Raw genomic sequence first — 48,946 nt, 5'->3', positions numbered from 1 at the left:
CTCTAAGACTTTCTGGTATAGTTCACTTATCATTTTCGTTATTTAGGTCATATATAGTAAATATGACTTATCTTTTTTGGGAGTCTGTGTCTGTATTCCATGCTACATAAGCTTTTCAGCTTGCTTGTCCCCCTGTCAGATGAACTTGTCTTTTATGTTGATGAAATAATCCATCCAGATTTTGATTTTACTAGACTTTTCCGACTTCGATTAATTCGAGTAATTGTGCTTCGGTTAGCTGAGTAATGCCCAATTCTAGGGCTTTTTCTAACTTAGAACCCGCCGCTTCTCCTAGCACTAAATAATCGGTTTTTTTGCTCACAGAACCCGTCACTTTTCCCCCAGCTTTTTCGATTAATTCTTTCGCTTCCTCCCGTTTGAGAGTTGGTAAAGTGCCAGTAATCACAAAGGTTTTCCCTGCTAAGGTGACTTTTGTGGTGGTGGTTTTTGCTGCTGCGGCAAATTGTAAACCCGCTGCTTGTAATTTAGCGACTAAATCCCGATTAGCCTCGATTCTAAACCAATCATAGACCGATTGGGCGATTTCTTCACCAATACCATAGACAGAAGCTAAATCAGTCACGCTGGCGTTAGCTAACTCCTCTAATGTCCGAAAACTTTCGGCGAGAATTTTGGCGTTAACGCTGCCCACATAGCGAATTCCTAGCCCATAAAGTACCCTCGACCAGCTTTGATTTTTGCTCTGAGCCATAGCTGTAATCAAATTTAAGGCTGATTTCTCGCCCATTCGGTCTAATTTGGCAATTTCCGTTTTTTCGAGGCTGTAGAGGTCAGAAATGGCGGTAACTAATCCCTGTTCAATCAGCAAAATTACCACTTTTTCCCCTAATCCCCGGATATCGAGAGCATCGCGACTAGCCCAATGTACTACACTTCCCCGCAAAATCGCCGGACAGGAACTATTAACACAGCGCGTCACCGCTTCCCCCACCGGACGGACTAGGGGAGATTGACATTCAGGGCAATTAGTGGGCATCTGGAAGGGTAAAGTCTGGGGAGGACGCAATTCTGGCAGGATTCTCACCACTTCCGGGATAATTTCCCCCGCTTTGCGGATAATTACCGTGTCACCGACTCGGATATCTAATTCGGCCACTCGATCGCTATTATGTAAAGTAGCCCTTTGTACGGTGGTCCCTGCTACCTGTACTGGTTCCATCACCGCCATGGGTGTAACTGCGCCGGTGCGTCCCACATTGACGATAATATCTTTAACTACTGTGGGGACTTCTTCGGCGGGATATTTTAAAGCGATGGCCCACCGGGGGAATTTTTGAGTGAATCCTAACCGATTTTGTCGCTGTAAATCGTTGATTTTGACTACGACACCATCGGTCATGTAGGCTAATTGATGACGTTTTTCTTGCCAATCTTGATAGTATTGCGCCACTTCTTGCAGGGATGGACAGAGTTGACGGTGGGGATTAACCAGAAATCCCATGGTTTCTAATCTATCTAAGGATTGCCATTGAGTAGTGATATTGTTATCGTCTAAATGCAGGGTATAGGCAAAAAATTGTAAGCGTCTTTTATCAACTATTTTCGGATCTAATTGTCGTAGGGTTCCCGCTGCCGCATTGCGGGGATTAGCAAAGAGAGATTCCCCTTTTTCTTCTCTTTCTTGATTGATTTTATCGAAGGTATCGAGGGGTAAAAAAGCTTCGCCGCGCACTTCCACAATTGCTGGGGGATTATCTATATTTAAGCGTAAAGGAATAGAGCGAATTGTCCGCACATTGGGGGTAATATCTTCGCCGGTGACTCCATCCCCTCTAGTAACACCTCTGACGAAAAAGCCGTTTTCGTAGGTTAAAGCTAACGCGGAACCATCGATTTTTAATTCACACACATATTCCGTGTCTTGGGTTTCATTTACATATCTTTGCCAACGGTTGCCCCATTTATTTAATTCTTCGAGGTTAAAGGCATTTTCGAGACTATACAGGGGAATATTATGACGGACAGAAACGAATTGACTAGAGATTTTATCCCCGACTCTTTGGGTGGGACTATCGGGGGTGATTAATTGCGGATAACGCTTTTCTAGGTCTTCTAATTCCCGATAAAGTTGATCATAAACGCTATCGGGTATAAAAGGATCATCAAGAACATAATAAGCATAACTGGCTCTTTGTAGTTCTGTTTTTAGTTGTTGGCAACGTTGTTGGATTTCTAAGGGGATAGTCATAATCGTTAATAATGCTACTGTGCAAAGACCATTTGAGGAGTTAATTTTAAATCGGGAAATGTTACCGATATTATTCTATCTTCGTTGTTAAATTCTGCCAGTTCATAAAATCCCGAAATCAGGGTTAAAACCGATATTTTTAGAGCCATAGGATCGATAATCCAGTATTCAGGAATCCCTCTCACTGCGTATTCTGAACGTTTATAACGGTAGTCATCATCGGCATTACCGGGGCTAACAATTTCTACAACTAACAGGGGAGTAAATTCAATCACTGCTGTGGTCATATTTCTAATCTCTTGACATTGTTCAGCAGTTAAAATCATTAAGTCTGGGATTCTCGATTTAGCTTTATCGGTGCGAATTCCTACGGTAGCGGGCATAACTTTCCAAGTTAGATTTAATCTTTTAATTTCTGCCATTAAATAATCATAAATAAAGGCAAGAATTAAAGCATGAAAGCCACTAGCGGGAGGCATAGAAATTAATTCTCCGTTAAATAATTCGTATTTATTATCTGTGCAGTCCTGATAATTTAAATATTCTGTAAAGGTGTATATTTTTTGTTGGGTAGCAATCATGATAACCTCTAGAAAAAACTTAATTGAATCTCCTTAAGGGGGGTAGGGTTGATTCATGAATCAACCCTACCATAAATCAACCCTACTATGAATCAACCCTACCATGAATCAACCCTACCATGAATCAACCCTACCATAAATCAACCCTAGAGTTAGGGGGAATCTGACAATTTTTAACACCTAGCTTTTTACTTAAGATTCGATATCCTCAACTTTTTTGGGAACCGTTGCAGTTAAAACCTCATTTCCTGTGGCAGTAACTAACACATCATCTTCGATACGGATACCGATACCCCGCCATTTTTCTGGCACTTCCGGCTGTCCTTCAGCAGGTTTAATATCGGGGGAGATATAAATCCCCGGTTCCACGGTTAAAACATGACCGGGTTGCAAAGTTTGCCAAGTTTCTTCGTTAACTTTATAACCTCCCGCATCATGGACATCTAATCCTAACCAATGGCCAGTTCTGTGCATATAAAAAGGCTTATATTTTTCCTCTTTAATTATCTCATCAATGTCGCCGACCAATAGCCCTAAATCTACTAATCCCTCCACAATTGTCCTCACGGCTGTGTCATGAAAAAGATTATAAGGATTACCAGTTTTTACCACTTCAATCGCCTTTAATTGAGCTTCCAGAACAATTTCATAGATAATTTTTTGTTCGGGGGTAAATTTACCATTAACGGGAAAAGTGCGGGTAATATCACCGTTATAGTAATTGTAGGCACAACCGGCATCAATTAACAAAAGCTCATTTTCTTGTACTTGGCGATTATTGTTGATATAGTGCAGAATACAGGCATTAGCACCACTAGCGACAATAGAAGGATAAGCAGGACCCATACCCCCTTCTAGGCGAAAAGTATGCTCAATTTCCGCTTGAATTTGATACTCGTAGTGACCAACTTTGGTAAATTCTCTGGCCCGATTATGTGCCTGTGCTGAAATAGCGGTTGCTTGGCGAATATTGTCTAATTCGGCCTCGGTTTTCAGTAAGCGCAAAGGATGGAGAATAAAATTAGTATCCTCTAAAGCAGTCGGTCCAGTGCCGCGACGGGGAAAAGTGGCGATTAATTTTTGCCAGTGCTTAAGAACAGTTGTATTAAAAGTTTTGTCCCGGCCGAGATGATAATAAATTCGGTCGGCTTTTTCGAGATATTGGGGTAATTTTTCGTCCAATTCTTCGATAGAATAGGCCTCATCAGCAGCAAAAATTTCCTTTGCTCCTTCCACACCGTGGAGATAGCCTGTCCAGGTTTCTTTTTCCGAGTCTTTTGGCTGCACGAACAGGATAAACTGATGTTCGGGGTGATGGGGTGCTAAAACCGCCACCGCCTCCGGTTCATTAAATCCTGTCAGGTAAAAAAAGTCACTATCCTGACGATAGGTGTATTCTACGTCATTGTGCATGACCACCATGGGCGCACTGCGAAAAATTGCCGTTCCATTGCCGATTTTTTCCATTACCTGCTGACGACGCTGCTGAAACTCTCTGCGATCGATGCCCATAGATATTCCTAAAAATGTCACAATAAGTCTTAGAGTCTATTATCGCTAATCTTTTTAGTTTATGACCCCTGAAGAACCGGATTTTTCCCAAGATATCATCGAAAGGCGCGAGTTTACCCTAGCAGATTTTATCGCTCAAGAGGGGGCGGATTTCCTCAAAGGGGAATCTCCCGTCCCCAAATTGGTGCAAGTTACCACAGAGATTAAACAATTTATTGCCGCTAATTTAGGGGATTCTTCGGGAGCTTTGCAGATAATTTTACAGCTTATTGTCGATGAAGAATTAACCAAAGTCAGTCAAAATTTAGATAATCCCGTTCAAGCTTTACAGTTAATCCTAGAAGAAATTTTAGACAATCAAGAATTACTCTATGAATTAGTACACCGAGTCGATGTGAAATGGGGACAATTATACGGGGAACGTCCCTATTTTCAACAACCCAATCAAAAACCCCACCCTGAAGACGAATACACCCACAATTCTGTTAGAGATAAGTTAGTCAGTTTATTAGCCAGATTAGAAGCGGATGAGTAGTAGAGCCTATAGCAGTTATTAGGAGACTCCGAGACGATTCAAGATATACCTTATCTTTATGAAAAACTCTATATTTTAATTATTTCTTAATAAAGACTAACAGGATCGACAAGGAGTATCTATCCCTAGACAGACCACTGGGGCGGTCAGGGGTGAAAATTAGGTGTAAGATCAAAAAATTCTCCGATAACTGTTGCCCTATCCCCCGCGTGCCTAGCTATTCCTACTATACCGCCGATGTTTTTAGCGATCGCATTTTTGGCGGTAATCCCTTGGCGGTTTTTCCGGAAGCGTCTGGATTAACCCCCACCCAGATGCAAAAAATCGCCGCCGAATTTAACTTCTCGGAGACAGTCTTCGTTTTTCCGCCAGAAACGCCCCAAGGCACTAAAAAAGTCCGGATCTTCACCCCCAGTACCGAATTACCCTTTGCAGGTCATCCTACCGTCGGCACGGCCTATATTTTAGCCCTAATCGGTGCTATTCCCCCCTACCAAGAAACCACGATTTATCTAGAGGAAGGAGTCGGTTTAGTACCGGTGAAAATTCTCATGGAGGGGGAAAAACCGGTCTATAGTGAGTTAAAAGTGGCACAATTGCCAGAATTAGTGACGGATACTTATGCTCTCGATGATTTAGCCGCGATTCTTTCCCTAGGCGTTGCCGATTTCTTACCCGGTTATCCCCCCCGGTCCTTTTCCTGCGGTCTCCCTTTTTTATTCATCCCCGTTAAAAACCGAGATATTTTAGCAAAAATCAGAGTTAATTTAGCTCTCTGGTCATCATTATTAGGTCAATCCCCCGCTAATTCCCTTTTTGTCTGCTGTTTTGACCCAGAATCTCCCCTATCTCGTCTCTATGGCCGAATGTTTGCCCCCAGTTTAGGAGTTATGGAAGATCCCGCCACCGGTTCGGCTGTGGCCGCTTTAGCGGGCTACCTAGGGGCTTTAGAATCTTCTAGGGAAGGGATGAATCAATGGACGATAATCCAAGGAGTGGAAATGGGCAGACCCAGCAGTTTACAATTAAAGTTTCAGAAAAACCACCGTAAAATTACGGAAGTTTCTGTGGGTGGTGCATCAGTTCTAGTCTGCCAAGGCAAGATGATAATTCCCGATGAAAAAACAGGAGAGAGTTAAATTTTTGCACTGGTATCATTATATAGAGAATAAAAAAGCTTAATCCCGCAAAAAAGCGAGAGGATAACTCATATTCTCAGCAAAGCCCAAGATACCTCCATCTCGATGCTCATAGAGTAAATTTTCTTGATTATCAAATAAAAAAGTCCCCCCCCGTTGGGTGAGATAACTACTATCGGGGATATATGTTGACCAATTGCCCAAAACTTGACTCATATTACGGAGTCTCAGGGTGGCTAATTCAAAAGGTCGCTGAAAACCTTGACCCCCGGCAAGATTGAATAGGGAACCCCGGAAAGCTGGTAAAGGCCGCGCTTGTATTGTTTCCTCCTCGGCAATTAATTGGGGGGCTTTGCGATCGCCAAGATAACCCCGCAGCACTTCGGCCAGAGTCCCCGGACTACCCACACCCGCACACATCAAAATTAGATTTAACCAGGCATTTTTTCCTGGAGAAAATCCAGGTAATTTTAACGATAAACCCCGATAAAGTCCTAATAAATTATGTAATTCAGCTTTGGGGTCAACAAAAAGCCAATCTTGCCGAAATTTCGTATATTCAGCGAATTTTAAACCTGAATTGCGATCGCCGATACCGATGGCACGAATGGTGATCCCGGCATTTTGCCAAAGGGCTGCCTCTTTTTCTAACCACCAAGCATATTCGAGACTGTCAAAATCTCCCAATTGCGGCCAAACAAGAATTAAAAGACGTTTGTAGTCGGCACAATCGCTTAAAATTGGCACTATTTGCCCATCGCTGACCCTTTGGCGTTGAATTGTTGAAAATATTTCATAGCTGCTGCTCATCTGTAAATTTCTCCTAATAAAACCGCTGCTTTTGCCCCCGTGACTTGCGGTAAATTACCGGGGAAATTGTGCCAGCGCCAATAGGCCAAAAGGGCAAAAGCGATCGCTTCTTTAAAATCGCTATTTAATCCTACCTCATCGGTGGTCAAAAGCTTGACATTTGCCCCCAAATGTGCTAGGAGTCGTTGGCGCAGGTAGGCATTACGAGCGCCACCACCACAGAGCAGCACTTCCGCGGGCATTTCTGGCAAAAAGGTTTGATAGCTGTGGGCGATCGAAATGGCGGTTAAATCGGTTAAACTCGCCAACCAGTCGGCATCACTGAGGGAATAAGCTTGGGCATCCTCGCGCAATTGGGCTAGATAGGCGGGACTAAATAACTCTCTGCCGGTGGATTTAGGGGGATATTGTTGAAAATAAGGCTCCTGTAGCCATTTATGAACTAATTCGGGGCAGGGTTGACCCTGAGCCGACCATTGACCGTTATGGTCGTAGGTTTGTTGGCCTTGGCTCAAAAATTGTACGGCCAAATCGATGAGGACATTGCCGGGGCCGGTATCCCAACCGAAAATTTTTTGCTGCCAATTTTCCCTTTGTCGGGGGGGTAGATAGGTTAAATTGCCAATACCGCCGATATTTTGGACGCAGCGGGCTTTAGTGGGGTGAGAAAGCAGATAAGCGTCAATTTTCGGCACTAGGGGCGCACCGTGACCAGCTTGGGCGATATCGGCAGCGCGAAAATTACTAATGGTGGGAATACCGGTAATTTTTGCGATCGCTGCTCCCCGTCCTAATTGTACCGTGTAACCGAGGCGATCGTTTTCGGGGGGTCGATGAAAAACGGTTTGACCGTGACTGCCGATTAATTGGGCTTTTGGGGCTTCTTTTTGGATATTTAAAGCGGCACGGGCGAATTCTGCGGCGATATCATCATCTAAGCTGGCTAAAGCTTCAATAGATAGCTTTTCTCCCCCACAGACTTGTAAAATTGTCTCGCGTAATCGGGGGGAATAGGGGTAGGTTTCCCCAGCTAATAACTGCACCTGTGGAGATTCCACTGTACCGCTAATCTCCACTAAAGCGGTATCGATACCATCCACCGATGTGCCACTCATTAAACCGATAACTAACAAGTTTTTTCCCCTCAAGTGTCGATTGTTGATTATTTTATCCCCCTCCGACAATAGTAACAATTTCTAATTTATCCCCCTCCTTGATTTCCGTGTTTTCCCAATACTGACGATGGAGGATTTCCCCGTTATATTCCACGGCAACTAACCGAGGATTCATGCCCAAATTTTCTAACATTTGCCCTAGTTTAGTTGCAGGTAAACAGGTTTGAGTTTTGCCGTTGATTTGCAAGGTTATTTCTGACATGGATTTGGATAAGTAGTCGTGCAAAATTAATTTCCTAGTCGAGACAGGAGACAGGAGGCAGCTTTTTTCTCCCCACACCCCACACCCCACTTCATAATTCATAATTCATAATTCATAATTCCCCCTCCCTACACCCTACTTTAATTGGGTTAATAATTGTTGTGTCACCACATCGGGGTGCTGCGCTTCCATGATGGCCCGGACTACAGCTACCTGTTGCGCTCCTGCCTCTAAAACCTCTTTAATGTTACTACTATCAATACCACCGATCGCAAACCAGGGTAAAGGGCAATTTTCCCGCGCATAACGGACATATTCCAATCCTGCGGGGGTTTTTCCCGCTTTGGTGGGGGTGGCATAAACCGGCCCGACTCCCACATAATCGGCCTTTTCTTGGATTGCTTTGGCCATCTCTTGGGGATTAGTGGTGGACCGGCCGATAATTGCCGTCGGGCCGAGAAATTGCCGCGCTAGGGAAATCGGTACATCCTCTTGACCGAGATGAACACCATCGGCATGAATGGCCTGAGCAATATCGACGCGATCGTTCATAATAAACAAAGCATCGTAACGGTGGCATAACTCACAGAGTTTAGCAGCTTCTTCTAAACGAATGGTATCAGCGGCGGTTTTATGGCGGTACTGCACCAATTTTAAACCTGCTTTTAGGGCTAATTCGACGATTTCTAGCAGATTTTCGGCGGGAGAAGTGACTAAATAGAGGGGAGATGCTTTCAGTTTTTCCAGAGGTGGCGAGATTAATAGTTTACTCTCTAGCTGATAAACCCGATAGCGCAGCTGTTTACAGGCTATCCCTAGCTCTAGATCATAGAGTTTACCGTATTCTTCTAAAACCCTAAAAGCCTCCTGTACGCGAGCCAGATTGGCCTGCAGCAGTCCCTCGACAGTCTCCCGGATTTCTTCCCTGGGATGGCTTAAATCCCTGCCGATATCGCCGGCCGTGTCCCGATGTCGTTTAAGATCGATCGAGTGCCAACTAGCTAATTGATGGCGCATTTCTTTACATTCTTGGGCTAAATCGGGATTATCTAAGCCAAAACGACACCATTCTTCGATAATTCGCAGTCCTTCTCTGGCGCGGTCAAGGTTAGCATCGAGAATCCGTTTAATCGCCGTGGTTTCTAGTTTCATTTGCCGTCAATGTAGAGTTATTATAGCCGTTAGCCGTCAGCTAAAATATTACATTCTTGGCTGCCATTCGGGGAACAGTAGAGGCGGCATCAGACAGGCAACAAAGAGGGAGGAGAAACCCACGCCAAGGACAATTTTAAGCCGGGGGGAGATTCTTAAGCGCCCCTAGGTATTGCAGTAATTGCTGATGATCTGGGTTATGTAGCGGGTACAGACGATTATAACAGATGGTGACGAGGGCTTGCAGATCGTCCACTAAATCCTCAGCTGCAATCGATTCATGGGGTTGATTGAGGAGAATGACTTGGATATTCAAGAGACTGCACAAACCCAAAATAAAATCATGACAAAAGCGACTCACACTTTCCGCATGGGTTAAAACTAGAGATTTCACCTCACCGTGACAAATCATCTTCACTAGACGCATAAAATTAGGGCGATTGTGGCTGACTCCGTCGCCGATATCGGTGAGAATTTCAAAGGGTTGACCCTGCTGACTACAAAAGTCTTCTAACGCTTTTATCTGGGTGTCTAATTGGGGTTTTTGTTCAGGTCGATTAACACGAGCATAGCCCACAATAAATCCAGTTTCTTGTACAGATTGTAAGATATCTCCCCGTCGAAATCGGCGATGACCGCCAACGGTACGAATTGAGGCAATTTTACCCTGTTGTTCCCAGCGCCGGAGGGTTTTAATGCTAACTCCAAGCAAATCCGAGGCTTCTCGAATAGTAATGAGGGTATTCATAATATAGAACCCGGTTTTAATTAAAGAAATTTATCGAGGTAAGTTTGTCCAACTTTAGACAGTCAGTTGTCCACGTTCATAATGTTACTAGACTCCACCAGTGATTATCCATGAGTTAGGAAAATTAATCATCCCCCTTTAGATAGAGGTAGTGAAGGGGATTTTTGGTCTTTCTAAAACTTGAGTTTGTCCGGGGGTTTTGGGGTGACATTCTTATGGGACTAAAAAGACGTTGCTGTAGGGATGAATTGCCTTCGCCCTGTTTTCTCCCGTCAGGGAATTGATTCTTCTGCAACTCCAGTGTTGATCATTAAAACTGTTAAATTTTATACATTGTACCTATCTTGATTAAGTTTTGTAACAATTTGAGAGATTTTTTTTGAACTAGAGCCTGTTTATTTGTCCAATTTTCACCAAAAAGCTTGGGTATATTTGTCAACTTCTGGGTAGTTATTTTGAGAAAAAAACTGCTATAAATTGGACAAAAAAATAGATAAATGTTGCCAAAAAAAGTTTTCTAAACCACTTGTTTTTTTTTGAAAAGTTTCGCTATAGTTCTGTCAAGTCAAATAAAAAGTTATCAGCGAGCTTAACCCTTGCCTAAATTCTTTTGATGGCTATAGTACACACAATTAACGCTGGATAATTCAGTTATGATGACAACCAACAAATTAACCAAAACTTTTGCTTCTGGCTCCCTAGCCATCGGGGTTCTCGCTGGCGCAGTGCTTACCGCTACCAGTGCGAGTGCCGCGGTGTTAACTTGGGCGCAATGGACGAGCGGACAGGATCTTATTCAAGGCGACAAAATAGTTAAGTACGTCCCCAACCTAGCAGCTCTCGACCCCTTAAACCCCATTGGGGCTGAGGCGGTGGATAAAGTTGCGCTGACCCAGATGGGTGATCATTATTATTTCCGATACGATGCTATGGACGGTCTCGCTGATACCAATAAGGGTCCCGGGGGGTCTTTCACATATACAATCGGGGTCACTGACCCCAACAAGTCTATTGTCGGGGTTGACCTGGATTCAAACGTATCATCCAACTACGGGACTGTAACCGAGACATTTGGTGAGATATCTAATGTCTTAGTTTCAACTAACGGCTCACAGGTCCCTCCTAGCGGTTTCATCCCTATCGTCCCCAAGCAACTGTTGACCGTCACAAATACCCTAGTTAATACTAATCCTGGCACTGAAGGTCTATTTGACTTCCAAAATTCTTTCCACCAAACAACCGTTCCCGAACCGGGTACTATCCTCGGACTTCTGGCAGTGGGTGGTTTAGGATTGGTTTCCCGCTTCAAGAAACAAAAATAACAGTTACCAATGTCTCGTACACATTGATAACTGTGACGTTGAACAAGAATAGCTAAAGGTTAGATGCCCTGTTTGGTTTTCTAGCTTTTAGCTTTTTCTTTAAGCGTTGATTATAACGCAGGTCTTGACCTGATTTTTGTTTTTAATCAACTTCTGTAGGGGCGTATCGCGTACGCCCTCCCTTCGATAATTTTTTCTGAACAAGCTCAAACATTGTCCGGCGAAGGCGATTCGCCCCTAGGGTGGGAAAAATTAGAGTATTGTAAAGTGTAATTCTGTGCGGCCATTTAGGGGAATTCCTCAAGGCTATATAATTGAGCTTTGGGTAGTTTATCCCAGCATAATTCTTGACCGCGAAAAACTAATGTCCTCTTTACTCTCCGCTATTCCCCTCGATGCAATCGCTTATAATCCCCAGGGCTTAGTACCGGCGATCGCTCAAGACTATCTTGATGCTACAGTGTTAATGATGGCCTGGATGAATCGGGAATCCCTCGAAAAAACCCTCACCACTGGGGAAGCGTGGTATTGGAGTCGTTCTCGTCAAGAATTATGGCACAAGGGCGCTACTTCTGGCCATATCCAAAAGGTGCGTCAAATTCGCTACGATTGCGATAGTGATGCTATCTTACTGACTATTGAGCAAATCGGTGATATTGCCTGTCATACCGGCGAAAGAAGCTGTTTTCATCAAGTAAATTGGCAAAAATCACCGCCAGCGGCCGACACCCTCTCGGAATTGTTTAAGATAATTTGCGATCGCAGAGACGATCCTCATCCGGAATCCTACACCTGTAAACTTTTGGCTGGGGGAGATAACAAAATTCTCAAGAAAATCGGCGAAGAATCGGCAGAAGTGGTCATGGCCTGCAAAGATAATGATGGCGATGCTATTGCTGCAGAAGTGGCCGATCTTTTTTATCATACCCTCGTCGCCCTCGCCTATCATCAAGTCCCCCTGCGAGATGTCTATAAAAAACTGCAAGACCGGCGCCGGTAATCAGTTATCAGTTATCAGTTATCAGTTATCAGATTTGAGTTTTAAGTGTTAAGTTTCCGATTCCTGACGACCGAATATTTGTGGTTTACGACTTAGTAATTATCGGTGCCACTCCTGCGGGGATAGAAGCGGCTTTGTTGGCTGTTCACCTCAAAAAAAGGGTGGCTTTAGTGCAACAGCCTTCTAGCGGCAATTTAGAGGCATCTGAGGACATTTTTAGCAAGGGGTGCAGCCAAATTATCCATCTCTATAAACTGCTGAATCATTGGCAAGAAACAGCCATTTATCCCCAATGGCAACGGTTGCGGGAATGGTTAGAGGAAGTAGATAAAAGTATTAATAAACATCATTCTTTGGCGAGATTAGCCACGGAAGGAATAGATGTGATCCCAGATGGGGGGGAATTTGTCCGGCTGCCGCGTTTAGGATTCGTGGTTAACGGTCGGCAATTGTTGGCTAAACACTATCTTATCGCTACTGGTTTTTATCCGCAAGTACCGAGAATTTTCGGCTTAGATGAGGTTAATTATTTTACTGCTCAGACCCTTTGGCAAGAGCCAAATTTAGACAATTTAGGACAACATTTAGCGATTATTGGCAACAGCAGCATGGCTGTGAGTTTGGCACAAATTCTCCGACGTTTAGGGAAAGAAATTAGCTTAATTATCGAGGATAATTATCTACTGCCGGATATTGATCGGGAAATCTCCCATTTAGTTACTGCCATTTTAGAAGCGGAAGGAATTAAGATTTTATCCGGCTATTGTCCTAGTCAAGTGAAAGCGATCGAGGGTCAAAAATGGTTACAATTAGGCAATCGTGTCATGGAAGTTGATGATATGATTTTTGCTGGTAATTATCAAGTCAATGAACAGGGATTAAATTTGTCCGGGGTGGGAGTTAAACTAGAGCAAGGATTAATTAGGGTTAATCGGCAATTACAAACCGATAATTCCCGCATTTACGCCCTAAATTTGCTCAGAAATAATTATCCAGATCCTACTTTAAATCACCGGGCCGCTTTTGGGTTAGTCAAGCATCTGCTCACGGGAGAAAAATTTAACTTTAATCCCGAGCAAATTCCCTCATTTATTGCTTTCGATCCTGCTATTGCTTGGGTGGGTTTAACTGGAAAAGCGGCCCAGGAGAGCTATGGTGAGGAGGTAAAGATGATCAACTATCCAATTAAAAATATAGTCCCACAGCAAATCTGGGGAGAAACCACGGGATTTTGTCAATTAATCTACCGACAAGATGGTAAAATACTGGGAGCGCAAATAGTCGGTAATCAAGCAGCGGAAATGATTAGTATTATCAGTTTAGCTTTACAAGAAAATTTAACCATACAATCCCTCAATAAAAATATTTATGCTTGGGGAAGTATGGGAGAGATTATCGGAGAAATGACGCAATTAATCCCCCCGAAAAAATCTTGGTTAACTTGGCTAAAACAATTATTTAGATAATTAGATCGAGAAGGAAGATTAAATTATGAAACCGAAGTTTATTGTCTTTGAAGGTATTGACGGATCGGGAACAAGTACCCAAGCAAAACTCTTACAAGAATATTTTTTAAAGCGAGGGGAAAAAGCAGTTTTAAGTCCGGAACCTTCCGAGGGAGTCATCGGTCGTTTGATTCGAGAAATAATGCAAACTAATCTTATTTCTATCCAAGATCAAAATAAATTTGACCGACAAATGGCCTATTTATTTGCAGCTGATCGCCATGATCACTTATATAATGATCACGATGGCGTTTTTCAACTTATTCAGCAAGAACAAACCCACGTTATCACTACTCGTTATTATTTTTCCTCCCTGGCCTACAATTGCAATAATCCCGAAGAATTTGCTTTTGTTCGGCAGTTAAATCAACATTTTCCCAATCCAGATTTAGTTATTTATATCGATGTTCTTCCCGATATTTCTCTAGCAAGAATTAAAAACAGAGCCATCACAGAAGTGTACGAAAAACAAGAAAAATTAATGAAAGTTCGTCAAATGTTTATCGAGATATTTAAAGAATATAAAGATAATTGTTTACAACTGGATGGCAGTGATACAATAGAAAACCTTCACCGAAATATTATTAATTATCTTGAACGATTAATTTAAATCCATGCTTAGTACAGAAACCACCCCTAAATTCACCTACCAACCCCACTATAAACCCAATCAATTAATCTGCGGTCACGGCCAAACAGCAATTATCACGGGATGGACAGTAAAACAGTCCCTTGCTAAACATTTAAATCCCGACCAATACGCGGTGATTGGTAATCTTTATAGTCCCACCAGAGGAATTAGTCCCCTGCTGAGAAACTTAATAGCAAATCCCCACGTTAGATACTTAGTTATTCTCAACGCGACTAAGGAAGATAAGAACTCCGGTAGCTGTCAATGTTTGCTAGATTTTTTTAGTCAAGGATTCCAGTTAGGAAAAAGTGACACAGGTAAAGAATGTTGGCTAATTAATTCTTCTACCACTGGATATATTGACAAAGAAATTGACCGAGAAATTCTCGAAAAATTACGTCAATCAATTCAATACCAACCAGTTAAATCCATCCCAGAAGCGATTGAAACTGTCAAAAATTATGCAGAACAATCTCCCTTACCAACTTGGGGAGAACCATTAACCTTTCCTATCTCAGAAAATCTTCCTTCTCTCCTACCCGGGACAAGATACGGTCATCGCATTGAAGGAAAAACTATTGCCGAAACTTGGGTAAAAATTCTCCAAAAGATTAAAACCACTGGCACAATTAGACCGACAGGATATGATGGTAAATGGCAAGAATTAATTGACCTAATGGCCGTTGTCACCGATGAACCCCCAGACTTTTATTTTCCTGAACCTAATTATTTGCCTATAGATAGAGCTTTTCTTACCGAATATATCGGACAAATTCTCGATGATTCTCCTATACACCAAGGAGTTAAATACACCTACGGTCAAAGATTGCGCTCTTGGTTTGGACGAGACCAAATTGAACAGGTTATTAATAAATTAATCTCAGAAATTGACGCAGCTAGTGCAGTTATGTCCCTTTGGGATGTGAAAGACCACGAAAAGGGAGGTAGTCCCTGTTTAAATCATATTTGGGTGCGAGTGGTGGAAAATGAATTGTCTCTCACCGCAATATTTAGAAGTAATGATATGTTTGCCGCTTGGCCAGCAAATGCCATGGGATTGCGTGCTTTACAGCAACATATTTGCCAAGAAATCAATCAACGCTCCCAGTATAATTTAACCTTGGGTCCATTAATTACTATTAGTCAATCGGCCCATATATACGATGATACTTGGGAGAATGTCGAACGATTAATCGCCACCCAGTACGATAAGATTGTCAATCAGCGCGACTTTTTTGACCCTAGCGGTAACTTTTTGATTTCTGTGGAAAAAGAACAAATTCTTGTCCAACAAACTACCCCCGGCAGTGGGGAAGTTGTCGCTTGTTATCAAGGCAAAAATCCCCTCAAATTAATCCGCGAGCTTGCCGCTACCAATCCCGCAATTATTCCCGAACATATCGGTTATCTGGGAATCGAGTTACAAAAGGCATACAATTGTCTCAAAAATAATCAGCTTTATATTCAAGACCAGTAGATAAGTGGGTATTATAAATTATGAATTATGAATTATGAATTGGGAATTGGGAAGTGGGGTGCATCTCATTAAAACTCAAATCTGATAACTGATAACTGATAACTGATTACTGATAACTGATTACTGATTACTGATTACTGATAACTGATAACTGATTACTGGTCTTTGTTTGCCGAACCGGCGCCGCGATATTTGAGAGATGAGGAGCGAATTGGGTTGGCCACCGTGGGATTATTGGTGATTTTAACCTCCGCACCCCGATATTTACCCCCTCGCTCCTTGACAGGAGCTTCGGCGACTGTTGGCTCGATATAGGTGGCACCACGATACTTTTTCTCGCCGGCGCTTTCCGGAGTGGGGACGGGGACATTCTTTTGCTCTTCTCGTCCTTGCCATAAAAAGGTGACGACAATCACAACTGTCAAGAGAATTAATAGCTGAATCTGCCAAGGAGCCAAAACCAGACTCAACACTAAACTAATTACCGTGGCGGCACTGGCCAGATAAGCGATCTCATCACTGGACTGCTGCCAGAAATAGGCAGCCAAGGCAGCGGTGAACAGTGGTAACAAAAACAAATAGGACATTCTGGGTACACCTTGTCATGCTAGTGAACCAATCTCCCTATATATTACCTCCCTAGCTTCGATCGGCGAAAAATATTAACTCAGCTTATACTTCATATAAGTTTTATTTTGTCAATTCTTCTTTACAATTCGTAAAAATATTGTTACATTTATTTACATGAACTAAAAGTTAAAGCAAAATAGCCAAGACAGCAAGCCGGTTCAGATTGTCTCGAAGAGTATAGGACAGAAGATGATTCCTTGAGTCCGAGACAACGGCAAAAAACTGGGCTGACTAGCTTAAAAAAGTTTTCGGGGTTTGGGTTTGCCCCATTGACAGATTTGCTTGAGTTCTCCTACATAACTTAGCGCTACCTCGGCTGGACACCGAGGTTTTTTATTTTGTTACAGCGTTTTCGACTAAGTCAAACGTAGATAAATTATGGCTATCTAAGAATTAATTGAGATTACCTACTTAATTAAAAATTAACTTCATTTTGATGTACAGAATCCAAATAAAACTTGATTACATCTTCTGGTGTACCCTGAGATTGCAACTGGCCTTTATTCAGCCAAATTGCTTGGTCACAGGACTCTTGAATTAAAGTCAAATCGTGGGAAACTACTAAAATAGTAGCGTTAGAATTCCAGAATTTTTTTAAACGTCGTTTACACTTATTTTTAAAACTTTCATCCCCGACGGAAAGGACTTCATCAAGAATAAGAATATCGGGGTGAACCTCCGTGGCGATCGCAAATCCTAAACGAGCCACCATCCCGGAAGAAAGAGATTTCACCGGCGCTCCCATATATTCTTCTAACTCAGCAAAGTCAAGGATGTCTTTGGTTTTTTCCTTCATTTCCTGACGAGAAAATCCCAGCATTACCCCATAGAGAATAATATTATCTTTTACCGGTAAATCTGGATCAAAACCCGCTCCTAATTCAATTAGAGAGGCAATTTGTCCCCTGACTCTCACCTGTCCTTTTGTCGGTTCCAGAATACCACAAATGACTTTTAAGAGAGTAGATTTTCCTGCGCCATTAGCTCCAATGATACCTAATTTTGCTCCAGAATTAATGACTAAATCTATATCATCTAGAACTAATTTTTTGGCCGGTTGACGATATTTACCTTCAAGAATAGAGAAGATTGTCCTTTTTAGATCGTAGGAGAATTCTTCTTGAGTACGTCTTTGGAGAGACACTTGATCGAGTCGAATTACTTCTGTCATTTATAATAAATCCATAAATAAATGTCGCCAGAGTCGGAAGCAAGTCCAACCAATTCCTAAGATGATGATCCCACCGAGTAGAGATTGAAAAATCAAACTAAAATCCGGTAATCCGGGGGAAAGGGACAATTGGCGAATGCTTTCGATTACCGGTAATAATGGGTTTAATAGGAGGAATGGTTGTACGGAAGGAGGAATAATTTCTGGGGGATAGAAAATCGGGCTGCTAATCCAAGCGACAAAACAAACAATTTCGTAAAAATAGGGTAAGTCTCTGAAGAAAACGTAGAGGGTACTGATAAAGAAACCCACTCCCGTGCAAACCAGAGAAAGACCGATCACGGGAAAAATCAGAGCAATTACATTAAGTAAACTTTGAGATTTCCAGAGAGTTACTATAGCCAAAAGGGGAAAGATACTAATAGCAAATTGAAAAATATTTGCCACTACCATGGAAACGGGAAAAATGCTAACCGGCAGACGAATTTTATTTAGAATACTGCCATTACCAACGATACTAGGTAAAGCTTGGTTAGTGGAAGCATTAAAAAAATTTATTACTACTAAACCAGTGAAAGCCGCTAGGACATAGTTAACTATAGAATTATCAAAATAAGAGGCGAAAACCGTGCCGAAAATTGCCGTGTATAGTGCAGTCATAATCAGGGGATTTAACAAGGACCAGTAAACCCCCAGAAAAGAACCCCGATAGCGTCCCTTGAGATTACGTTCCACTAAAACACTAAGCAACTCGTAATATCGCCGCGCTGTTGACCATCTAGTTTTTGTCTGGAGATCGGTCATAGGGATAATTGTCATCTCGTCAGTATTCAGTGCTCTATTCTAAACGATTACCGTCAATTTTGTCTATCGAGCGAAAGGGGACTCTAGTTTTTATCCAGTTCCCGACGACTTTCCCTCTCGGGAAAAAGTTCCCTCCCTGGGCCATTTATCTGACCCAAGAAGCTTAAAAACCGCTAAAAACTTCTTTTTTTAGGGTTGAACTCGGTTTTTAGGGATAGCCTCAGCTAATTGACCTAGACTCTAGCAGGTTTGCCAATAAAATAGACATCAGATAAGCTGTTCGTAATTTAAATTGCTTGTTGAGACGAGGCAAGAGGCAAGAGGCAAAAGACAACAGTAAAGCGATTGGGGGAGGTTCGGATAATCTAAGAATAAGCGGTTTAAATGCGTCTTAGCTTAAAAGTCAAGAAATGCCGATTTAAACACAGCTAATCTCAGAAAAACCAGAGTCAAAAACCGATAACTGAACAACTTCCTAACAGCCAAACCAAGAATTTAATCTAATTGATGTCCTGTCAGTTCCACAAAGATATCTTCGAGGTTGGAAGGGCGACACATTACTCCAGTTTTATCGCTCAAAGTGTCGAGATAGGCATTAGCATCAGCCACGGTGGGGAAGAATTTATAATCGATTTTATCGCCAACTTGTTTGATAACTAAACCCTCGCCATACTTACTACGAAAATCCGTTAGAGTTCCTAATTCGATTAATTTGCCCGCATCCATAATGCCAATTCTGCCCGGGTTTCCTGCGGCGTTATCCTGACAGAGAAATTCCACTTCTTCCATGTAGTGAGTGGTTAACAAAATCGTCATTCCTTGTCGATTTAAATCGCGAATTACTTCCCACAAACGACGACGATTTTGGGGATCTAAACCGACTGTCGGTTCATCGAGAAAGAGGATTTTTGGTTCGTGAAGAAGGGCGCGAGCAATCTGTAAACGTCGTTTCATTCCTCCGGAAAGAGTTTTGGCAAGGGCAGATTTTCGATCGCTTAAACTGACATAATCTAAATAGCGATCAATTAATTCCTGTCTCTGGGGATTGGGGATATGGTGCATCCGGCCGTGAAATTCCATATTTTCCCAGACGGTTAATTCCCCATCAACGCTAATCTGTTGTAAGACTACCCCAATATTTTTCTTCACCTGATCGCGGTATTTTTTCACATCATACCCCGCCACTTCGATTTCTCCTTGACTTGCTTCGGTTAGGGTGATAATCATGCGGATTGTCGTCGATTTTCCCGCACCGTTGGGACCGAGTAAACCAAAGATTTCCCCTTTTTCGATGGCAAAGGAAAGCTCGTTAACTACTGGGAGATTGTTATAGATTTTAGAAACGCGATCGAGAGCAATAGCGGCGGTCATAGTTACAAAAGTTAATATTCCAGCTATGGATTAGTGTAACCGAATTAGCCCAACTCGACTCCGATTTTATCTTTCCCTCCCGCACTCACCATATCGACTTTGGTTTGAGATCCTGACAATCAGATTAGAATACGGATAAAAAATTTTGACTTTGCTGGTATCAGATGCGAGTTTTGCTGCCGATTCTCTGTTTATGTCTAGGAATAGGGGAATTTTTGCTCAATCCCCCGATTAGTCTGGGCAATTCCCTTCCCGCAACCACGGTAACTCGAACGGAAACCCGTTTGCTGCTGAATTTAAAAAAAAGACGGGTTTTTGTTTACCAAGGACAGAAAATAATCGCTTCTTACCCAGTGGCGATCGGTCGTCGGGGTTGGGAAACCCCCACGGGACAATTTAGGGTGATTCAGATGGTGCGGGAACCAGTCTGGCAACATCCTTTCACCGGGCAACTGGTGCCATCGGGAAAAAACAACCCTTTAGGAGCGCGTTGGATTGGATTTTGGACTGATGGCGCGAATTTTATCGGTTTTCACGGTACACCCCAAGAAAATCTCATCGGCCGGGCCGTCTCCCACGGTTGCGTTAGGATGCGCGATCGAGATATAAAGGCTTTATTTGAAAAGGTACAAATCGGCACTTCAGTGATAGTAATCGCTCAATAAGTAGGGTCTGCTGAAAAAGTTTGTTGGTGAGGTTAGGAGTCGGTCGTCGGTCGTCAGTCCTGATGAAAAAATTTTCACCCCCACAGATGAAAGAGTTTCCTTCCCTACACCCCACACCCCACACCCTACACCCTCTTTTAAGTCAGGCGTAATTTAGATAGTCAACAGTTTAAAATGAGAGAAACTAAGCCAAGAGGATAAGCGGTGAATATTATTGAACTAATCGGGATCGTGGCGGGAATATTAACCACTGTCTCCTTTTTACCCCAAGTGATTAAAACTTGGCGTTATCGTTCGGCTAAGGACTTGTCCTTAACTATGTTTATTTGCTTTTGTCTGGGGGTTTTTCTTTGGCTCATCTACGGCCTTTATATGAACAGTAAACCGATTATTATTGCTAATTTTGTTACTTTTATCTTAGCGGGGACAATTCTCTATTTTAAGATTAAATATGATTAAAATAACTGACAATCCCTTGCGGCCTTATTGGCTCACGTCATGACAATTTTACAATTTATCCCCACATCTAGGGGCGCGGATAGGATTTTTAGGTTAATTTATTGTTAAGATGATCATCTTTGACCATTGAGACCAAATTTGGGGTCAAGAAACATGAGCGATCGCATCGAGTGGATTAATGCCCTATCAACCCGTCCCTCCCTAGAAGCGGCGGTGACGGAGGTAGTGGAAAAAGTGACAGATAAGTTAGTTGGATCGGCAGATTTAGCCATAATTTTTATTTCTTCTGCCTATGCCAGCGACTATCCCCGTTTAGTTCCCTTAATCTTGGATAAACTCCCCGTTCCTGTGCTGATCGGCTGCGGTGGGGCGGGGATTGTCGGCATGGGTGAGAGGGAAAAAGCGCGAGAAATCGAAGCGAGTCCAGCTTTAAGTCTCACCGTCGCCCATTTGCCCGATGTGGAAGTGCAGCCCTTCTATATCGAAGCGGCGGAAATGCCCGATCTCGACAGTTCCCCCTCTAGTTGGACAGAATTATTAGGGGTAGAAGCGGCCAAAAATCCCCAATTTATCCTTTTAGCCGATCCTTTTTCCAGTCGCATCAATGATTTGTTAGAGGGTTTAGATTTTGCCTACCCCAGTTCGGCCAAAATCGGCGGTTTAGTCAGTGGTGGCATGATCGAACGTTCTGGGGGTCTATTCTACCACGATCAACAAAAACCCCGTAATAGCTATCTCTATCGTCAGGGAACCGTAGGAATCGCCCTTTCTGGCCATATTATCGTCGAAACTATCGTCGCCCAGGGTTGTCGTCCCATCGGACCGATTTATCAGGTGAGTGAGGGAGAACGCAATATTATCATCTCCATGACCAGCAAAGAAGCTGATGGGACTCCGCAACCACCTTTAAATCTACTGCGGGATTTAATTGCCTCCTTGAGGGAAAAAGACCGTGAATTAGCGCAACACTCCCTTTTTATCGGTATTGCTAGGGATGAGTTTAAAATGCAGTTGCGGCCCGGGGATTTCTTAATTCGCAATCTTTTGGGAGTAGATCCTCGCCAAGGTGCGATCGCAATTGGCGATCGAGTTCGTCCGGGGCAGCGGGTACAATTTCACCTGCGCGATGCCGAGACTTCCGCCCTAGATTTAGAATTACTTTTGCAAGCTTTTCCCCAAGAAAAACTCGCTAGTTCAGAGGTACTAGGTGCTTTAATCTTTTCCTGTCTCGGTCGCGGGGAAAATCTCTACGAAAAACCGGACTTTGATTCGGGTCTTTTTCAGCGTTATTTCGCCAATGTTCCCCTCGCCGGTTTCTTTTGCAACGGAGAAATCGGGCCGGTGGCCGGTCGCACTTTTTTACACGGTTATACCTCGGCTTTTGCCCTCTTTCGTCAGGGAATTTAACGCTATACTAAATAGCTAGTACACTAGGGAGTAGAACGATGGTAAAAGCGATATCTTTCTCTGACTCGGAGATTATCTATCCCGATAGTGACGGTAAACCGATGGCCGATAATACCAAACAATTTCGCTGGATTGTGATGATCAAGGAAAATCTCGAATGTTTATTCGCAGAGAATGACCATGTGTTTATCGCCGGCGATCTGTTGTGGTATCCCGTCGAGGGGGATAATAAAACCTGTCAAGCGCTGGATGCTATGGTGGTGTTTGGCAGACCCAAGGGCGATCGAGGTTCCTATAAGCAATGGTTAGAGAACCAGATTGCGCCGCAGGTAGTCTTTGAAATTCTCTCTCCGGGCAACACTAAAGCGGAAATGCGCCGAAAATGGCAATTTTATCAGCGTTTTGGCGTAGAAGAATATTATCTCTACGATCCCGATGCTAATTATCTACAGGGTTGGTGGCGCAGGGGTGATCAATTGGAGATGATTCCTGCGCTCGATAATTGGCAGAGTCCGCTTCTACAGATTCGTTTTCAACTGGAGAGTCCCCAGTTAGCTATTTTTTATCCCGATGGCTCCCGGTTTTTGACCACCCTAGAAATCAAGCAAAAGGCTGAATTAGCCGAACAGCAAGCCCAACAGGAACGCCAACGGGCCCGGGAAGCTGAGGCAAAATTAGCCCGCTTAGAGGCGCAATTACGGGCCCTGGGGATTAATCTAGAGGAAAGCTAACGAGAGGCGGGAAGGACGGGATTTAACCACTGGAGAATCTCATCTTTGAGACGGGAATTATCCCGGGCAAGTCCCTGTTTTAACCATTGGCCGATCGCATCGAGGGGAGTAAATACTTCTCCGGTTTGCCAACTGACATCTTGACTCAAGGGAGTGAGATGATTACCCGGGAGAGTTCGCAGGGCAATTAAATCATTAAAGCGTTTTTTTAGCAGGGGATTTAATACCAGAGATTGATCGATCGTGTCGTCTTGAAAACGGATTAAAAGATTGCGACGAATGGCATAATCTTGGAAAATTAACTCGTTTGTTTCTTCGGGGGAAGGGGTAAATTCGAGGTTAAAAGTGGTGTCAATTTGTAAAGGTTCGATAAAGGGAATAGCCCGACGAATGGGATAATTATTAAAGGAAATGAGGATATTTCCTTCCCGCTCCACTTCGTAGAGACTACCGATTAATAAATGCAGTTTACACCCCATACTGTGACCCAATCCGTAGATGGGGAGATAACCTTGGGACAGACTATGATTCCAGCGCAGACGTTCAATAATATTATCAAAACGGTTTAAAACTGTGCGGGCGATCGATTTATGATCGAGGGTATTAACAAAGGGAGTCGCAACAATAGCGTATCCTGAATTACCAAGGCTTTCTAATAACCAACGATAGGTAATATTCGGGGCCGCCGCCACAAATGCCCCCCCTAAAAAGTGAATGATACCCCGGGGACGACGAGGGAGAAAAACCCAATTACCTGCTATTTCTTGCCAATTCATAATTAGTTATCAGTTAATTAATAACTTAGTCACTCACTAAATAAATACCACTTCATATTATACTAAATCTTGTTTAAAAGGGATAGGAGATTAGCCAGAGATTAGCACGGCCCGATAAGAATAACTGCTTACCCAAGTTATAAAAAATCGGTAGGAATAGTTCTAGTCCAGTTTTTTCTTAATAAAAGCCACTAATTGAGACATTTGTTTCTTGATAGTTTCCATTTCTGTTTGCATTTGGGCAATTTGGGTATGGAGAGTCTGAATATCGGTGCTATAATCCCCAGTGATTTTCTCTAGTTTCTGGCTAGAAACTTTTGGTTTGGGAGAATACTGTTTTGCCTTGGCTATCGCTTCTTTAATCGCTTGTAGCAATTGTTTTTGGTCGAAAGGCTTCTCAATAAAGGCAAAATGCTGGAAAGGTTCGGGGATTTTCTCTACTACCTCCTCTTTCCTTCCCGACATCAACACTAGGGGGATACTTTTGAGATTATCTTCGCTTTGGATTTGCTGAAACACCTCCCAACCGCTCATTTTCGGGAGAAGGAAGTCCAAAATAATCAAATTCGGGTTTTTGGTACGGATGAGATTATAACCCTCTAATCCGTCTTTAGCTTCGAGGAATTCAAAGTTACCCTCTGGTAACATATCGCGAATGTGCATCCTGATCACTTTACTGTCATCGATAACGAGAATTTTATGATTTGACACGATAGACACCTTAGAAAAGAGACAATAGATCAGCTCGATGCTCCGAAGGGGTATTGAGGAAAACTGTCGGGATAGGCATTGAGGATTCCCAAAAAACCCTTAGAAACTAAGATACACCATAAAGAAAAAACCTCGGTTAATGTCCGAGGCTGCTGTTGTAGGAGAACTCAATGCAAAACAAAAGGAAGATACCAAAACCAAAGAGGTTTTTATCGGTAAATCACCTTTGTTGTCCTATTGTAACCCCTGTTTAAGCGTATCGGGATGAAGTAGCACTTTTTAGGGCTAAATAACCTAAACCGAGACATAAAAGCGCATTTACGCCCAAAAATGCCTGAGCGATCGTACCAGAACCTAACCAGATCAGAGTAGGATGGATAACAGCACTGATACCTAAAGTCACCGCCATGGCTAAAGTTACCCCCACTGCTAACCATTTGGCTTGGGGATGACTCAAAAGCAGAGCAATCAGGACAAAGGGCAGGATAAAACTAGCAAAAAGCGGATTAAGGGCAGAACTTCCCTGAATAACGCCTCCTAGGTCGGAAAGAGAACTCCCCATCACTCGGAAAGGCCATTGGGGTAAATCGAAGATATAAAGACCTCTGAGGAAAAATAAGCCAGAACTGCCAAAAATTAGACCAGCATTCAAAAATCCGTTCCAGGAGAAGGGAAAATAACTTCTCAGCCACCAAGCAAGAAGATAAGAACCCAAAACCATAGCCATTTTGGGCAAAACCGCCACCGCGCCGCCATCAATCCAGAAACGGGGATTGAGATAACCGTTATCGCGCAACCAACGCCAAAAATCCCGGAAAGTAATCTGTCCTTTCAGGGCCAATTGTAGGGCATTGCCCGCGTCTAATTGTCCGGCCCCAAAATGATTAAAGGGATCATCATTGATCTTACGGGCCGACTGTTGCAAAACCTCTAAAACTGCATTGGGTTCTTTAATTCCCGCAGCCTTGATTAAAGCTACCACGCCGGCAACGTGAGGGGCTGCCATGCTGGTTCCCTGAAAACCGAGGAACGCCGGTTCCCCTCCCTTAGCCGGATCGATGGTTTCTTGGATAATTTTACCCGTATCGGAGCCGCCTGGGGCAGCAATATCGATTCCGGCCCCGAAATTAGAATAGGGGGCTTTATTTCCAGAGGCATCTACCGCAGAAACGCCGATAACGTGCGGAAAACGCGCGGGATAGGCGGCGGAATTATCATCGGCATTACCGGCAGCGGCGACGATTACCACACCTTTACTATAGGCATATTCGATCGCCTCTTTCATTACTTGGGTTTCGCCTCCACCCCCTAAACTCATATTGATGACATCGGCTTTATTATCGACGGCAAAACGGATCGCTTCGGCAATATCTCCCACGGTTCCCCCACCCGTCCCGGAAAGCACCTTGAGGGGCATAATTTTGGCTTTGTAGGCGATGCCGGCCACCCCGTAGTTATTATTGGTCGATTGGGCAATTGTTCCCGCTACATGGGTTCCGTGACCGTTATCGTCCTCGGCATTGCCGCGATCGTTGACGAAGTCGTAGCCTTCGACAAACTCGGTTTCTCGCAGATCGGGAACTATTGATACACCTGTATCAATAACGGCGACGGTGATCCCTTCACCGTGATTTTCTTCCCAAGCGCGTTCGATGTTAATTCCCCTCAGGTTCCACTGTTTGCTATAGTCGGGGTCGTTGGGGGCGATAAAAGCATGATAAATATAATCGGCTTCGATCGATTCGGTGTATTTTTTTAGGTCGGAATTGCGGAGAGTTTTCAGGAGTTTGCTATCTCCATCAACAGTGTAAAGATGTTCATCAATGGAAAAGATACTATTTAAACTGGTGGGTTTTCCCGCTTTTTTGTTGATAGCATTTAACTGCTCATCGAGGACGCTGACGGGTATATCGTCTTTAAAGTCGATTAAAATTGATTGATATTCGCCCCGATTTGCTAATCCGGTAAAGTTAAAAATAGCAAATCCTAGACCGATAATAAATAGGGTTAACAATAAAATTTTTTTCATAGATTTCCTAAGAATTGATCATTACCAGCTAAGGTTTTTGTAGTTTTGATGAGAAAAGCTTATCGAAGTTCCCCTATTTTTGTCTCGGTTAAAGATAGAACTAACCGGTTACAAAAAAGTCACCTGTTGTTTATTTTAAGCTCGATCGCCGATCGCTGTTAATTCCCGACTGGCAAAAATAGCTTCGTAGTGGCGATAATGTTTAAATTCGAGGAGATTATAGAAAGGATCCTCCAGGAAAAAGGTTTTATGTTCGGTTATCTCCCCAGTAAAGCGAGTTTTTGGTTCGAGATAAAATTTTAGTTGATTGACTCGTGCTTTTTCGAGAAGATTGTCCCAATCGCTGGCATCCGGCAGAATTAGACCAAAATGGCGAGGATAAATGCTATTTTGGGGAGTAAGAGGCATTTCGGTGACGTGAGCGACTACCTGATGACCGGAGAAATTTAAGATTATCGCTTTCTCGGTTTCCCTTCCTGCTAAACAACCTAAACCATCACAGTAAAAGCTTTTAGCGGTGGACACATCGGTGATCGGAATAGCGAGATGAAAAATTGCAGGTTGATTCATGGCGATCGAGTTTATCCGCGCTCTACTAGGTTCCATTGTAGCGATCGAGGGGCAACTGTTACAGGAATTTTTTCTTGAAATTGGCCATTACCTAGGATTGGCCGAATAAATCTCAAGACATCAAAAAGTGCTGGCCTTTGCAGTAATCGGGTGGGGAAATTTTAGGCACTTTTTCCCTGAAAATTAGGTAATTGACCACCTCAAAATCGGTAAAACCCCACACCCCACACCCTACCTAAAGACTTTGTGCGATTCTAAAACCAGCGTGTTGATAAAAATTCCGGCGAAACCAATTGCGATAGTAGGGTAGGATTTCTGTACCGTTAGTCACCCAAGCTCCTCCTAACATCATTTTATGTTGACTATTAAAAAAAGGAGTGGAATTGTCAGCATAGAGGTAATGGGGTTGAAAGTCAGTTAAGGGATTAAAATCATCTTCTAGCCATTCCCAGACGTTACCGCGTAAATCATAAATTTCTGATTTATTACCAGCATTTTTTAACATTCCCACGGGAGTGGGAGAACAGAATTTTAAATTGAGGTTATAGTCATCAAAGTTATCGTTTTCTAGGGTATAACATCGATTTTTTTGACTGCCATAGGTGACTAAATTCCACTCAGCTTCCGTCATTAAACGTATTCCTTGACCTTGAAAACAACAGTAGGCGATCGCTTCATAATAGTTAACTTCTACTGGCCAATCAAGAGGTAAATCGAGAGCATCAAACATGGCTCGATATTGATAATTTCCTCCCTCATCTACCAGCCAAAATTTAGGATATTTGACTCGATAATGATTTTTCCATTGCCAAGCTTCCTCATCCCAATAACTGGGATTTTCGTAGCCACCATTATCGACAAATTCTTTAAATTCTCCGTTGGTAATCATATATTTACTCACCAGAAAATTGTTAACTTGAACTTGCCGATAACCATACTCGTTGTCCCAACCATAAACAGGAGAATCCTGGGGTTTACCAATTTCTACTATTCCCCCAGAAACCTCTACCATTTGATTAGGATAAGCTTGACCAAAAGAAGGGGCATAATGCCAACCGGAAGGACGTTGCAGACAATCTAAGGGCAGTTGTCTGAGTAACATTGAAGATGTTTCAAAGTGAACACGCTGATGCTCAATTCCCATCATTAATGACCAGAGAGAATGCTGCGGATGAATAGGAAGATTAAGGGGTACATTTTTAATTATTTCGACCACAATTTCATAGACTTGTTGACGATATTCCCAAACCTTCGCCACCCCGGGCCACTGAATATGGGCGATAGCGGAGTTTAATTCTGCGGGAGTTGCTGGATCTACTCCCACTCCAAACAATAATTCGTAGTCAGGATTAGGGCTTTTTTTTAATAGGTTAACCAGCTGCAATTTATTAAGATAAAAAGCGGCAGCATGACCTAAATAAAAAATGAGGGGATTTCTTAAATCATCAGGGTTACAATAAAAAGCTTCTTCTTTGATGATGCTTTTTAACAGCAGATCTTCTAATTGCCAAGCATTTTCAAAATAGTCCAGTATATTTTCTCGACTACAGTTACTTAGAGAGATAGGAGCCTGTGCTTGAATCTTTTCCATGTTTTTGTGCCTCTATTACTGATGATAATTTTTTCGTTAATTACAGGGATAACTGACAGAGAATTAACCCAAATAAATTTTCAGGATCGGTGAAAACATTGAGCGGTTTTAATCCCTTTGACTCTAGGTCTTTTTGCATAGTTTCTAGGTTGAATTTACGCGAAATTTCCGTTAAAATACTTTCCGACGCTTGAAAATTAACTGTTAAGTCGAGTTTTTTGAGATGAACCTGGTGAGTTTTTTGACAAATTAAATACATTTCAATTTGGGATTTATCTTGATTATAGATAGCTTGATGACTAAATAAATCAAGGTTAAAATCAGCTTGAAAACGCCAATTTAAATGGGAAAGCATATTTAAATTAAAAGCGGCCGTCACCCCTTGAGCATCATTATAAGCTGCTTCTAAAATTGCCACCGGTTTTTGCAGATCAATCCCTAATAAAAAATAATCTCCAGCTTTTAGGACAGTGGCAATTTTTTCTAAGAATTTATCACATTCAGCCGCAGAAAAATTACCGATAGAACTTCCCAAGAAAAAAATCATTCTGGTATTATCGGAAGCATTTTGATAATAAGCTAAGGCCTGTTCATAGGTTCCAATTAACCCCTGAATGGGTAAATTAGGATATTCTTTTTGTAATTCTATGGCACTAGCTTTGAGAATAGTTTCACTAACATCGATAGGTACATATTTAGAGGATTTTTGCTGTTGATAATAAGCGTCCAATAACAGACGAGTTTTAGTGGAACTACCACTGCCTAATTCTATCAATTCGCAGGATCCTGTATAGGCGACAATTTCTTGGGCATATTCTTGGAGAATAGCCGCTTCTGTCCTAGTGGGATAGTATTCTGGCAATTGACAGATTTCTTCAAAAAGTTGGGAACCTTGCCGATCATAAAAATATTTAGATGGTAAACTTTTGGGGTTTTTAGTTAATCCTTCAATCACATCTTTGCCATCATCTTTAACTATATTTTGTCCCGTAGCAGCGGTGGCTAAATACTCAATTTGTAACAGTTCTTGGTTAGATTGTTTAAGTTGCATAGATTCTCCAGATTATTCTCCAGTTTTTTGATTGTTCTCGATCGATACCGAGGATGAAATCCACTTTGACAGCTTGAATGCTGGCAGGGATTATCGTTCCCTGGTAATCTTACCACTAAAATGCCGCAAAATTTCTCTCTTGTCTAGATAGACAAAGTTTCTGGATACTCAATAAAAGCTGTTAAATTGATCGCCAGTAAGCTGATGCTATTCAAGTAAAATTACTGGTTTAATTAATCAGTAAAGACTGCATTTCCTCTAAAGTAAGATTTTCTTGAATATAGCGAGGATTAAGGGGATGATAGGGACTAGCAAGACGATCTATCTTAATAATTGTCGCGATTTCAGGAATGAGCGGAATATCGGGATCGTAGGGGGTGCTGCGGGTAAGGGAACTAGAAAAACCCTTAAAAATAGAGATTTCTTCTTCCTCCCCATCCACAGCAATAGTCACCAATAAAACCTCCTGGGGATTTTTGAGGGTGTATTGTTCGAGTTGTTGACCAATATTCATAGAAAAATGGCTAATCATCGATAGCTAAAAACTTACTGTTGTAAAGCTGAACGTCCCTGTTTGCCAAGGCGAATAAGAAGAAAATGGGCAAAATAGAGAGTATAAAAAGAGAGACCAACTAAACCAAAAAAGCCCAAAACATTAGCAGTAGCTTCTGAATGAAAAATCTCGCGAAACTGCCAGGGTGCTTCCTGCCAAACCTGACAATAGGGAGAATTTAGCAATTCCCCTGACATAGCACAGGAAAGAAAAGGTAAGGTAGAAATTGCACCCAAAGGAGAATAGATAGTTACTGCCCAACGCCAAGCAGTAGTGACAAATTTAATCGGACTAGCGGGTAAATCTTTAATTTCATCGTTAATATCCACCCAAAACCAGAGAGAAATCGGGATTAAAATCTTAGCTAAAAAACTGGTGACAAAACCAATCGGCCAGGAAGCAATCATTAAATATACGGTAATTAACAAAAGACTAGCCACTCGCCAATAGATAATCAACAATTTTTGTAATGATTCGATTTTTGCAAATAAAGACCAAATTAACAAAATTACCGGAATAATCACCGTAAATAGGACGGCTAAACGATAATCTATCCAAACGAGAGGACGAAACCAAAGTTGATTCATAAACTATTTAGACATAATTACACTGTCACCATTTTACTGTCTTCCGGTGCGGGAGCCAAAATCGGCCACAGCTTGACCAACAAACAAAAAAACGAGGGGCGATCTCTTTATAGCTGAGATCGCCCTAAAGCTAGGATTCTACTGTGAGGAGAGAAAAAACCGCTGCCCGACTCCATTAATCGTCATAAACGCGACACTCGGCGGCATCGGGATTATCATCACAATACTTTTCGAAGTAGGTTTTTTGGGGGTGGTCTTGACGTTGGTGAGCTGCTTCTGCTTGTAATTCTTCCACCGCATCCCAAGCGGCGGCGCATTCGCCAGAGGTGGCACCTTCCGTACTACAGACGGTTCTGGCGTTTTCTAGCTCTTCTTGAATTTTATCTTGGATATTGCTCATGATTCCTCTGGAATTGATCTATTGACACTCTAACAATTATACAGCCACGTTCTCAAACCACAGGATCGGTTATCCCACTCGATCGCCCTTCCTGTGCTATTGAGCCGATCCTAGCGCAGGGGAATTTAAGATCAAGATTTCCTGACTAGGCCAATTTTTAGCCCAGATTTCGCACTGGAGAAACGCCACAGGGATTTCTCCCCAGGATAGACAGCGAGCAGAAGCATATATCGACTTATTTAGGGTTTGCTGAATAAATCTAAAAACCTTGTTGGGTAAAACTTTTAGACTTTTTGTCAATCAAAAAGTACCAGGTATGGGAGTGATCAGGGGGAAAATTCCGGGACTTTTTCCCTAAAAATTAGGTAATTGGCCACCTCAAAACCGGTAAAACCCCACACCCCACACCCCACACCCCACACCCTGCCCCCACCGAAAAACTTTTTCAGCAGACCCTATTTAGGCCGTCTTACCAGTCTCGATGCTCCCTTAGACAGGGTGGCGCAGATCGAATAAGTTATTCTAGGGACTAGGGGAAAAAGACTGTTTTGCTGGCAATAGTCAGCATTCCTGTCACCAAAATGTAACTTTGGCATCTAAGGCCTTAATATCCCCTTTAATTTCTCCTAAACTGTTTTCGATCGCCTTCTGTCCATTTTCTAGGTTTGTCAGTCGGGACTCGATCGCTGTCAGTCGGGATTCGATCGCTTTCTGTCCGCTAACGATTAAATCTTCTAACCTTTTCAGATCATTCTCGGTAACTGCTGTCATCAGTGACAATCCTCTTAAAGTTGAATTTTTCCCAGTCTCCTATCAATACTCTATCAATATTTTCTCGGTCGAGCATTTCTACTCTAGAATAAAAGATATTGCAATCCCTGTTAGGGAATTTATTAGAAACTTGAGGTATGTAAATGTGACATAATCACAGTTTCGCATTTAACCTTCATAAGATGGAATATGAATATCATTGACGCTTTAAATCTCAAAAACCCCCAAGATTACCCTTCTAGAGAAGCTTATCAGCAAGACGTTGTCAAAGCGGTACAGGTATTGATGCGTCTAGGTATTATGGATAGTCCCTCGGCCGATTTAACCGCTTCCCTAGACTCTATCCTTGAGAAATTACAAGAGGATGAACTGACTATCTACGGTAGAAAACGCAGTAAACAGGAAATTATCGCCGATTTAAAGCAAGTTAATAGTGAAATTGCCGAACTCGATCGAGAAATAGCCGACTTAGAATGGCAAATTGCGCTCAAAAAAGCTGAAATAGCCGTTAATGAAGCATCTTAGGGTTTTTTATCTTGATTCTGGTTCGTTTTCTCCAAACTGAGCGCAATAATCATCCGCACTAATAAACTTCATCGTGAGTCCCAATTGACTCCAAAAGAATTGCCTGTTTCTGCTCATATTCAACGAATTTAAAGACAATTCTTAAATCATAGCCCACACTACAAGCATAAGAGTCTTTAAGCTCCCCTTTTAATTTGTGTGTTCTTAATCGAGGTTGAAATGGATCTACGGATAATAAAGCTAAAGTTTCTTGGATATTTTGAGCTAAAAAAGCCTGTTTTTTCACAATTTTTCGAGCATTTCTAATAAATATATTGGAGCGTAATAAAACAAAATTCACGAAAGAATTTCCTCCATGATTTGTTCAGGTGTCAGGGGTTGACATTGACCTTGTGCAAATTCTTGTTGAGCTTCTTGAACATCTCTAAACAACTCTGTTCTTTTTTGATCTCGAAGACGATTCTGTAAAATATGAATGAGATTTTCTTGATCTTCAAGGGGAAGTTGCTCGGCTGCTTCTAAAATCTCTGCAAAGGTTGTTTGTATTGCCATTTTCTTAAGGGGCGATCGATTAAACTATCTAGAATTTACAATCAAGGCTAAAAATGATGTTGGGTTTCGTTCCGAGTACCCCACCTAAGAGATTGGTGATCGCACTAAGTTAAATTAGGTCGAGGTCTATTGGATTGATTGCTCAACTTCAACAATATCAAAATCTGGAGCCACATAATAATTTATGTATCCAGGCTTAACATCAAACCAAACAGATAAAGTTAAAATTTGTTTCCCATTGGGAGAAATAAAGGGAGCACTACATAATCTGTTTCCACAAATAATTTCTGGCCAACCTGGTACATAATCTGGAACAACACTTGGTTTTGGCTTCCAACCTAAATTGAGGATTTCTTGACGATATTCACCATAGGGAGATAAACCCTTAGTGGGAACTAGCTGTGCCTTAACCGCCTCTCCCCACAAGAAAACCCCAAAAAATAATATCCCGATATTTAACTTGATACTCATTATCCTTATTCAGCGAGAGTTACCGCATAACCATTTATTATATCGACATTTTTTGTCTAGTCAACCCAGAGAACAAAAAAAACAGAAACTTGACCTATATTCACTGGGTAGAGAATTTTATCTAGAAACATTCCCGACATTTCCGAGAATGGCCAAGGGTTACTGATTTTTTTCTTAACCACAAAGAGACAAAGGACACAAAGAGAGGGAGTAAGGGATTTCCACCACTCTAAGAGCGCCAAGAGAGCCGAATCATCTAAGGACTAATATGAATTTGACTGAGAATATAACGCAAGCGATCATAATCATCTTTAAGTAAAACACTTAACTGTCTGCCCACATTCACTAACCATTGTCGATCGGCTTGACGCAATTGATACATCTGACGGATAGAAGCAGCTGCCAAAGCTTCCACGGGAGTATTCTTGACCTGTAATAAAATTCGTAAAAAGTCTAATTGTTCACTAAAATAAACCACTTCTAACGACTCACATTGATAAACGGCCTGATGAATTTGTGGAGGACGGGGAGGAATATATTGATAGATATAACCTCGCCCGGCACCATTGCCATTAAATTGTCCGGGTAAGGTTTCAAAACCGACAATAGTTGCCCGAAATTCCGTTTTTAACATAGCGAAAATCTGCGGCTGTTGTTCCCGCAATTCAGCCAAAGATAACCCCAAAGCTCTAGCGCGATGTACCGAATCGATGGGTGCAGTGGTGGCAAAGGTGACAATCCCAAAAATTTTATTACCCGTTTCTTCATCGTAGGCTTTTACCCAACTACCAAAAGCGGGCATAAAAGGAAAGTTTAACTCCTCTGGTTCCAAACATTGCGCTAAAAACTCGGTCGTCGTCGTCTCGATAACTTCGGCGATATGATCGGGATGGCGGTTATCCGTGGCCAATTGCGGTAAGGGTGGACGCATGGTTATTTTTTGCCTTTAGCCGGGGCAATAATTACTTCTTCTAATTCCGAGAGATTAAAGGTGACTAACTTATCCCAGTTACCCCCCTCAAAAAGAACGGCCACTTTCCCATCGCTTAAACGCTGGGCTAAACCTTCAAATTTATAGTAGGTATCATCGGGATTGGTGACTCGAACGGTACTACCTGGCAAAATCATAGGATTGACGACGAAATTATAATTACTGTCTCTTAGCTTATCAAAAATTAGTTATCAGGGGGTCGGTCGTCGATACCAAACTAGGCTACACTCTATAGGAGAAACCCGATGAATAACTTGATTATTTCGGAAAAATATGGCTAAAAAGCTCGATTTTGTTATTCCCGCCATCGGTGGAGTCACAGGAGCCAATTTATCTGCTTGTCTGGGAAATATCGGCTTAGTCGGCGGATTTGGCGGTATAAGCGTCGGTTTAGTGGGAATGACGGGGATTGGCATCCTGACAAGTTCGGCAATTTATGCCAGTCTGCAAGGACTAGAAACAAACGATCACAATGTCGGGTTAGCTTTGGGAATAGGAAGCCTTGGCGGAATCGGTATCTACTCTACCTTTGGGGGTGTGGGAGTCGCGGTTAAAGGTACAGCTTTCGCTGTTGGTGCCGGTTCTATGGCGATCGCTGGCGGCCTAGTCGGGTTAGGAATCTACGGAGTGATGAAAATGTTATCCCCCACCTACTCCAACAATAATTTTTATGGCAATCTAGAATTTTTTGATCGCATTACTAGAGAGTACGAAGAAGCTTTATTTTGGCAAGAAGTTACGCGAAAATATAAAAATCTAGAGGCAGAACTACAGGGACTTTTAGAAGAAGTATCTGTTCAGGAAAATCAACAGTTAGATTCTACAGAAGTTACTATTCCAGAGCGTTTATCTTGGCAGTGTTTCCAAACTCTTAAAGGTCATCAGAAAAATATTGGGGCGCTCGATATTAGCCCTGATGGTAAAATTATCGCTAGTGCGGGAGAAGATCAAACCATAAAACTTTGGCAGCGAGAAACGGGTAAATTAATTTATTCCTTTGTGGGAGTTAATGAACCGATCCAAACTCTGGCGATAAGTCCTAACGGTAAATCGATTATTGCTGGTGGATTGGATGGCAGAATTAGTCAGTGGCAATTAGACACTAAGCAGTATAAAAGTAGTTTTTTCGCTCGTGTGAATGCTCCCGATAGCCACGATGGTGTAATTTTACAATTAGCTTTTGCTGCCAATGAAAGATTTATTGTTAGTGCTAGTAACGACAAAACTCTGCGAATCTGGGGTTATTATACAGGAGAATTAAAGCGAACTTTAATCGGTCATGAGGAGGCAGTTAATACCTGTGCTATTAGTCCCGATAGCCAAATTATTGCTAGTGGTAGTGATGATAAAACTATTAAATTATGGCGATTTGATCATAGTTATGCTTATCAAACTTTTATCGGTGACAGGGCAGCCGTTAACAGTTTAGCTTTTAGTAATGATGGTCAATATCTAATTAGTGGCGGTAGTGATAAAACGATTAAAATCTGGGATATAAAGACAGGAGAAATTATTAAAAGTTGGCAGGCACACGAGCAGGCAATTATTAGTATTGCTATTAATCCTCATCGCCATCTAATTGCTAGTGCTTCCCGAACAGAAATTAAAATTTGGCAAGGACAAACAGGAGAATTAATTAAAGTTTTACGGGGAACTGCTCCCTTAAAATTTAGTCCTGACGGTCAATTTTTAATTACAGGTAGTTATGGACATAAGGTAAAAATATGGTCAGAAATGTTAGGAGAATTAGAAATATTGCCCTCCGATTCCGAGGACTGGTGGGAGGTTTTAGAAATTTCTAAGAATGCCAGTTTTTCAGAAGTTAAACAAAGATATTATCAGCTTGCTCGTCAGTATCACCCCGATCACAATTCCTCCGCCATGGCAATTAAAATTATGCAAAAAATTAATCGAGCTTACGAGCGGTTTTTATTTTCTATCTCGCAACAGTAAAATTGTGAGCGTAGGTTCAAGTATTTAACTATCTTTCGATTCTCCCTTAATCCCCCCTTAATCCCCCCTTGATAAGGGGGGTGCCGATAGACGGGGGGATCTCCCTTGATAAGGGGGGTATCTGATAATTTTTAACGACTACCTACTTATCTCACCATTAAGATAAATGCTATAATTATTCAATTCAAGAGCCAAAAGTAAAACCATAAATATAGAGAGCTTACTAACAAGATCTCTATAAAGTTTAGGTCTTCTACCACTTATCTTCCAGACTAGGATCTGTTAGCAGTATTCAAGCTACCCACTTGAATATTCAGATTAATTTTTTGTCCTTCTCGGCTAATTTCTACGGGTAAATTATCGCCGATTTGAGTATTAGCCACAATTTCCTGAACCGCATCGGGATCGGTGACATTCTTACCACCTACAGACTTTAACACATCACCCGATCGCAATCCTGCTGCTGCGGCAGGAGAATCTCTCATCACCCGCACCAACAAGACACCAGAATCATCGGGGATAGTCCAATTATCAGCCATGGGACTATCGGCTAATTGTTCTTTTACCTCTGGAGTTAACTGCACCATTTGAACACCGAGATAGGGATGTTCCACCTTACCCGTGGCGATTAATTGTTCAGCGATTCTTTGGGCAGTTTTAATCGGAATAGCAAAACCTAAACCCTGGGCATTTTGAATGATAGCGGTGTTAACTCCGATGACTTCTCCCCGAGCATTTAACAAAGGTCCGCCAGAATTTCCGGGGTTAATTGCCGCATCAGTTTGCAGGAAATCCACCCGTTTATCACTAGCACCAATTTGGGAGCCATTGCGTTCCTTGGCGCTAATAATCCCCGTGGTGACAGTGTTATCTAATCCCAAAGGATTACCGATAGCGATCGCCCATTCTCCCACTTGTAAACTATCAGAATTACCTAATTTAACCGTGGGTAAATTGCTCGTTTCTACCTGTACCACTGCCACATCAGTTAAAGGATCACTACCTAAAACTTTACCATCGATAGTGCGACCATCTTTGAGGGTAACAGTCACCTTATCTGCTCCCTCGACAACGTGAGCATTGGTGATAATTTTACCGTCATTACTGATAATAAACCCCGAACCTGTACCCCTTTGAACTTGTTTTTCTCCTCGCTCTGGTATTTGAGAACCGAAGAAGCGACGGAAAACAGGATCGTTAGCAAATTCCGAAAAATCACCGCCTCCATTGACTTCCCTAGAAGCATTAATTCTTACCACCGCCGGCCCCACTTCTTGCACCACAGAAGCGACAAAATTGGTAGGAATAACCAGAGACGAGGGAGCGGATGCGGCTGCTGTGGAGGGGCGAGGATTATTGGCAGCGGGGGCAATATTTTGGGCTAATTCTAGAGGATTTTGGCTGTAGGCGTAGGTGGCACCGATACCTAACCCGGCACCCAAAACCAGTAAGGAGGAATAGGCAAAAAGTTTTTTCATTGCAGAAGATTTGGAGCGTTTGGGATTACCTTCGTTGCTCGGGGAAATATTATCGTTAAAAATATTGCGAGTCATAGTTTTTACTGTTTAACCATTTTGAGAAGGGAATAAAAGTCAGTCCTAATAATCGTGGGTGTGAGAGGAGTGTTTCGGAAAACGGCTGAGGACTGACTATCTCTAATTTAGGCAGGGGATATGAACTTACTGTGACGCAGACATGAACTTTTGATTGCAAGCTCATTGTTTTATAGTTTTTGACAGCTATAAGCATTAATACGCATGGCACAAGTGAGATGCTCCTCAGCAGAATAGAGTCACTACTAGGGGGCAATTTAGTTTTTGGGTTGCATTAATTAACCTAATCTAGGGAAGATAACAATAGAAAAAACGGAATTATGAGGATAGTTTTATGTTTTGTTAGCCTTTGGAATGCAGGAGAAAACGCAATAACCAACCGCTTGCTAAACCACTTAAATTTGTAACAGCAAGAATCAGAAAAATATTGAAATGACTAAAGTTTTTCTTATCTAAATTGATTGTAGTATAAACCTGAATAGATAATATTACTATGATCATTATTCCCATTACAACAAAATTGTCACGAAATATAAGACTGAGAGTAATACAACCTATCAATCCAGGAAAAACAAAGGACAAGAGAGTATGAAACCAAGCCGTATCTTTCCAGGGATCAAAAATTGAAGTTTTCTCTGAGAGCCAAAACACAGCCCTAGCTACAGCTCCAGCCACAACCCCAGTCGCAACCCAAGCCACAACCACACCCTCAGACCCATACCCAGCTAGAGTGCTAGCCCACAACAGAGCCAGAGCTCCAGCCCAAGCCAGAGCCAGAGCCACAGCCCAAGCCCAAGCCCCAGCACCAGCCACAGCCCAAGCCAGAGCCCCAGCCCAAGCCACAGCCACAGCCACAACTTGCCATCGTGCTGAACTGGCAGCTAAACCGTAACCAAATAGACCATAAACAAGAAACACACCGATTAACCAATCCCAGGGAAGAGCTTGGAGTTTTTTCTGAAGAGAATTTTCAGAAGGTTTTGGGTTAACAGGGGCTTTTGTTTCAGCCCTTTTTGGTTCGTTCCTTGCCTGTGGGGGATTAACTTTTTCTTGACGATATTTCTTTTCTACAGGAGGCGGTGGTAATTCCAATTGTTGAAGCCAATCGGACATGGACTGAGGGCGGTTTTCTTTTTCTAAAGCCATGCCCAGAGTAATGGCTGTGTTAAGATGATCACTTAAATTAGGATTAATTTCTTTCGGTGATGTTAAGGGACGATTATCTAAACGGCGTTCCATTGAAGGAGTCGGTTTTTGACCAGTTACCGCATAATAAAAACTGGCGGCTAGGGCGTAAATATCCACGCTCGGCTGACGATTGGCCTTGCTACCTCCATAAATTTGTTCATAGGGGGCAAAACTGGGATTTGCGGCATAATCCGTCGAACTACTACCAGCCGGAATAATCTCTTTAGCAATGCCAAAATCAATCAAGATAGCATTCCCATTGGGTTGAATCATAATATTGCCAGGGTGAGCGTCTCGGTGTACCATTCCTGCTTGATGAACTGCCTCTAATGCGCTGCCAATTTGCCGAATATATTTTAAACATTCCGCTTCCGATAATTTTCCTTGAGTTTTCACCCTTTCCATCAAAGTTTGACCCTGAATAAAATCCATCACCAAACAGGGAACTTGACCTTCAGTAAAAAAATCGGAAATACGGACGATATGGGCATGGGGAGTCTGGGAAAATTTGGCTAACTTGCGTCCTTCCGCCTCAAATTGTCTAACATAATCCTCGTATTCCGTATCTCTTTTTTGCAAAATATGAGGAGTTTTGATCACCACTTCCAGGGTGAGTTGGCGATGACGTGCTTTATAGGTCAGGCCAAAACCTCCCCGTCCCAAGACCTCAAGGATCTCGTACTTGCCATTGTGGAGGAGTTGTCCCGCTTGCCAAACCATAGAATTTTGCAATAGTTATTTTTATCATACCAAAAAATCTGCTTTTGTCTCAAAATTGGCTTATGTTTTGGTATTTGAGTTTGTAGGGGCGAAGCATTCGGATAAAAAATTTACGGTTTCAGCGATAGGTTATTGCCCAAATGCTTCGCCCTTACGGGAGTTTGGTGGTGCTTAAGTTTACACCAATGGCACGTCTTGCATCCCATTGTGGTTAGTGAGTTTATCGAACTGCAATCGCCTTTGATCCCCCCTTAATCCCACCTTGATCCCCCCTTAATCCCCCCTTGATACCCCCTTGATAAGGGGGGTTTGATCCCCCCTTGATCCCCCCTTGATAAGGGGGGTTTGATCCCCCCTTAATCCCCCCTTGATAAGGGGGGTTTGATCCCCCCTTGATCCCCCCTTGATAAGGGGGGTTTGATCCCCCTTGATCCCCCCTTGATAAGGGGGGTTTGATCCCCCCTTGATCCCCCCTTGATAAGGGGGGTTTGATCCCCCCTTGATCCCCCCTTGATAAGGGGGGCATTTGATAATTTTTAACGCCTACCTACTTAGGAGAAGATTGGGGAGAACCTGTCGGAGTTGGTTGAGGTGTAAACTTTTGCTTCATCAATTCTGGTACACCTAAAGCCGTTAATAAAGTAGCAATCGCCGCGACACCAGCCCACACTAATGTCCAATTAATAACAATGGGTTGAGATATTTTAAATTGTTCTTTTTTGGGAATAGACAAACCTAAATCCTTAAACCATGCTTGCACTGACTGAGGACGTTTATCTATGTCTAATTCCAATGCCCAAAGAATGGCTTTGTTGATATTAGGGCTGATTTCTGAATTGTAGGTTTTCGGCTCAATTAAAGGCTGATGATCAATTTTTCGAGTCATCGCATTCACTGGAATTTTACCCGTTAAAAGCTCGTATAACACGGCTCCTAAACTATAAATATCGGTAAAAGCTCCGCGTTTAGCATCACGAGAATAACACTCAATAGGCGCAAAACCTGAGGCTAATTCTTGGGTACGAGTTTTGGTTAATTCCTCATCAAAATCTAAGGCTAAACCGAAATCAATTAAGACCGCTTCTGGTTTACCAGTCCGAATCATAATGTTACCCGGTCGAATATCTCGATGCAGAAAACTGCGACTATGTACCACCATTAAAGCCTGTCCAATCTGCTCAATGTAGCGTAAGGCTTCTTTTTCTGGTAAAATTTTTGTTGAGCGCCGATCTAAGGTCGTCCCATCAATATATTCCATAACCATGCAGTTAGCTTTACCCTCTGAAAATAACTCTTTAACTCGCACGATATGAGGATGATCACAACCTTTTAATTTACTCGCTTCCTGCCAAAAAAGTTTCTGTAAACGCTCAGACTCCCACAATTTAAAACCCACATCCCTCGGCGTTTTGATCACCACTGAATCACCATTGCGATCGCTGGCTCGATAGGTAATGCCAAATCTTCCTTCACCCAATACTTCCTGAATCGTGTACTGGCCATCTTTAATTTTCTTGCCCAGATCCCAAACCATTAACTCCTAGCTCCTCTGCTCACAAACATTAATTAAACTTATTTTAATAGCGATGTCATTTTCCTAGAAGTATAACCTAATGTGGTGTTAACGACCGGCGACCGGCGACTGGCGACCCAATTAGATAAATTTGACCTAATCTTAGGTTTTATGGCTAGGATTATCTCTTGTCTTTTTTCTCCTCCTGTCTCCTCATCTAAGGGAAGATTTTTGATTTTTACAGGATTTCTATTAATCTTTCAGCAATTCTAGGCGATAACGATACAAAGCTACAGGACGATTCGGCGCTTGGAAATAATCAGGGGATTGGGGGGAAAGATAAATGGCTGTCACCTGATCGCCTAGAATTTTATTAGGAGATAATAACTGATAGGCGGTGGTGGTTTCCACCTCATTAAGATAAGTATTGGTTTCTCCCCGGAAAATTTGTTGAATAATTTCTGTGGCAATAAATTGATTTTGGCTAGGAGTTTCGCTATTTCTGGCAATTACGGTGGAAATTAGTTGATGAGCGCCGCGTAAAAAGGTAATCTGACGATTGGGATTATTAGGGTCAGTTTTTACCGATAATACCGATTGATTACCTAAGTAGGCGCGACTAATTGCTAAACCATTAAAGGATCGATCGGCCACAATTGATGGTTTACTGATAATAGTGGATAAAAAGGCAGCATTTATCGGTCTGGCCATCGCTTTCTCGATGAATCTCACCGGAAACTCGATCGATTGTTCCAGGTAACGACGATTACTTTCAAAACCTGGTGTGATAATCTGGGGAGCAAGAGGAGCGGTTAAATCGATTAGGGTACTGGTGACAGTCCAATTGCCTACCATCCAATCGGGATAAACTAAATCTCCACTGGCAAAACTAACCACTGGTTTAGTCATCCAGCGAGGATAATTAGTTAAGCGATCGCTTAAATTTCCCGCTATAGATAATTCTAAATGGTTACTACAGCCTAGAATTAATACTAACAAGAACAAAATTATCCTTTGCATGGGTAAAAATATTTTTTAAGTAATATTCTTTAATTATGAACGATTTTATCAACTCCCAAGCCTTTAATCTCGATTCGGCAGTAATTCCCATCGCACCGACCGGTTTTAAATCGGGTTTTATTGGCATTATTGGTCGTCCTAATGTGGGCAAATCTACCCTGATGAATCAATTAGTGGGACAAAAAATCGCCATTACTTCTCCCATCGCTCAAACTACCCGCAACCGTTTACGCGGCATTGTCACCGACGAGCGCTCCCAGATGATTTTTGTCGATACCCCCGGCATTCACAAACCCCATCACGAATTAGGCAAAGTTTTAGTTAAAAATGCCGAAAACGCCATAAATTCTGTAGATTTAGTTTTATTTGTTGTCGATAGTAGTAATTTTTTGGGCAATGGCGATCGCTATATTGCCGATTTACTGACTAAAAACCAAACTCCCACGATTTTAGGGCTAAATAAAGCCGATCAGCAACCGGAAGACCCGGAGCCTATCGACGATAGTTATCGCACCTTAGCGACGGAAAATAACTGGCCTCTGCTCAAGTTTTCGGCACTGGAGGGGACGGGAATCGCAGAACTGCAAAATCTGTTAATTGATTCCCTCGAAGTCGGTCCCTATTACTATCCCCCCGATTTAGTCACCGATCAACCGGAAAGGTTTATTATGGGCGAATTAATCCGCGAACAGATTTTACTGCAAACCCGTCAGGAAATTCCCCATTCTGTGGCGGTGGTGATTGAACGCGTCGAGGAAACTCCCGCTTTAACCAAGGTTTTTGCCGCCATCAATGTGGAACGAGCTTCCCAAAAAGGGATCGTCATCGGTAAAAATGGCAGTATGTTAAAAGCGATCGGCTCTTCCGCTCGATCGGCTATTCAAAAGTTAATCGCTGGGGAGGTATATTTAAAATTATTTGTGAAGGTAGAACCGAAATGGCGACAATCTCGCTCACTTTTAGCAGAATTTGGCTATCGCACCGAGGAGTGAAGGGAGCGGGGAATTATGAATTATGAATTATCAATTATCAATTATGAATTGGTGAGCGGGAAGAGGGAATTATGAATTATGAAGTGGGGAGAAAAAATAAAAATAATCTCCTGACTTCTGAAGACCGACTTCTGAAGACCGACTTCTGAAGACCGACTTCTGAAGACTGACGGCTGATAATTTTCACTTTTGTAGTAGAATGGAGAACCACTAATAACTGATTTCTGGAATAATGGCCGATATTACAAACCTAATCAAACAGGTACACCAAGAGGCAAAAAAAGAGGATTTTCCCATCGATACCCTGATTTACCAAGAGGCAAAAAAAGACCCCTTTGAACCAGTTTTGTATGCTGGGAATCTTGATAGTCAGTTATGCTTTTTTGGCCGGGATTTAGGACGAGATGAAGTGTACGCAGGACAACCTTTGATCGGGGCTGCCGGTAGAATGGTAAGAGAGGGATTTTTTCAAGCTTGGCAGGGGAGAAAATCCCATGATCGTCAAGAGCTATTATCGGTGTGCGATCGAATTTTCCTAACTAATACAGTTCCCTACAAACCCCCTGGTAATAAAGCTTATTCTGGGGAAGTGAAAGATCGTTTTCGTCCATTTATAGAAAAACTGCTCGTTTTTTATTGGCAAGGTGATCATATCATTCCCCTTGGCACGGAAGCTTTTAAATGGTTTGAACCCTACGGGAAACCCAAAGAAGTGGATAAATTCTATCTTGATAAAGAACGCTTTACCAAAAAACTGCTAGTTACCCTTACCGCTACCGATGAAGATGGATTAAAACAGCAAAAGAAAGTGACTTTATTGCCTCTCCCCCATCCCTCTCCTCTCAATCAAAGATACTATGCTCTTTTTCCTGATTTATTACAAAAAAGATTAACTGAATTTGCCTTTTAACCGATGAGAATTTACGGCAATCGTCCCATAAAAACCCTAGCAGGACAATTAACCCGTCCGACGACAGCAAGGGTGCGAGAAGCTTTATTTAATATCTGGCAACAGAAATTATCCGGCTGTCGTTGGTTGGATCTTTGTGCGGGTAATGGTTCCATGGGTGCGGAAGCTTTATGTCGAGGTGCGAGTCTAGTAATCGGAATTGAACAATCAGGACGCGCTGGCGAAATTATCAAGGAAAATTGGCGCAATTTAGCAACTTCTCCCCAGCAATTTCAAGTAATTCGGGGGGATGTGGTGACAAAGTTAGCCACTTTAGCGGGGAAAAGTTTTGATTTAATTTATTTTGATCCTCCCTACGAAAGCGGTTTATATTTACCGGTACTAACTGCCATCTCTCAATATAATTTATTAGATTCTCTGGGGGAAATTGCCGTGGAACACAATCCCAAATCTTGGCAAGCAATTAATCTAGAAGGTTTAACCATTTGTCGTCAGAAACGCTACGGCAATACCACCTTAACTTTTTATCAAAAAGCAGTTATCTCCTGACCACTGACTTGAAAGAGGGTGTAGGGTGTGGGGTGTGGGGTGTGGGGAGAATAAATAAAAGCAATCTTCTAACTCCTGACGACCGGCTCCTGACTCCTGCTGAAAATAGTCAATTTTATTTGACAGTCCAGAAAAAATTATTATTTCTCAACAAAATCACATAATTTGTCACTTTTCTTGACAATCATCCGGAGTAAAGCGAGAAACTTTCTGACAACCGCAGTTAATCGCCCCCTATTTAAGCTATTTAAAGAAACATCAGAGCTTATTTCGATAAAATTCGCAGTAAATAGGCTATAGCCTCCTAAAACACTTAAAATCCTTCTCCTAGTCCTTTTTTTGACCTAAAACTACCCCGAAGTTTCCTGACACGGCAGCTTAACCATCTCCCCTTAACCCTTGCTTCTCCCCAGATTATCCCCTAGTTTTTGTATAAATTTATACCCGACTATTTTTGTCGGGTATATTTGACACTAAGATTTTGCCAGTGATAGGATGCTTGTACATCAGTTGACGGCAAGACAGGAAAACAAATCATGACCCTAGCGACAAACATCGAGACTGGAAAATTCATCCCCACCTTTACCCGCTTGGTTTCTAAGGAAGGAGGGACTTCTTACCCCCTGAAAGCGCTGAATATCTGCGAAGAAACCTTTGCCCCCCTAGAAGTGGACTACGATTACGACCTCATCCGTCGCACCGTTACCAGAGAAAGCATTCAAGCAGGTCCCAATTCCATCTGGCGCTATCGTTCCTTTTTGCCGGTGGAAAGTGAAAATCCTATCGATGTGGGTACGGGCATGACTCCCCTAGTTAAATCCCACCGTTTAGCCCGGCGCTTGGGTCTAAAAAACCTCTACATTAAAAATGATGCCGTCAATATGCCCACTCTCAGCTTCAAAGATAGAGTGGTATCCGTCGCCCTTACCCGGGCCAAAGAATTAGGTTTTACCACCGTTTCCTGTGCTAGTACGGGAAATCTGGCCAATTCCACCGCCGCTATTGCCGCTCACGCCGGTTTAGACTGTTGTGTTTTCATTCCCTCCGATTTAGAAGCGGGTAAAATTCTCGGCACCCTAATCTATAATCCCACGGTAATGGCGGTTAAAGGCAATTACGATCAGGTTAACCGTCTCTGTTCAGAAGTGGGCAATACCTACGGTTGGGGTTTTGTTAACATCAATCTGCGTCCCTACTATTCCGAAGGTTCCAAAACCTTAGGCTTTGAAGTGGCTGAACAATTAGGCTGGAAACTCCCCGACCATATTGTCGCACCTTTAGCCAGTGGTTCCCTCTTTACCAAGATTTATAAAGGCTTCCAAGAATTCATTAAAGTCGGTTTGGTGGCAGATAAAGCAGTACGTTTTAGTGGCGCGCAAGCGGAGGGTTGTTCCCCCATTGCCCAAGCTTTCAAGGAAGGACGGGATTTTGTCGCCCCAGTTAAACCCAATACTATCGCCAAATCGATCGCTATTGGTAATCCCGCCGATGGTGTTTATGCCCTGGATATTGCGCGTAAAACCGGCGGTAATATTGAATCCGTTACCGATGCCGAAATTATCGAAGGTATTAAACTTTTGGCAGAAACGGAAGGCATTTTCACAGAAACCGCGGGCGGTACGACCATCGCTGTCTTGAAAAAATTAGTAGAAGCGGGTAAAATCGACCCCGAAGAAACCACGGTCGTTTATATTACCGGTAATGGTCTAAAAACCCAAGAAGCGGTACAGGGTTATATCGGTGAACCCCTGTTAATCGAACCGAAATTAGAAAGCTTTGAACGGGCCCTGGAACGTTCCCGCACCCTCGAACGCCTCGAATGGCAACAGGTTCTCGTCTAGAATTGATGTTCAGGGATGATGGGGCGATTATCCTCTTGCCCCATCTCCACAAGCAACTTAAATTCGCGCGCAGCTTACCGTCCTTTCCACTTTTTCCTTGATATCTATGGCTGTAAAAGTTCTCATTCCTACTCCCCTGCAAAAATTTACAGAAAATAAGGCTACCATCGAGTGTAGTGCTAGTAGTGTCGGTGATTTAATCGAATCCTTAGAAGCAAGTTTCCCCGGTATTAAAGCCCGCTTATGCGATGAAGAGGGCGCACCCCGGCGCTTTTTAAATTTCTACGTCAACAGTGAAGATATTCGCTTCCTCGATGGGACACAAACCCCCTTAAAAGATGGCGATGAAGTCAGTATCGTTCCTGCGGTAGCTGGAGGTTAACCTCCCCATAAGTTTGTTTTCCGTCAATTTTAATTAAACCCCTAGAAAGTGATGTTTTCTGGGGGCTTTTGTTCAGGTAAGTTTTAGTTAGGGTTGCCAGAAAAACCTAATCTTTGTGTCCTTTGTGCCTTTGTGGTTGTTCATTAGTTATATTCAATCGACACCCAACGCATCTTTTGCCTTTTAAGGTGACACATTTTATCCATTTTGGGTCCTCTGGACATCAGGTGAAAAATGTTCACAATGTTACATAATGGGCGCACGCGATGCACCCCTACAGCCGGCATGATATTAATTAATGGTAGGGACATAAGGCTTATGCCCTTTTTTCGGGAAGATAAGCTTATCACCTTAACTCCAATAGAACCGCAATTAAAACTATGCCTTTAAGTTGGAATGAAATAAAAAATCGCGCCATCGCTTTTCAAAAAGAGTGGGAAGGAGAGACTTCAGAAAAAGCAGAATCTCAGTCTTTTTGGAATGATTTTTTTAATGTCTTTGGCATTTCACGGCGTAGGGTAGCCAGTTTTGAGCAACCGATAAAAAAAGCAGATAATAAACAGGGTTTTATTGATTTACTCTGGAAAGGAACGATTTTAGTTGAGCATAAATCAAAGGGGAAAGATTTAGAAAAAGCCACACAACAGGCTAAGGATTATTTTCCCAATTTAAAGGAACATGATTTACCGCGTTATATTTTAGTCTCGGATTTTCAACGGTTTAAATTATATGATTTAGATTCGGGCAATCAATGGGAATTTGAATTAAGTAATTTTGTTGATAATGTTCATTTATTTGATTTTATTGCTGGTTACGAAAAGCGAGTTTATAAAGACGAAGATCCCGTCAATCTCCAAGCTGCCGAGTTAATGGGAAAACTTCATGATTGCCTGAAAGAAATTGGTTATATGGGGCATAATTTAGAAGTTTATCTAGTGCGTTTATTATTTTGTTTATTTGCCGATGATACGGGTATTTTTAATAAGGGGATTTTCTGGGAATATATCGATTTACATACCAAAGAAGATGGCAGTGATTTGGCGATGCACATTGATGCTATTTTTCAGGTTTTGAATACACCAGAAGAAAAAAGATTAAAAAATATCGATGAGAATTTCACTCAATTTCCCTACATAAATGGCAAGTTATTTGAGGAGTCGTTACCTTTAGCGGCTTTTGATAGCAAGATGCGAGTCATGTTATTAGAAGCTTGTGCTTTTGATTGGGGAAAAATTTCTCCTGCTATTTTTGGCTCTATGTTTCAAGCGGTAATGAATCCAAAAGAGCGACGCAATTTAGGGGCGCATTATACCTCCGAGAAGAACATTCAAAAGGTGATTAAACCATTATTTTTAGATGATTTACACAGGGAATTTGAGAAGATTAAAGGCAATCGCAATAAATTACTAGAATTTCAGAAAAAGATTGCTAATTTATATTTTCTTGATCCTGCCTGTGGTTGCGGCAACTTTTTAATTATTACCTATCGGGAGTTACGAGATTTAGAGATT

49 protein-coding genes and 1 pseudogene are annotated in these 48,946 nt (G+C 42.3%); 19 read left to right on the top strand and 31 right to left on the bottom strand.

Translation table 11 applies throughout. The annotated features are described in order from the left end of the window. Positions 1-190: 190 nt before the first annotated feature. The 3 genes from ligA to IM473_RS01345 form a co-directional block, all read right to left on the bottom strand. Positions 191-2,209: an NAD-dependent DNA ligase LigA gene (ligA, locus tag IM473_RS01355; RefSeq protein ID WP_287659775.1), complete on the bottom strand. Its 2,019-nt coding sequence runs from the start codon at positions 2,207-2,209 to the stop codon at positions 191-193. Between the two features lie 14 nt (positions 2,210-2,223). Then, positions 2,224-2,790, bottom strand: a complete 567-nt coding sequence (locus tag IM473_RS01350; protein ID WP_287659776.1) for a Uma2 family endonuclease — start codon at positions 2,788-2,790, stop codon at positions 2,224-2,226. A 192-nt stretch (positions 2,791-2,982) separates the two neighbouring features. After that, positions 2,983-4,302, bottom strand: coding sequence for an aminopeptidase P N-terminal domain-containing protein (locus tag IM473_RS01345; protein WP_287659777.1), 1,320 nt, complete (start codon positions 4,300-4,302; stop codon positions 2,983-2,985). A 61-nt stretch (positions 4,303-4,363) separates the two neighbouring features. Between IM473_RS01345 and IM473_RS01340 the strand changes: the two genes are divergently transcribed. After that, positions 4,364-4,837 (top strand): hypothetical protein, encoded by a 474-nt coding sequence (locus IM473_RS01340; protein WP_287659778.1) that lies wholly within the window; start codon positions 4,364-4,366, stop codon positions 4,835-4,837. A gap of 209 nt (positions 4,838-5,046) precedes the next feature. Continuing rightward, positions 5,047-5,976, top strand: coding sequence for a PhzF family phenazine biosynthesis protein (locus tag IM473_RS01335; RefSeq protein WP_287659779.1), 930 nt, complete (start codon positions 5,047-5,049; stop codon positions 5,974-5,976). A gap of 39 nt (positions 5,977-6,015) precedes the next feature. Here the strand turns inward: IM473_RS01335 and IM473_RS01330 are convergent, their stop codons facing one another. The 5 genes from IM473_RS01330 to IM473_RS01310 all read right to left on the bottom strand — a co-directional run bounded on the left by IM473_RS01330 (position 6,016) and on the right by IM473_RS01310 (position 10,063). Continuing rightward, positions 6,016-6,786 carry a peroxiredoxin-like family protein gene (locus tag IM473_RS01330; protein ID WP_287659780.1) on the bottom strand — a complete coding sequence of 257 codons (771 nt, stop codon included), beginning with the start codon at positions 6,784-6,786 and terminating at the stop codon, positions 6,016-6,018. Continuing rightward, positions 6,783-7,919, bottom strand: coding sequence for an anhydro-N-acetylmuramic acid kinase (locus IM473_RS01325; RefSeq protein WP_407069744.1), 1,137 nt, complete (start codon positions 7,917-7,919; stop codon positions 6,783-6,785). Before IM473_RS01325 ends, IM473_RS01330 begins: the two co-directional genes overlap by 4 nt. Positions 7,920-7,953: 34 nt before the next feature. Next, the gene (gene thiS, locus IM473_RS01320) at positions 7,954-8,163 is read right to left on the bottom strand and encodes a sulfur carrier protein ThiS (protein ID WP_043999042.1); all 210 of its coding nucleotides are present in this window, start codon (positions 8,161-8,163) and stop codon (positions 7,954-7,956) included. Between the two features lie 135 nt (positions 8,164-8,298). Further along, positions 8,299-9,315 carry a thiamine phosphate synthase gene (locus IM473_RS01315; RefSeq protein ID WP_287659782.1) on the bottom strand — a complete coding sequence of 339 codons (1,017 nt, stop codon included), beginning with the start codon at positions 9,313-9,315 and terminating at the stop codon, positions 8,299-8,301. A 136-nt stretch (positions 9,316-9,451) separates the two neighbouring features. Continuing rightward, positions 9,452-10,063: an IS607 family transposase gene (locus IM473_RS01310; protein WP_287659783.1), complete on the bottom strand. Its 612-nt coding sequence runs from the start codon at positions 10,061-10,063 to the stop codon at positions 9,452-9,454. A gap of 653 nt (positions 10,064-10,716) precedes the next feature. On the opposite strand from IM473_RS01310, the gene IM473_RS01305 reads away from it, so the two are divergent. The 5 genes from IM473_RS01305 (at position 10,717) to IM473_RS01285 (ending at position 15,998) form a co-directional block, all read left to right on the top strand. Next, positions 10,717-11,385 carry a PEP-CTERM sorting domain-containing protein gene (locus IM473_RS01305; protein WP_287659784.1) on the top strand — a complete coding sequence of 223 codons (669 nt, stop codon included), beginning with the start codon at positions 10,717-10,719 and terminating at the stop codon, positions 11,383-11,385. A gap of 364 nt (positions 11,386-11,749) precedes the next feature. Continuing rightward, the gene (gene hisIE / locus IM473_RS01300) at positions 11,750-12,385 is read left to right on the top strand and encodes a bifunctional phosphoribosyl-AMP cyclohydrolase/phosphoribosyl-ATP diphosphatase HisIE (RefSeq protein WP_002739884.1); all 636 of its coding nucleotides are present in this window, start codon (positions 11,750-11,752) and stop codon (positions 12,383-12,385) included. Between the two features lie 80 nt (positions 12,386-12,465). After that, positions 12,466-13,851, top strand: coding sequence for a dihydrolipoyl dehydrogenase family protein (locus tag IM473_RS01295; RefSeq protein ID WP_287659785.1), 1,386 nt, complete (start codon positions 12,466-12,468; stop codon positions 13,849-13,851). 25 nt (positions 13,852-13,876) lie between these two features. Beyond that, entirely contained in the window at positions 13,877-14,500 is a 624-nt protein-coding gene (gene tmk / locus IM473_RS01290; protein ID WP_287659788.1) for a dTMP kinase, read from the top strand. 4 nt (positions 14,501-14,504) lie between these two features. Next, positions 14,505-15,998, top strand: a complete 1,494-nt coding sequence (locus tag IM473_RS01285) for a thymidylate synthase (RefSeq protein ID WP_287659790.1) — start codon at positions 14,505-14,507, stop codon at positions 15,996-15,998. 155 nt (positions 15,999-16,153) lie between these two features. Here the strand turns inward: IM473_RS01285 and IM473_RS01280 are convergent, their stop codons facing one another. From IM473_RS01280 to IM473_RS01265, 4 genes are all read right to left on the bottom strand, one after another. Then, a complete protein-coding gene (locus IM473_RS01280; protein WP_287659791.1) occupies positions 16,154-16,585 on the bottom strand; it encodes a DUF4278 domain-containing protein in 432 nt (143 codons plus the stop codon). A gap of 458 nt (positions 16,586-17,043) precedes the next feature. Next, a complete protein-coding gene (locus IM473_RS01275; RefSeq protein ID WP_287659792.1) occupies positions 17,044-17,799 on the bottom strand; it encodes an ABC transporter ATP-binding protein in 756 nt (251 codons plus the stop codon). Next, positions 17,800-18,603, bottom strand: a complete 804-nt coding sequence (locus tag IM473_RS01270) for an ABC transporter permease (protein ID WP_287659823.1) — start codon at positions 18,601-18,603, stop codon at positions 17,800-17,802. A 495-nt stretch (positions 18,604-19,098) separates the two neighbouring features. Then, complete coding sequence (locus IM473_RS01265; RefSeq protein ID WP_287659793.1) at positions 19,099-19,974, bottom strand: ABC transporter ATP-binding protein; 876 nt, start codon at positions 19,972-19,974, stop codon at positions 19,099-19,101. 164 nt (positions 19,975-20,138) lie between these two features. Between IM473_RS01265 and IM473_RS01260 the strand changes: the two genes are divergently transcribed. From IM473_RS01260 to IM473_RS01245, 4 genes are all read left to right on the top strand, one after another. After that, the gene (locus IM473_RS01260) at positions 20,139-20,639 is read left to right on the top strand and encodes a L,D-transpeptidase (RefSeq protein ID WP_287659795.1); all 501 of its coding nucleotides are present in this window, start codon (positions 20,139-20,141) and stop codon (positions 20,637-20,639) included. 204 nt (positions 20,640-20,843) lie between these two features. Next, complete coding sequence (locus tag IM473_RS01255) at positions 20,844-21,098, top strand: SemiSWEET transporter (RefSeq protein ID WP_002739519.1); 255 nt, start codon at positions 20,844-20,846, stop codon at positions 21,096-21,098. Positions 21,099-21,251: 153 nt separating this feature from the next. Beyond that, positions 21,252-22,505, top strand: coding sequence for an FIST signal transduction protein (locus IM473_RS01250; protein ID WP_287659797.1), 1,254 nt, complete (start codon positions 21,252-21,254; stop codon positions 22,503-22,505). Between the two features lie 38 nt (positions 22,506-22,543). After that, positions 22,544-23,236, top strand: a complete 693-nt coding sequence (locus IM473_RS01245; protein WP_287659798.1) for a Uma2 family endonuclease — start codon at positions 22,544-22,546, stop codon at positions 23,234-23,236. Here the strand turns inward: IM473_RS01245 and IM473_RS01240 are convergent. From IM473_RS01240 to IM473_RS01195, 10 genes and pseudogenes are all read right to left on the bottom strand, one after another. Continuing rightward, positions 23,233-24,012 (bottom strand): DUF1350 family protein, encoded by a 780-nt coding sequence (locus tag IM473_RS01240; RefSeq protein WP_287659799.1) that lies wholly within the window; start codon positions 24,010-24,012, stop codon positions 23,233-23,235. The two genes, IM473_RS01245 and IM473_RS01240, sit on opposite strands and share 4 nt — an antisense overlap. A gap of 162 nt (positions 24,013-24,174) precedes the next feature. Further along, complete coding sequence (locus tag IM473_RS01235) at positions 24,175-24,723, bottom strand: response regulator (protein ID WP_287659800.1); 549 nt, start codon at positions 24,721-24,723, stop codon at positions 24,175-24,177. 250 nt (positions 24,724-24,973) lie between these two features. Beyond that, positions 24,974-26,752, bottom strand: coding sequence for a S8 family peptidase (locus IM473_RS01230; RefSeq protein WP_287659803.1), 1,779 nt, complete (start codon positions 26,750-26,752; stop codon positions 24,974-24,976). A 135-nt stretch (positions 26,753-26,887) separates the two neighbouring features. Next, on the bottom strand, positions 26,888-27,322 hold the full coding sequence (locus tag IM473_RS01225; protein WP_012266905.1) for a VOC family protein: 435 nt from the start codon (positions 27,320-27,322) through the stop codon (positions 26,888-26,890). Between the two features lie 235 nt (positions 27,323-27,557). Continuing rightward, positions 27,558-28,913 carry a 5-histidylcysteine sulfoxide synthase gene (ovoA, locus tag IM473_RS01220; RefSeq protein ID WP_287659805.1) on the bottom strand — a complete coding sequence of 452 codons (1,356 nt, stop codon included), beginning with the start codon at positions 28,911-28,913 and terminating at the stop codon, positions 27,558-27,560. Between the two features lie 40 nt (positions 28,914-28,953). After that, on the bottom strand, positions 28,954-29,964 hold the full coding sequence (egtD, locus tag IM473_RS01215; RefSeq protein WP_287659807.1) for an L-histidine N(alpha)-methyltransferase: 1,011 nt from the start codon (positions 29,962-29,964) through the stop codon (positions 28,954-28,956). 229 nt (positions 29,965-30,193) lie between these two features. Then, positions 30,194-30,478, bottom strand: coding sequence for a DUF7734 family protein (locus IM473_RS01210; RefSeq protein WP_287659809.1), 285 nt, complete (start codon positions 30,476-30,478; stop codon positions 30,194-30,196). 32 nt (positions 30,479-30,510) lie between these two features. After that, on the bottom strand, positions 30,511-31,104 hold the full coding sequence (locus IM473_RS01205) for a DUF3177 family protein (protein WP_287659810.1): 594 nt from the start codon (positions 31,102-31,104) through the stop codon (positions 30,511-30,513). A gap of 175 nt (positions 31,105-31,279) precedes the next feature. Continuing rightward, positions 31,280-31,504: a Calvin cycle protein CP12 gene (locus IM473_RS01200; RefSeq protein WP_002792997.1), complete on the bottom strand. Its 225-nt coding sequence runs from the start codon at positions 31,502-31,504 to the stop codon at positions 31,280-31,282. Between the two features lie 529 nt (positions 31,505-32,033). Continuing rightward, a pseudogene (locus IM473_RS01195) lies at positions 32,034-32,275 on the bottom strand (hypothetical protein). Between the two features lie 189 nt (positions 32,276-32,464). On the opposite strand from IM473_RS01195, the gene IM473_RS01190 reads away from it, so the two are divergent. Continuing rightward, on the top strand, positions 32,465-32,800 hold the full coding sequence (locus IM473_RS01190) for a hypothetical protein (protein WP_287659815.1): 336 nt from the start codon (positions 32,465-32,467) through the stop codon (positions 32,798-32,800). 58 nt (positions 32,801-32,858) lie between these two features. Here the strand turns inward: IM473_RS01190 and IM473_RS01185 are convergent, their stop codons facing one another. The 5 genes from IM473_RS01185 to IM473_RS01165 form a co-directional block, all read right to left on the bottom strand. Further along, positions 32,859-33,140, bottom strand: coding sequence for a type II toxin-antitoxin system RelE/ParE family toxin (locus IM473_RS01185; RefSeq protein ID WP_008207104.1), 282 nt, complete (start codon positions 33,138-33,140; stop codon positions 32,859-32,861). Beyond that, entirely contained in the window at positions 33,137-33,352 is a 216-nt protein-coding gene (locus IM473_RS01180; protein ID WP_002782275.1) for a hypothetical protein, read from the bottom strand. The genes IM473_RS01185 and IM473_RS01180 overlap by 4 nt, the downstream gene beginning before the upstream one ends. Before the next feature lie 126 nt (positions 33,353-33,478). Continuing rightward, positions 33,479-33,823, bottom strand: a complete 345-nt coding sequence (locus IM473_RS01175) for a hypothetical protein (protein WP_287659817.1) — start codon at positions 33,821-33,823, stop codon at positions 33,479-33,481. Between the two features lie 256 nt (positions 33,824-34,079). Beyond that, a complete protein-coding gene (locus IM473_RS01170; protein WP_002759297.1) occupies positions 34,080-34,754 on the bottom strand; it encodes an HAS-barrel domain-containing protein in 675 nt (224 codons plus the stop codon). 2 nt (positions 34,755-34,756) lie between these two features. Further along, positions 34,757-34,951 (bottom strand): NAD(P)H dehydrogenase subunit NdhS, encoded by a 195-nt coding sequence (locus IM473_RS01165; RefSeq protein ID WP_002759298.1) that lies wholly within the window; start codon positions 34,949-34,951, stop codon positions 34,757-34,759. Positions 34,952-35,087: 136 nt separating this feature from the next. On the opposite strand from IM473_RS01165, the gene IM473_RS01160 reads away from it, so the two are divergent. After that, complete coding sequence (locus IM473_RS01160) at positions 35,088-36,767, top strand: WD40 domain-containing protein (RefSeq protein WP_287659818.1); 1,680 nt, start codon at positions 35,088-35,090, stop codon at positions 36,765-36,767. A 272-nt stretch (positions 36,768-37,039) separates the two neighbouring features. On the opposite strand, the gene IM473_RS01155 is transcribed toward IM473_RS01160, so the two are convergent. The 4 genes from IM473_RS01155 to IM473_RS01140 all read right to left on the bottom strand — a co-directional run bounded on the left by IM473_RS01155 (position 37,040) and on the right by IM473_RS01140 (position 42,761). Continuing rightward, positions 37,040-38,320 carry an HhoA/HhoB/HtrA family serine endopeptidase gene (locus tag IM473_RS01155; RefSeq protein ID WP_287659819.1) on the bottom strand — a complete coding sequence of 427 codons (1,281 nt, stop codon included), beginning with the start codon at positions 38,318-38,320 and terminating at the stop codon, positions 37,040-37,042. Positions 38,321-38,662: 342 nt separating this feature from the next. After that, positions 38,663-40,228, bottom strand: a complete 1,566-nt coding sequence (locus IM473_RS01150) for a serine/threonine protein kinase (RefSeq protein ID WP_287659821.1) — start codon at positions 40,226-40,228, stop codon at positions 38,663-38,665. A 547-nt stretch (positions 40,229-40,775) separates the two neighbouring features. Then, positions 40,776-41,762 carry a serine/threonine protein kinase gene (locus tag IM473_RS01145; protein WP_287659023.1) on the bottom strand — a complete coding sequence of 329 codons (987 nt, stop codon included), beginning with the start codon at positions 41,760-41,762 and terminating at the stop codon, positions 40,776-40,778. Between the two features lie 231 nt (positions 41,763-41,993). After that, complete coding sequence (locus IM473_RS01140; protein WP_287659021.1) at positions 41,994-42,761, bottom strand: DUF6816 family protein; 768 nt, start codon at positions 42,759-42,761, stop codon at positions 41,994-41,996. 35 nt (positions 42,762-42,796) lie between these two features. Between IM473_RS01140 and era the strand changes: the two genes are divergently transcribed. The 6 genes from era to IM473_RS01110 form a co-directional block, all read left to right on the top strand. Further along, entirely contained in the window at positions 42,797-43,753 is a 957-nt protein-coding gene (era, locus tag IM473_RS01135; protein WP_287659020.1) for a GTPase Era, read from the top strand. Positions 43,754-43,985: 232 nt separating this feature from the next. Continuing rightward, positions 43,986-44,663 (top strand): uracil-DNA glycosylase family protein, encoded by a 678-nt coding sequence (locus IM473_RS01130; protein WP_287659019.1) that lies wholly within the window; start codon positions 43,986-43,988, stop codon positions 44,661-44,663. A 3-nt stretch (positions 44,664-44,666) separates the two neighbouring features. Then, positions 44,667-45,212: a 16S rRNA (guanine(966)-N(2))-methyltransferase RsmD gene (gene rsmD, locus IM473_RS01125; protein ID WP_287659017.1), complete on the top strand. Its 546-nt coding sequence runs from the start codon at positions 44,667-44,669 to the stop codon at positions 45,210-45,212. A 536-nt stretch (positions 45,213-45,748) separates the two neighbouring features. After that, the gene (gene thrC, locus IM473_RS01120) at positions 45,749-47,053 is read left to right on the top strand and encodes a threonine synthase (RefSeq protein WP_287659016.1); all 1,305 of its coding nucleotides are present in this window, start codon (positions 45,749-45,751) and stop codon (positions 47,051-47,053) included. 106 nt (positions 47,054-47,159) lie between these two features. After that, positions 47,160-47,435, top strand: coding sequence for a MoaD/ThiS family protein (locus IM473_RS01115; RefSeq protein ID WP_271948446.1), 276 nt, complete (start codon positions 47,160-47,162; stop codon positions 47,433-47,435). A gap of 380 nt (positions 47,436-47,815) precedes the next feature. After that, a partial coding sequence (locus IM473_RS01110; protein WP_353845136.1) for a type IIL restriction-modification enzyme MmeI occupies positions 47,816-48,946 on the top strand: 1,131 nt, incomplete at its 3' end.

Source organism: Microcystis sp. M015S2 (assembly GCF_020245945.1).
Lineage (GTDB): Bacteria > Cyanobacteriota > Cyanobacteriia > Cyanobacteriales > Microcystaceae > Microcystis.
This window is presented reverse-complemented; position numbering and strand designations above follow the sequence as displayed.

Bases quoted from the DNA above. Each gene is read 5' to 3' on its own strand.
- ligA (WP_287659775.1), bottom strand. From the start codon at position 2,209: ATGACTATCCCCTTAGAAATCCAACAACGTTGCCAACAACTAAAAACA.
- IM473_RS01350 (WP_287659776.1), bottom strand. From the start codon at position 2,790: ATGATTGCTACCCAACAAAAAATATACACCTTTACAGAATATTTAAAT.
- IM473_RS01345 (WP_287659777.1), bottom strand. From the start codon at position 4,302: ATGGGCATCGATCGCAGAGAGTTTCAGCAGCGTCGTCAGCAGGTAATG.
- IM473_RS01340 (WP_287659778.1), top strand. From the start codon at position 4,364: ATGACCCCTGAAGAACCGGATTTTTCCCAAGATATCATCGAAAGGCGC.
- IM473_RS01330 (WP_287659780.1), bottom strand. From the start codon at position 6,786: ATGAGCAGCAGCTATGAAATATTTTCAACAATTCAACGCCAAAGGGTC.
- thiS (WP_043999042.1), bottom strand. From the start codon at position 8,163: ATGTCAGAAATAACCTTGCAAATCAACGGCAAAACTCAAACCTGTTTA.
- IM473_RS01315 (WP_287659782.1), bottom strand. From the start codon at position 9,315: ATGAAACTAGAAACCACGGCGATTAAACGGATTCTCGATGCTAACCTT.
- IM473_RS01310 (WP_287659783.1), bottom strand. From the start codon at position 10,063: ATGAATACCCTCATTACTATTCGAGAAGCCTCGGATTTGCTTGGAGTT.
- IM473_RS01305 (WP_287659784.1), top strand. From the start codon at position 10,717: ATGATGACAACCAACAAATTAACCAAAACTTTTGCTTCTGGCTCCCTA.
- hisIE (WP_002739884.1), top strand. From the start codon at position 11,750: ATGTCCTCTTTACTCTCCGCTATTCCCCTCGATGCAATCGCTTATAAT.
- tmk (WP_287659788.1), top strand. From the start codon at position 13,877: ATGAAACCGAAGTTTATTGTCTTTGAAGGTATTGACGGATCGGGAACA.
- IM473_RS01285 (WP_287659790.1), top strand. From the start codon at position 14,505: ATGCTTAGTACAGAAACCACCCCTAAATTCACCTACCAACCCCACTAT.
- IM473_RS01280 (WP_287659791.1), bottom strand. From the start codon at position 16,585: ATGTCCTATTTGTTTTTGTTACCACTGTTCACCGCTGCCTTGGCTGCC.
- IM473_RS01275 (WP_287659792.1), bottom strand. From the start codon at position 17,799: ATGACAGAAGTAATTCGACTCGATCAAGTGTCTCTCCAAAGACGTACT.
- IM473_RS01270 (WP_287659823.1), bottom strand. From the start codon at position 18,603: ATGACCGATCTCCAGACAAAAACTAGATGGTCAACAGCGCGGCGATAT.
- IM473_RS01265 (WP_287659793.1), bottom strand. From the start codon at position 19,974: ATGACCGCCGCTATTGCTCTCGATCGCGTTTCTAAAATCTATAACAAT.
- IM473_RS01260 (WP_287659795.1), top strand. From the start codon at position 20,139: ATGCGAGTTTTGCTGCCGATTCTCTGTTTATGTCTAGGAATAGGGGAA.
- IM473_RS01250 (WP_287659797.1), top strand. From the start codon at position 21,252: ATGAGCGATCGCATCGAGTGGATTAATGCCCTATCAACCCGTCCCTCC.
- IM473_RS01245 (WP_287659798.1), top strand. From the start codon at position 22,544: ATGGTAAAAGCGATATCTTTCTCTGACTCGGAGATTATCTATCCCGAT.
- IM473_RS01240 (WP_287659799.1), bottom strand. From the start codon at position 24,012: ATGAATTGGCAAGAAATAGCAGGTAATTGGGTTTTTCTCCCTCGTCGT.
- IM473_RS01230 (WP_287659803.1), bottom strand. From the start codon at position 26,752: ATGAAAAAAATTTTATTGTTAACCCTATTTATTATCGGTCTAGGATTT.
- IM473_RS01225 (WP_012266905.1), bottom strand. From the start codon at position 27,322: ATGAATCAACCTGCAATTTTTCATCTCGCTATTCCGATCACCGATGTG.
- ovoA (WP_287659805.1), bottom strand. From the start codon at position 28,913: ATGGAAAAGATTCAAGCACAGGCTCCTATCTCTCTAAGTAACTGTAGT.
- egtD (WP_287659807.1), bottom strand. From the start codon at position 29,964: ATGCAACTTAAACAATCTAACCAAGAACTGTTACAAATTGAGTATTTA.
- IM473_RS01210 (WP_287659809.1), bottom strand. From the start codon at position 30,478: ATGAATATTGGTCAACAACTCGAACAATACACCCTCAAAAATCCCCAG.
- IM473_RS01205 (WP_287659810.1), bottom strand. From the start codon at position 31,104: ATGAATCAACTTTGGTTTCGTCCTCTCGTTTGGATAGATTATCGTTTA.
- IM473_RS01200 (WP_002792997.1), bottom strand. From the start codon at position 31,504: ATGAGCAATATCCAAGATAAAATTCAAGAAGAGCTAGAAAACGCCAGA.
- IM473_RS01190 (WP_287659815.1), top strand. From the start codon at position 32,465: ATGAATATCATTGACGCTTTAAATCTCAAAAACCCCCAAGATTACCCT.
- IM473_RS01180 (WP_002782275.1), bottom strand. From the start codon at position 33,352: ATGGCAATACAAACAACCTTTGCAGAGATTTTAGAAGCAGCCGAGCAA.
- IM473_RS01175 (WP_287659817.1), bottom strand. From the start codon at position 33,823: ATGAGTATCAAGTTAAATATCGGGATATTATTTTTTGGGGTTTTCTTG.
- IM473_RS01170 (WP_002759297.1), bottom strand. From the start codon at position 34,754: ATGCGTCCACCCTTACCGCAATTGGCCACGGATAACCGCCATCCCGAT.
- IM473_RS01165 (WP_002759298.1), bottom strand. From the start codon at position 34,951: ATGATTTTGCCAGGTAGTACCGTTCGAGTCACCAATCCCGATGATACC.
- IM473_RS01160 (WP_287659818.1), top strand. From the start codon at position 35,088: ATGGCTAAAAAGCTCGATTTTGTTATTCCCGCCATCGGTGGAGTCACA.
- IM473_RS01155 (WP_287659819.1), bottom strand. From the start codon at position 38,320: ATGACTCGCAATATTTTTAACGATAATATTTCCCCGAGCAACGAAGGT.
- IM473_RS01150 (WP_287659821.1), bottom strand. From the start codon at position 40,228: ATGGTTTGGCAAGCGGGACAACTCCTCCACAATGGCAAGTACGAGATC.
- IM473_RS01145 (WP_287659023.1), bottom strand. From the start codon at position 41,762: ATGGTTTGGGATCTGGGCAAGAAAATTAAAGATGGCCAGTACACGATT.
- IM473_RS01140 (WP_287659021.1), bottom strand. From the start codon at position 42,761: ATGCAAAGGATAATTTTGTTCTTGTTAGTATTAATTCTAGGCTGTAGT.
- era (WP_287659020.1), top strand. From the start codon at position 42,797: ATGAACGATTTTATCAACTCCCAAGCCTTTAATCTCGATTCGGCAGTA.
- IM473_RS01130 (WP_287659019.1), top strand. From the start codon at position 43,986: ATGGCCGATATTACAAACCTAATCAAACAGGTACACCAAGAGGCAAAA.
- rsmD (WP_287659017.1), top strand. From the start codon at position 44,667: ATGAGAATTTACGGCAATCGTCCCATAAAAACCCTAGCAGGACAATTA.
- thrC (WP_287659016.1), top strand. From the start codon at position 45,749: ATGACCCTAGCGACAAACATCGAGACTGGAAAATTCATCCCCACCTTT.
- IM473_RS01115 (WP_271948446.1), top strand. From the start codon at position 47,160: ATGGCTGTAAAAGTTCTCATTCCTACTCCCCTGCAAAAATTTACAGAA.